Source organism: Lacibacter sp. (genome assembly GCF_035299325.1).
Lineage (GTDB): Bacteria > Bacteroidota > Bacteroidia > Chitinophagales > Chitinophagaceae > Lacibacter.
In genome coordinates, this window is sequence record NZ_DATGWT010000022.1 from 230,686 (window position 1) to 288,356 (window position 57,671).

At 39.8% G+C, this 57,671-nt stretch carries 52 protein-coding genes and 1 tRNA gene (1 of these 53 running past the window's edge); 34 read left to right on the top strand and 19 right to left on the bottom strand.

What is annotated here, in order from left to right:
* On the top strand, positions 1–76 hold the end of the coding sequence (locus tag VK159_RS12895) for a hypothetical protein (RefSeq protein WP_324230557.1). It extends 623 nt beyond the left edge of the window; 76 of the gene's 699 nt are visible here — the last part of the coding sequence; the start codon falls outside the window, past its left edge; it ends in the stop codon at positions 74–76.
* 559 nt (positions 77–635) lie between these two features.
* Here the strand turns inward: VK159_RS12895 and VK159_RS12900 are convergent.
* From VK159_RS12900 to VK159_RS12945, 10 genes are all read right to left on the bottom strand, one after another.
* Entirely contained in the window at positions 636–1,127 is a 492-nt protein-coding gene (locus VK159_RS12900; RefSeq protein WP_324230558.1) for a YdeI/OmpD-associated family protein, read from the bottom strand.
* A 190-nt stretch (positions 1,128–1,317) separates the two neighbouring features.
* Entirely contained in the window at positions 1,318–4,194 is a 2,877-nt protein-coding gene (locus VK159_RS12905; protein ID WP_324230559.1) for a type I restriction endonuclease subunit R, read from the bottom strand.
* A complete protein-coding gene (locus VK159_RS12910) occupies positions 4,191–5,411 on the bottom strand; it encodes a restriction endonuclease subunit S (protein ID WP_324230560.1) in 1,221 nt (406 codons plus the stop codon). The genes VK159_RS12905 and VK159_RS12910 overlap by 4 nt, the downstream gene beginning before the upstream one ends.
* Before the next feature lie 2 nt (positions 5,412–5,413).
* Positions 5,414–6,976: a type I restriction-modification system subunit M gene (locus VK159_RS12915; protein ID WP_324230561.1), complete on the bottom strand. Its 1,563-nt coding sequence runs from the start codon at positions 6,974–6,976 to the stop codon at positions 5,414–5,416.
* Positions 6,963–7,241: a hypothetical protein gene (locus tag VK159_RS12920; RefSeq protein ID WP_324230562.1), complete on the bottom strand. Its 279-nt coding sequence runs from the start codon at positions 7,239–7,241 to the stop codon at positions 6,963–6,965. The genes VK159_RS12915 and VK159_RS12920 overlap by 14 nt, the downstream gene beginning before the upstream one ends.
* Before the next feature lie 222 nt (positions 7,242–7,463).
* Entirely contained in the window at positions 7,464–8,996 is a 1,533-nt protein-coding gene (locus VK159_RS12925; RefSeq protein ID WP_324230563.1) for a hypothetical protein, read from the bottom strand.
* Between the two features lie 6 nt (positions 8,997–9,002).
* Complete coding sequence (locus VK159_RS12930) at positions 9,003–11,027, bottom strand: hypothetical protein (RefSeq protein ID WP_324230564.1); 2,025 nt, start codon at positions 11,025–11,027, stop codon at positions 9,003–9,005.
* 5 nt (positions 11,028–11,032) lie between these two features.
* Entirely contained in the window at positions 11,033–12,346 is a 1,314-nt protein-coding gene (locus VK159_RS12935) for a patatin-like phospholipase family protein (protein ID WP_324230565.1), read from the bottom strand.
* Positions 12,347–12,420: 74 nt separating this feature from the next.
* The gene (locus VK159_RS12940; protein WP_324230566.1) at positions 12,421–14,670 is read right to left on the bottom strand and encodes a ThiF family adenylyltransferase; all 2,250 of its coding nucleotides are present in this window, start codon (positions 14,668–14,670) and stop codon (positions 12,421–12,423) included.
* 11 nt (positions 14,671–14,681) lie between these two features.
* Positions 14,682–15,851 carry a hypothetical protein gene (locus VK159_RS12945; RefSeq protein WP_324230567.1) on the bottom strand — a complete coding sequence of 390 codons (1,170 nt, stop codon included), beginning with the start codon at positions 15,849–15,851 and terminating at the stop codon, positions 14,682–14,684.
* Between the two features lie 757 nt (positions 15,852–16,608).
* Between VK159_RS12945 and VK159_RS12950 the strand changes: the two genes are divergently transcribed.
* Complete coding sequence (locus tag VK159_RS12950; protein ID WP_324230568.1) at positions 16,609–17,004, top strand: hypothetical protein; 396 nt, start codon at positions 16,609–16,611, stop codon at positions 17,002–17,004.
* Between the two features lie 196 nt (positions 17,005–17,200).
* A complete protein-coding gene (locus VK159_RS12955) occupies positions 17,201–19,036 on the top strand; it encodes a UvrD-helicase domain-containing protein (RefSeq protein ID WP_324230569.1) in 1,836 nt (611 codons plus the stop codon).
* A gap of 36 nt (positions 19,037–19,072) precedes the next feature.
* On the opposite strand, the gene VK159_RS12960 is transcribed toward VK159_RS12955, so the two are convergent.
* Entirely contained in the window at positions 19,073–19,318 is a 246-nt protein-coding gene (locus VK159_RS12960; protein ID WP_324230570.1) for a hypothetical protein, read from the bottom strand.
* 25 nt (positions 19,319–19,343) lie between these two features.
* A complete protein-coding gene (locus VK159_RS12965) occupies positions 19,344–19,547 on the bottom strand; it encodes a hypothetical protein (protein WP_324230571.1) in 204 nt (67 codons plus the stop codon).
* A gap of 91 nt (positions 19,548–19,638) precedes the next feature.
* On the opposite strand from VK159_RS12965, the gene VK159_RS12970 reads away from it, so the two are divergent.
* From VK159_RS12970 to VK159_RS13100, 27 genes are all read left to right on the top strand, one after another.
* Positions 19,639–20,106, top strand: coding sequence for a translesion error-prone DNA polymerase V autoproteolytic subunit (locus tag VK159_RS12970; protein WP_324230572.1), 468 nt, complete (start codon positions 19,639–19,641; stop codon positions 20,104–20,106).
* Between the two features lie 3 nt (positions 20,107–20,109).
* Positions 20,110–21,375: a Y-family DNA polymerase gene (locus VK159_RS12975; RefSeq protein WP_324230573.1), complete on the top strand. Its 1,266-nt coding sequence runs from the start codon at positions 20,110–20,112 to the stop codon at positions 21,373–21,375.
* Positions 21,372–21,680, top strand: a complete 309-nt coding sequence (locus tag VK159_RS12980) for a hypothetical protein (protein WP_324230574.1) — start codon at positions 21,372–21,374, stop codon at positions 21,678–21,680. Before VK159_RS12975 ends, VK159_RS12980 begins: the two co-directional genes overlap by 4 nt.
* Positions 21,681–21,693: 13 nt before the next feature.
* A complete protein-coding gene (locus VK159_RS12985; RefSeq protein WP_324230575.1) occupies positions 21,694–22,191 on the top strand; it encodes a hypothetical protein in 498 nt (165 codons plus the stop codon).
* 2 nt (positions 22,192–22,193) lie between these two features.
* The gene (locus tag VK159_RS12990; protein WP_324230576.1) at positions 22,194–23,069 is read left to right on the top strand and encodes an SOS response-associated peptidase; all 876 of its coding nucleotides are present in this window, start codon (positions 22,194–22,196) and stop codon (positions 23,067–23,069) included.
* A gap of 200 nt (positions 23,070–23,269) precedes the next feature.
* Entirely contained in the window at positions 23,270–24,145 is an 876-nt protein-coding gene (locus VK159_RS12995; protein WP_324230577.1) for an RteC domain-containing protein, read from the top strand.
* Between the two features lie 108 nt (positions 24,146–24,253).
* Positions 24,254–24,769: a hypothetical protein gene (locus tag VK159_RS13000; RefSeq protein WP_324230578.1), complete on the top strand. Its 516-nt coding sequence runs from the start codon at positions 24,254–24,256 to the stop codon at positions 24,767–24,769.
* 96 nt (positions 24,770–24,865) lie between these two features.
* Positions 24,866–25,534, top strand: coding sequence for a hypothetical protein (locus VK159_RS13005; protein WP_324230579.1), 669 nt, complete (start codon positions 24,866–24,868; stop codon positions 25,532–25,534).
* A gap of 307 nt (positions 25,535–25,841) precedes the next feature.
* Complete coding sequence (locus VK159_RS13010) at positions 25,842–26,300, top strand: hypothetical protein (RefSeq protein WP_324230580.1); 459 nt, start codon at positions 25,842–25,844, stop codon at positions 26,298–26,300.
* 97 nt (positions 26,301–26,397) lie between these two features.
* Positions 26,398–26,727, top strand: coding sequence for a DUF4134 domain-containing protein (locus VK159_RS13015; RefSeq protein WP_324230581.1), 330 nt, complete (start codon positions 26,398–26,400; stop codon positions 26,725–26,727).
* A 9-nt stretch (positions 26,728–26,736) separates the two neighbouring features.
* A complete protein-coding gene (locus VK159_RS13020; protein ID WP_324230582.1) occupies positions 26,737–27,219 on the top strand; it encodes a hypothetical protein in 483 nt (160 codons plus the stop codon).
* Positions 27,185–32,689: a helicase-related protein gene (locus VK159_RS13025; protein WP_324230583.1), complete on the top strand. Its 5,505-nt coding sequence runs from the start codon at positions 27,185–27,187 to the stop codon at positions 32,687–32,689. The genes VK159_RS13020 and VK159_RS13025 overlap by 35 nt, the downstream gene beginning before the upstream one ends.
* A gap of 10 nt (positions 32,690–32,699) precedes the next feature.
* Complete coding sequence (locus VK159_RS13030) at positions 32,700–33,035, top strand: DUF4133 domain-containing protein (protein ID WP_324230584.1); 336 nt, start codon at positions 32,700–32,702, stop codon at positions 33,033–33,035.
* Complete coding sequence (locus VK159_RS13035; RefSeq protein ID WP_324230585.1) at positions 33,019–35,457, top strand: TraG family conjugative transposon ATPase; 2,439 nt, start codon at positions 33,019–33,021, stop codon at positions 35,455–35,457. The genes VK159_RS13030 and VK159_RS13035 overlap by 17 nt, the downstream gene beginning before the upstream one ends.
* Before the next feature lie 10 nt (positions 35,458–35,467).
* On the top strand, positions 35,468–35,851 hold the full coding sequence (locus VK159_RS13040; RefSeq protein ID WP_324230586.1) for a hypothetical protein: 384 nt from the start codon (positions 35,468–35,470) through the stop codon (positions 35,849–35,851).
* A gap of 6 nt (positions 35,852–35,857) precedes the next feature.
* A complete protein-coding gene (locus VK159_RS13045; RefSeq protein WP_324230587.1) occupies positions 35,858–36,541 on the top strand; it encodes a conjugal transfer protein TraI in 684 nt (227 codons plus the stop codon).
* Between the two features lie 30 nt (positions 36,542–36,571).
* Complete coding sequence (locus VK159_RS13050) at positions 36,572–37,189, top strand: hypothetical protein (protein WP_324230588.1); 618 nt, start codon at positions 36,572–36,574, stop codon at positions 37,187–37,189.
* Positions 37,189–37,809 (top strand): TerB family tellurite resistance protein, encoded by a 621-nt coding sequence (locus tag VK159_RS13055; protein ID WP_324230589.1) that lies wholly within the window; start codon positions 37,189–37,191, stop codon positions 37,807–37,809. Before VK159_RS13050 ends, VK159_RS13055 begins: the two co-directional genes overlap by 1 nt.
* 33 nt (positions 37,810–37,842) lie before the next feature.
* The gene (gene traJ, locus VK159_RS13060) at positions 37,843–39,036 is read left to right on the top strand and encodes a conjugative transposon protein TraJ (protein WP_324230590.1); all 1,194 of its coding nucleotides are present in this window, start codon (positions 37,843–37,845) and stop codon (positions 39,034–39,036) included.
* 68 nt (positions 39,037–39,104) lie between these two features.
* Positions 39,105–39,722: a conjugative transposon protein TraK gene (gene traK, locus VK159_RS13065; protein WP_324230591.1), complete on the top strand. Its 618-nt coding sequence runs from the start codon at positions 39,105–39,107 to the stop codon at positions 39,720–39,722.
* An 11-nt stretch (positions 39,723–39,733) separates the two neighbouring features.
* Positions 39,734–40,207, top strand: a complete 474-nt coding sequence (locus tag VK159_RS13070; RefSeq protein WP_324230592.1) for a hypothetical protein — start codon at positions 39,734–39,736, stop codon at positions 40,205–40,207.
* A gap of 12 nt (positions 40,208–40,219) precedes the next feature.
* The gene (gene traM, locus VK159_RS13075; protein WP_324230622.1) at positions 40,220–41,557 is read left to right on the top strand and encodes a conjugative transposon protein TraM; all 1,338 of its coding nucleotides are present in this window, start codon (positions 40,220–40,222) and stop codon (positions 41,555–41,557) included.
* Positions 41,558–41,560: 3 nt separating this feature from the next.
* Entirely contained in the window at positions 41,561–42,355 is a 795-nt protein-coding gene (traN, locus tag VK159_RS13080) for a conjugative transposon protein TraN (protein WP_324230593.1), read from the top strand.
* Positions 42,356–42,411: 56 nt separating this feature from the next.
* Entirely contained in the window at positions 42,412–43,623 is a 1,212-nt protein-coding gene (locus tag VK159_RS13085; RefSeq protein WP_324230594.1) for a hypothetical protein, read from the top strand.
* Positions 43,624–43,660: 37 nt separating this feature from the next.
* Positions 43,661–44,422, top strand: a complete 762-nt coding sequence (locus VK159_RS13090; RefSeq protein WP_324230595.1) for a hypothetical protein — start codon at positions 43,661–43,663, stop codon at positions 44,420–44,422.
* Positions 44,422–44,706 (top strand): hypothetical protein, encoded by a 285-nt coding sequence (locus tag VK159_RS13095; protein ID WP_324230596.1) that lies wholly within the window; start codon positions 44,422–44,424, stop codon positions 44,704–44,706. The genes VK159_RS13090 and VK159_RS13095 overlap by 1 nt, the downstream gene beginning before the upstream one ends.
* Before the next feature lie 29 nt (positions 44,707–44,735).
* Positions 44,736–45,062: a helix-turn-helix domain-containing protein gene (locus VK159_RS13100; protein WP_324230597.1), complete on the top strand. Its 327-nt coding sequence runs from the start codon at positions 44,736–44,738 to the stop codon at positions 45,060–45,062.
* Between the two features lie 379 nt (positions 45,063–45,441).
* On the opposite strand, the gene VK159_RS13105 is transcribed toward VK159_RS13100, so the two are convergent.
* The 6 genes from VK159_RS13105 to VK159_RS13130 all read right to left on the bottom strand — a co-directional run bounded on the left by VK159_RS13105 (position 45,442) and on the right by VK159_RS13130 (position 52,605).
* Positions 45,442–45,515, bottom strand: a tRNA-Arg gene (locus VK159_RS13105).
* A gap of 126 nt (positions 45,516–45,641) precedes the next feature.
* The gene (locus VK159_RS13110) at positions 45,642–46,307 is read right to left on the bottom strand and encodes a porin family protein (protein ID WP_324230598.1); all 666 of its coding nucleotides are present in this window, start codon (positions 46,305–46,307) and stop codon (positions 45,642–45,644) included.
* A 43-nt stretch (positions 46,308–46,350) separates the two neighbouring features.
* Entirely contained in the window at positions 46,351–47,028 is a 678-nt protein-coding gene (locus VK159_RS13115) for an OmpA family protein (RefSeq protein ID WP_324230599.1), read from the bottom strand.
* 110 nt (positions 47,029–47,138) lie between these two features.
* A complete protein-coding gene (locus tag VK159_RS13120; protein WP_324230600.1) occupies positions 47,139–47,576 on the bottom strand; it encodes a hypothetical protein in 438 nt (145 codons plus the stop codon).
* A 62-nt stretch (positions 47,577–47,638) separates the two neighbouring features.
* A complete protein-coding gene (locus VK159_RS13125) occupies positions 47,639–49,216 on the bottom strand; it encodes an amidohydrolase family protein (RefSeq protein WP_324230601.1) in 1,578 nt (525 codons plus the stop codon).
* Positions 49,217–49,377: 161 nt separating this feature from the next.
* Positions 49,378–52,605, bottom strand: a complete 3,228-nt coding sequence (locus tag VK159_RS13130; protein WP_324230602.1) for a tetratricopeptide repeat protein — start codon at positions 52,603–52,605, stop codon at positions 49,378–49,380.
* A 72-nt stretch (positions 52,606–52,677) separates the two neighbouring features.
* On the opposite strand from VK159_RS13130, the gene VK159_RS13135 reads away from it, so the two are divergent.
* The 4 genes from VK159_RS13135 to VK159_RS13150 all read left to right on the top strand — a co-directional run bounded on the left by VK159_RS13135 (position 52,678) and on the right by VK159_RS13150 (position 56,218).
* Positions 52,678–53,940, top strand: coding sequence for a CHASE2 domain-containing protein (locus VK159_RS13135; protein ID WP_324230603.1), 1,263 nt, complete (start codon positions 52,678–52,680; stop codon positions 53,938–53,940).
* A 4-nt stretch (positions 53,941–53,944) separates the two neighbouring features.
* Positions 53,945–54,850, top strand: a complete 906-nt coding sequence (locus VK159_RS13140) for a hypothetical protein (protein ID WP_324230604.1) — start codon at positions 53,945–53,947, stop codon at positions 54,848–54,850.
* A gap of 140 nt (positions 54,851–54,990) precedes the next feature.
* The gene (locus VK159_RS13145; RefSeq protein WP_324230605.1) at positions 54,991–55,464 is read left to right on the top strand and encodes a 23S rRNA (pseudouridine(1915)-N(3))-methyltransferase RlmH; all 474 of its coding nucleotides are present in this window, start codon (positions 54,991–54,993) and stop codon (positions 55,462–55,464) included.
* A gap of 133 nt (positions 55,465–55,597) precedes the next feature.
* A complete protein-coding gene (locus VK159_RS13150; RefSeq protein ID WP_324230606.1) occupies positions 55,598–56,218 on the top strand; it encodes a rhomboid family intramembrane serine protease in 621 nt (206 codons plus the stop codon).
* Between the two features lie 14 nt (positions 56,219–56,232).
* Here the strand turns inward: VK159_RS13150 and tilS are convergent, their stop codons facing one another.
* A complete protein-coding gene (gene tilS / locus VK159_RS13155) occupies positions 56,233–57,636 on the bottom strand; it encodes a tRNA lysidine(34) synthetase TilS (protein ID WP_324230607.1) in 1,404 nt (467 codons plus the stop codon).
* Positions 57,637–57,671: the final 35 nt, after the last annotated feature.

Sequence of the window (57,671 nt, forward strand, 5' to 3'; positions counted from 1 at the left end):
AGATCAAATGGAATTTGTGTCGTTTGAGAAAGCCAATAAGCCGGTTGATAATGATTCCGACATGTTACCTTTTTAAGATTTACTAATACCGAAATAAAATGATTTTACATTTCGTTCATAAAAAGACAAAACAAGTTGTTGAGCTGTGTATCCAAACACAAGACGAGACCACTAAGTTTTCAATGTATAAGGTTAATAGCATCGTTACAAATAAGAATGAATTAATTAATGACGATGTTTGCAAACAATTCCCGGCAACTACTGGAAACATCATTACAGACACGTTAGCAATAACAAAACATTTTAAAAAGCATGGTTACAAAGTTGCCAACACAATTACTTCAACAAAAAGCGGAATTCGTTTTAGCTGATTTCTAACTTTGTTTTAATTAAGTTCTTGTTTGCAAAGAGGGATATTGAAGTCCATTACGGCTAACCTCAATATCTATTATTTGAATATCCTGAATCACAAAGTCAGTTTCATCAGCCCCTGTGCAGTCTAATTTACTTCCTGTTCAACCCCATTATAATTGCTTTTCCTGTCCACCCAACATCTCATGCAGTAGAGCTCGGATCTATAAATTCAAATTCAGCTGTCGGTTACCCCGACCGATGAAAATACTGAAATTTTATTATCAGGTTTTTCGTGCCATAACTTTTTGAGGAGACGTAATGCCTGCTTTCAATTTTTCAGCAATTAATAATGCACGCTCAATTTTTTTATCACTTGATTTCACCATATTCACCAAGGCAATCAATCCTCGTTTATTTCCGGCGGTCAAACTGTCAAAAACTTCTTTTGCCCTGCTATCGGTTGCCATTACTTCCGCAAATTCTTCAGGAATGTTGATCTGTAATTCCGACTTGTCAATTTCAATTGCCACCGTTACTTTACTGTTCATCGTTAAATTTAATTGCTTTAAATATTTTGCCCCAATCATCACATAATACATCCCCTCCTTCGTTTTCATAACAGCAGCATGTAGTTCCAGTTTATTGTTAATCCTGCAAACAACTCTTTTATTACCACCGGCCGTCAGTCGCTTAACATCCTCACTGTTTAACTCAATATAATGCATATAGCCTGCTCCAAACTTCTGAATTGTATAAGCTTTGCCCGTTTTCATGTTATTGAAACAATTAAAAAAAAGTATGGTTGAATGCTTTTAAAATAGGTTTGGTTGTAAAAATCCCGTCAATCCTGGGGCTCATGCAATGGAGCTGGGTTTAATATATCTAACTGCCGGCGTTGGTTACACCAGCCCCCAAGCCGTCGAATAAACCTTATATATTTGTCACAGGGCACTTTGTTCTTTTCTACCCCACCATCCCCATCTCAAACACCTCCACAAACTCCTTCATTTTAAAATTAATTCGTTCACCGATTGCACGAGCCTGCAATATGCTGGGCCTGTTTCCTAAACATTTAAACACATCATCCCGTAAAGGGTCTTGCCCGCTGAAAATATAGGCCTCTATCAAGGCTTTAAACTGTTCTTTATCCAACTGTTCTTCATTGCACAACTTCTCTAAAGCCAATACCTTTTGTTCCTGCCAGTATTTTTCAAATTCATCCTGTATGTTGTCAGCATTATCAATTAGCGGTAAATTCTCCAGGATAAATTTTTCGATCAATTCACTTTTGCTTCTTAATCCAATATCGCCACCCAACAAATCCATGATGGCTTTTTTCTGCTGTTGTGCTTCGCTGGCTTTTGCGTTTTTTAGTTTTGCTAATAGTTTGATGATATAAGCTACATTAATTAAATCCCTGTGAATAAGTTCCAGCTCAAAATCAATATCATCAAGAATGGATGTTTTTTCTTTTTGATGTTCACTTTTTACTTTTTGGTATAGATCCAGATATTTGCTTTTGTAGTTTTCAAATGTTTGTTCATCTATTCCCAAACCTTCCCAGCTAAAATCGGTGTAAGACTCTAATACATTTTTTGCCCGTAACAAAGCTCTGAAGGCTTGAACGAATGCCAATTCATCTTCTTCCGTTTCCAGGTCATCAACACTTTGGTATGTTGGTGTAATGGTAAGGAGTACTTTTAACGCTTCCTCAAATTTTGCAGCAATCACAGGGTAAGGCGGCAAAATAACTTCTTCTATGGCTTCTTTATTGCTGAAAAGGGTAATGGCATCATCGGTTGCTTTTTTTAAATTGCGAAAGCATAAAATATTACCCTGCGATTTTTGTTCGCCTAAAATACGGTTGGTTCTTGAATAGGCTTGTATAATGCTATGATGCTTCATGTTCCTATCTACATAAAGCGTGTTTACCTTCTTGGCATCAAACCCGGTAAGAAACATACTAACAACCAGTAAAATATCCAGCCTATCTTCTTCTTTAGCAGTTTCTTTTTCCCGTTCCTTTAATCTTTTACTGATGTCTTTAAAATAATTTTCAAACGCCTGGCTATCCTTGGTTGAAAAACTGGTGCCATACATGTTGTTGTAATCGGCAATACAGGTTTCTAATTTATCCCTGGTATGGCTTGACAGATAAGCCACTTTGGAATCTGCAGCCATGTTTAGTTCTTCTTCATCACCCGGTAAGTAATCCTGTGCATCCTCATCTTCTTCATTGGCGCCGTAAGTAAAAATGGTGGCAATACGCAAATCATGTCCTCCGGCTTCCTTTTTCTTTTGTAAGATGTCGTAATACTTGATGGCATTGGCAATACTGCTCACCGCAAATATGGCCGAGTAATCTTTATTAAATGTTTTCTGGCCATGATAAGTAATAATATAATCGGCAATTTTAGCTAACCGCTTTTCATCATTAAATACTTCTGCTTTATCAATGTCTTCTACTTCAATATCAATAAACGTATTGCCTTTTTGTTTGTATTTACCAACGTACTCAATTCCAAAACGCAACACATTCTGATCACGGATAGCATCCGTAATCACGTATTTATGCAGGCAGCTGCCAAACAAATCTTTGGTAGTACGTTTGCCCAATTCATTTTTACTGGCGTTGGCTGCAAAAATGGGTGTACCCGTAAAGCCAAATAATTGTGCCTTTGTAAAATAGTTAATGATCCTGTCGTGCGTTTCACCAAATTGCGAGCGATGGCACTCATCAAAAATGAAAACAAGCTTTTTATCTTTTAAATGACCCAGTTTGGTTTCGTAATGATGTTTGCTGATGGCATTGTTCAGTTTCTGAATAGTGGTAAGCACCAGTTTGGTAGTATCAGTCAGTTGCTTTACAAGCGAAGCGGTATTATCCGTAACATCAACACTGTCTTTTTTAAAAGCATTAAACTCCTGCATGGTTTGGTAATCGAGGTCTTTTCGATCTACCACAAACACCACTTTGTAAACATCCGGCAATTCCATAATAATCTGGCTGGCCTTAAAAGAAGTGAGTGTTTTACCCGAACCCGTCGTATGCCAAATGTAGCCGTTATCATTGCCGGTTTTAACCTGGTTGATGATGGCCTCCGTTGCAAAATACTGGTAAGGCCGCAACACCATCATGTTCTTAAAGGTTTCGTTCATTACAACGTAATGCGAAATCATCTTACCTAAATGATCAGTATTCAAAAAAGCATCGGCAAACTCAGTAAGTCCGGTTACATTTTTATTGTTGACATCTGCCCAATAAAAAGTTTGCTTAACCGATTGCAGCCTGTTATTGGCTAAATACTTTGTATTTACGCCATTGCTGATGATAAACAACTGCACATACTGAAACAAACCATGATTGCTCCAGAAAGAATGACGCTGGTAACGGTTGATCTGGTTGAAAGCTTCTTTAATTTCCAGCCCGGCACGTTTAAGTTCTATTTGTACCAGCGGCAATCCGTTTACCATAATGGTAACATCGTACCGGTTCATAAAAGAACCCTTCACCTGCACCTGGTTAGTTACCTGGTAATTGTTTTGGCTCCAGTCTTCGTTATTAAAGAAACGAACATAAAAGGAAGTGCCGTCTTCTTTATTCAACACAAAACGATCTCTTAATGTTTTGGCTTTTTCAAATACACCGCCTTTGGCTAAATGATTTAAAATGGCATCAAATTCTCTGGCGCTAAAGGTGGTTGTATTAAATACTTCTAATTGAGTTTTAAGATTGGAAACAAAAGCATCGCCATCATGAATCTTTACAGACGCATAACCTAAGCTAACAAGTTGCCTGATTAAATTACTTTCAAGTATGGCTTCGCTTTGATGACTCATACAAACATTTGCTGCAACAAGCCCTTTTTAAAGGTTTGGGTTTGGGCTATTTGTTTATTTACGCTTTCTATTTTGTTATCGATGTTGGATAAATAATTGGCAATCTTTTTTTGTTCGTCAAAAGACGGCATAGATAAGGGAATATTTCTACAAACCTCTTGGTTTAATTTTGGCTGTGCGGTACCAGTATTATAGATTACATAGTTAACTCTCTCTAAACTATAAGTTAGGAAATCTATATCTGTTCCTTGATTTGGTTTAATTACATGGGCGTGATTGTTTACCCAACATTTCCCTGATACTTTAAATGCTAGTGGAAGATTTCTTGAAACTATATTTTCACCATCTTCACCAAGTAAAATTATTTCTTCATCAAATAGATATTGATTTACATAGTCAATTATGCCTGAAGCTCCGTAATACGGAAACTCGCCTTTCATTTGTGCACGATCTTGACTTTTAATTGGTTTACGTCTTCCGTCTAAAAAAACTGAAACATCTCCCAATCTTTTTTCTTCCCACTCAGGAAACGCCTTTCCATTCTCATCTTTAAACTTCAATTTGCCCGAGAAGAGTTGTTGCATCACTCCTTTTTTGTATTGCTCCAGCAATCCTTTTTTACGAGTAAGCTGCTGTATCTTTTCATCTACAGCTGATAAGAAGGATGCGATTTTTTGTTGTTCGGTGAGGGTTGGAATTGATAAGATAATTTTTTTAATGCTTTGAAAATTTAACCCTTCCCGTCCACTTCCTGTTTGAAGACTACTAAATATATTTTGACCCTTTTTAGATTCAAAAATCGGTTGAAGAAAATAAGGCTCATTTTCTTTTGTTAAACGGATAATGCAAACGTGTTGATTGACATTTCCAACTGTAAATTCTTTAGGGACAACACAACTTCTTCCTAAAGAAGCTCCGGTAATATTTAATAAAATATCATTTGGCTTGACAATACTATTCTTCATAGTATCGTTGATTTCTTTGGTAATAAAAGTTGAGTTTTCGTATGACAACTTACTGTCTAATACATTTTGACTTCTAATAAACAATATACCTTCTTCAACATAAACCGAATTTCCTCCCAAAGGAGTCTTGCCACTGTTGACTTTTTCAACAATGCTATTCAATTGTTTTTTACTCCATTCTCCATCAAACCCTTTAAACCTCAATTTAGGAACAAGTAATTTTTGCTTCTGTAAAACTTTAGTTGCTTCCATAATTAAAACGGTGTATTAATTCCTAATTCTTTACAATAAGCTGCAATACTGGCATCAGTGCTTTGTATTTCCTTTTCCAGGTTCTTTAATGCCGTAGAAACCTCTTTTAAGTTCACAGCTTCTTCCTCTTCAAACGTATCTACATAACGGGGTATGTTCAGGTTATAATCGTTTTCAGCAATTTCGCTTATTGGTGCCACATGGCTGTATTTGTCTTCGTCCTTCCGTGTTATATAAGCCTTAATAATCTTATCAACGTCAGCAGGCCGCAATACATTTTGCGTTTTTACTTTTTCAAAATGCTGGCTGGCATCAATAAACAATACATTGTCGCTGTGTTCCCGTTTTTTCTTCAATACCAAGATGCAGGTAGGTATGCTTGTGCCGTAAAAGATATTGGCAGGCAAACCAATTACAGCATCTAAGTAATTCCGGTCTTTTATTAAATACTCCCGTATATGCCCTTCGGCACCGCCTCTGAACAAAACACCGTGCGGCAATACACAGGCCATGGTGCCGTTATCGGCCAACTGATGTATCATGTGTTGCACAAAAGCAAAGTCGGCTGTGCCTTTGGGGGCTAATCGGCCATAAGGCGCATAACGGTCATCGCTCATAAACAGGGGGCTTGCGCTCCATTCTGAACTAAAAGGCGGGTTGGCTACAATGGCTTCAAAGCGCTGGTCAATATGCTGCGGCCGCTCCAGGGTATCTTCATTTTTAATGTCAAACTTTTTGTAGTGTACATCGTGCATGATCATATTCATGCGGCACAGGTTGTAAGTAGTGGGGTTACTTTCCTGTCCGTAAAAAGCGGCAACTTCTTTTACTTCTTTGGCCACCCGCAGCAATAAAGAACCGGAGCCACAGGTGGGATCGTACACAGATTTTAATTTCGTTTTACCAATGGTTACCAAACGGGCCAATACACTGCTTACTGGTTGTGGTGTATAAAACTCCCCTGCTTTTTTACCGGCACCGGCGGCAAACTTACCAATCAGGTATTCATAAGCATCACCTAATACATCGCTTTCGGTATTTTTTAAATCGAAATCAATTTCGTTTAAATGAGAAAGTACTTTTACAATGAGTTCATTTTTCGCAGTTTCGGTTTTACCGAGTTTGCTGCTGGTTAAATCCAGGTCTTCAAACAGGTTGCCAAAGTCTTCTTCGCTTTCGCTGCCCATGGTGCTTTGCTCAATCGAGCTAAGTACTTTAGAAAGATCATCTAAAATAAATTTGCTTTTGCCTTCGGCATTTCCACGGCGGGCCAGTTCACTGAATAGTTCAGATGGCTGTAAGAAGTAGCCGAGTTTATCCAGTGCTTCTTCTTTCACGGCAGCCAGTAATGCTTTTTTATCTTTGTGTTTTTCTATTGCGTCATACGTTACATTATCGGGCTTTAAAACGGTATTGGCGTAAGCCTCCATTTTCTCGCTCAGGTATTTGTAAAAGATAAAGCCCAGTATATAATCCCTGAAATCATCAGCATCCATTTTGCCACGAAGGGTATCGGCTATTTTCCAGAGTTGTTGTTCGAGTTGTTGTTTTTTATCGTCGGCCATTATTCTGCAATCTATTGGTAAGTGTTGATAAGTGAAGTTGATAGCCAAATATACAACAGCATATTTTTTTACTGGTTGCTGTGGCTGGCATCCAATAAGAAAAGAGCAAATAATCAGCCGGGCCAATATCAGTTTGATATTCCCTTACAGCCACACCAGTTGCTGCACTAAGATTAATTTGAGATTTGTTTTGAATAACCCAGCCCACAGCACGGAGTTGCTGATCGATGTTATCACGGGCAAGTTGTTCAGGGTTTTGGTTCAATGGTTATATGGGTTAAGCTGCAATATAAGGAAGAAGCAATAAAAAATAAACAGGTAAAACACCCGTTTTTATATGAACCCGCTTGAAAACACCCAAATGATTCACACGCTTATGCCTGCCACACGCATAAGCATGCTTTGCTGACAATTCTTGTATTCAGTTAAGCACTAAAAAGCAAAACCATATAATTCAAAACACGATCAAGTGGTGCATTAATTCTCACTACCCCTTCACAGTATATTCAATAAATATTTTTTCCACTGCAAGGTTCTTTTTAAAATCAGCCCACTCAGCAGGTGTCAATCCATCGGGCTTTTTACTCTTCACTTTTTCCGCAGGATAGTTTTTGTCTGCCGATACAATAACCCTCCCCTTTGTTTTCTCTCCCAGCTTTTTAAGCAACGGTTTATAAGGTATTCCGTTATATTGCTTTTCCTTTTCCGGTACCAGAGCAACCAGCTCTTCATGCGTCATGAGTTCTAAGCCCTGTTCTTTCAAGGTGGCGTTATGGCTTGCATGGTGCCCAACCTTATACAGTACGGTATTGTTTAAAAGTACCGTTGCATTCACGTTCTCCTTTTTGTTATTCCGCATTATTTCCCACTCATGATCATGCCAGCTCAGCCAGTTACCAACCTGCGCATCTCCCGGAAATAACAACACTTTCTCACTTTCAATCATCTCTATGGCTAATACAAGACTCGTATTATTCGTATCGCCGTCCATTTGTAACGCAAGTGATCCGGCCATATCAAGCCAGTCATCCTCAATCTCTCTCCATGCATGCTCTTTATTGAAATAAATATTCTTTAACCAACTGTCTTTCTTTGCTTCTTCTGCACTTTTCACAACTGTATTGCTGAAAGGTCGTCCGTCATCAACGCCAATTTTATACCCCTCTGAGTATAACACCCCCTTTACAAAACCCATAATAGAACTGTTCGATTGACTGAAATAAACTTCCTTATTCTTCCCTTTTGATGGTGTTTCTTTATTCAATGCTTTTCCTCTTGGGGGCCCAAGCACATACATACGTATCCCGGGTATTTGCGCAATCTTTTCAATCAGCTTTCCCGGTTCAAAATATTTAATTCCGGATTTTCCCTTCGCCAGTTTATTCTTAATATGATCAAATGCTGTTAATGTATCAACACTAACCGCATAAATATCTTTATAGCTTATACCGCTGGTTGATTTTTTAGTGATGGAAGTTTTACCGTAAAACTCTGCTAATTCATTAACCGTATTTTCAAATTTATCCCGCATTTTAAGAAGCGCATCACCACGATACATGGATGCATAAAATCCTGCATCCTTTTTTGCCTTTTTTGCTTTTTTCAGTTTCTCTACAGCCTTAGTTAAAGCTGCCAGGCCCATGCGCAAATAAGCATTCAATTGCTTTGCCTCATCATCTTCAGGGTTCTCTGTCCACGCCATCCATATTTCATCAAATTCAAACTTATCAAATAATGCAAGCGACGGATGAAACCCCGATACATGATCATGATGCTCATGGGTTGCAACTAATACATTTATTTTGGGAACCATCTTGCTGCCTTTTTTTTCCAACACAAGCTTTCGTATATCTGCGGCTACGTTTGCTAATGTCACGCCTTCCACTTTGTCGTTCAGCTTTAGTCCGCAATCAATAAGCATTTTAAATTGCACAGCCCGTCCTGCATAAAAACGCAAAAGAAAACAATCACCAAAACCATGTCGGTACATTCTTACTTTTATGGAGTTTATATTTTTCATATCGTGTTAATGTTGATGTGGAAATGAATGCATAAATGCAAAGGGTCCCGAGATCCCTGCTAAAGTATTTTCATCAAAATAAGTACTGTCTTCGTTCTGAAGTAAACCACACTGGTAACGGTACTGCTGTTCCATTCTTGTCTTATCATCAATATCCTTTTTGATAGCATATTTGAGTTGCATCGTATCAAGATCAAAGATCAATGTACAACCTCCCCTGAATACAAAACCATCAGCCGGCATTGGTCCCTTCGGCTCAAAGTATCCGTTCAGGGTAAATACACCATCATCATTAATACTGCATCTTATCCCTCTGCGTTGGGTTATTGAAAGCACAACATGATTTACGATTTTATCATCTGGAGTTATTCGGCTCGCCAGCCAAAGATTATCGATTCTGTATTTTGCTGTATAAGAAAATTTCGAGTACTCAAAACCATTTTTCTTACAGGCTGCTTCATTTCCAGGAAACAATAAGCCACCTAGTTCTGCAAATCGACCACCGGCTTCCGACTGTATAAATTTTTCGTTTATACGTTCGTGCAACCCCATTCGATTTACGTTGCTGCCGGTTATAAATTCTTTTGTAATAGTTCGAACCTCTTCACGGTCCGTTTCATAAGCGAGTGCATTTTTAAAATCTCTCAAAAAATTGACAAATATCTTTTCATTGCTGTCCTCTAACTTTAAATTGGGATATTGTTCGTAAATCAATGCTTCAACCGACATTGTTTTCACATCCGAAGGGAATATCCCTCTCTTTTGAAAAGCTTCAATAAAAGCCACACGATAGTTTTTCTCATCATCTGCAACCATATCAACATCGGCAGTAATCATAGCTCGCAAATAATCACCGAATGTAATATCCACGGGTGGGCAATAATCTAATGACCGCACGCATATCTTCAACATCCTTTGTGCTGTTTCAGAAGCAATTTCCGACATCATATCAACCAGATCAGGATGAAGATCTCCATCAGGCAATACACCGCTTCCACCGGTTGCAACTCGAATCAGCTTTCGTATCCTTCGTTTATAAATAGTAAGAAACGCTTCAAACACAGCCGCCACCAAAATTGAACCCCTTGCATGAAACTCCATTTTCGTTGCATATTCCGTTGGATCTGGTTTATGTGGCACCCATTCTCCTGTCGATTCATCAGTATGCCCGATGGCATCCCGTAAACTACCATAATGTCCCATCGCTTTGCCAAACTCTTGTGCTAATTGACCGAGAAGGTTTTGTGCTGCAAGATCTCCCCTTGTTTTGGCTATCTGATGTTTCAATACATCAGGAAAAGTAAAATGCTGAAACAGCGCAACAATGTCAGCAAACGCCTCATGAAATGCCCTGGTATCAGGATGTGTTGGTTCAATGTATCGTCTGTGCATGCCATCCAGTAAAGCATGTGTTACTTCATGTGCAATAATATCATGGCTAAGACAAGTAAAAACTGTACCACCGGGTAAATGCAGTTTCAAATTCGCTGGCTGTGCAGGAAAATAGCCAAACAGTAAAGCCTTTTTCAAAGGATTATAATAAGCATTGGCTTGCCGCAACGCATGTGGATATACTCTTAAACGTCTAACGAATTTTGATCCATTAAACTTAGATGCATTAGTAGCTAACGGAATATCCTGGTCCGCCCATTGAATCTTTCGTCCCATTGACTTTTCAAAATTTTTGATCGTTGTCATTAAAACAGCATACACCATTTGCTGATGAAATTGCGGATCACTCACACTCGGGTCCAGTCCATCTTTTGCTAATACAAACTTGTCTTCAAGATCCACCGGCGGATAAAAGCATCCGGATGCCGGGTCATAATCGATGATTTCAATATATTCACCCACAGGAACGGTTCGCAATAAATTGTCCGGATTAGTCTCCAGTTTCTCCCATTCAACCTTATAGGTTATATTATTAACCTGTGCCGTTTCTGTAATAAGAGACAGCGATGGGTCAAATGCATAAGCCCGTAACTTTCTGTAAGCAGGCACATTCGGTATATTTCCGTTACTACGTTCCATGGTTGTTAATTGATTAAAGTGGGACAATATAATTTCACTTGTAATTCAGTCAGGTTTTCAGCATGTCGTATTAAACAATCTATTCGCTTCGGATTAAATTTAGTAAGATTCGTACCCGTGCTCCTGGCATAATCCCATTCATCTTTCGTCAAACCTCTTTCCTTGATTGTTTTATAATCAACACGGTTTGCAAGATGATCACTTATTTCTTTCCTGAACATTGTAGGGTTAGCAATCCAGTCTTTAGCAAATTCATGAGATGCGGTTACTTCTTCAGGAACTGTTCCGGCAATCATGTTATTCACAAACCCCGGTATACACCTTTCAATCTCCCATCCTAAAGAAAAATAAGCAATCGCCCTTTTCTCAAGTTGCGTATTGCGGTAAACATGATGAATCATCTGGGTTGTTTTGATCCGGTACATAAACAGGTTTACGGTGCGCAGTAATAAAACAACAGCATTCGGGTATTTTTTATCAGCAATAAAGTTTCCACCGGCATCAGAAACAATAACAACATCACATTCATAAGTACTATTCTGTTGCGTAATCTTCTGTATCCCTTGGTTATCATACACACCTCCATCCACTAATACGGGTCTTATTCGGTCATAGTCATCTGCATGTTGATAAAACTTTTTATCAATAGCAATAGGAGTAAAAGCAAACGGCACGCTGGAAGATGCCATTACAGCCCTGGCAACCGGGAAATCTTCATGTTTGAAATGTATTGGCGGGTCAAACTCTTCTCTGAAAACATAACTCGAGTCCGACATTTTGTTTTGAGAAAAAGTAAACGGCCTTCCTGTATGCAGATTGGAAGAGCCAATCGCAATAACCGGCTTTGGTTTCAGATCCTTTAATGTTTTTTTGTTGAAGAAGTATTCATCATAAACCCTTTCAATCACCTGACTCACCGGAAATATCCGGAACTGAAATAAATAAAGTATAACAATAAACAATACAAGAGCAACTAATGAAAAAGGAGCATACGATGTAAAACTCAAAAAGATACTACCAACAACAAATAACAATAGGAGCAACACAGTCCTGATACATTCCCACGACAGGAGTACCTTCCGTATTACACCTTTTGTTTCAAGTTTCACTTTCATTTCTTCATGGAAACCTTCATATTCACCTTTATACAAACACCAGGCTGCTCCGGTAATGGAACCGCCTGAGATAGTCGACAACACATCAACCTTCTCAAGCACTCCCAACTGTTGAAGTTTATGTAATGTACCAAGATGAAAAGCAGCAGCACGGTAACCGCCTCCGGATAATGCAACACCAACACGTTGAGCTTTTGCACTCATAAGTTTTTAGTGGTTTTGAATACACCGTTAAGATGAATATTAATTTGCACCTGTGCAAGGGGGAAAACACCTTTTTATTCAAAAACGAATGGCAACACCTTAGTATTTGTAACAATCACCGCAAGCGTAGGAATGGGAACTTTTCTGTTGATGACTTTCAGCTTTTCAATAGTTCCGGTGTCAACTCCGCTTAAACTTTCTAGATCCATTGGATGTGTATGCCATTCCCCCACATAACCAATTACCCCACCGGTCACTTCCTTTATGCGGTCAATATTTTCTGGTAATCCTTTAATTCCCCGTATAAAACTAACATTGGTCCCTTTGCTATCTTGAGGTTCTACTACAATTTCAAAAACATGAATTGTTTTTGTTTTATAATTGGCAATACCAACAAGCACTCCTCCGGTTTCAATTTTTTTTCTGCCCTTGCAAAGCCCGAGTAATTTGTCACTTGTTCCACTAACCATCCTCAGTTGCCATCCACTGCCGTTTCCACATTCAAGCACTTCAAATGGTTTTACATACTCATACTCAGATCTCATGGAAGGAATGTCGGTATCATCCATTATACTTCTATACAATAATCCTCCATTATCTTTCTCAGTTCTTTCCCGTTGGCTATATAAAACTTTTGAAAAAATAGCTGCATGCAGCGAAATAACATCGTCTGATAAAACTGTTGTTGTTGAGCTGCAACCAAGTCCAACATTCAAATTCATTACCTCAGCCATACTGTCGTTTCTCCGCCATCTTCTTATTACAGCATTTTCTTTTGCTTTGTAATAAGTAAGATTAATGAGATCATCAATTCTGGGATTCCGGCTTTCACCTTCGGCATATAATAATCCTAATCTGCCGCTATCCGCAAGTTCACATCTGCTGATTTTTACAGCATCTAAATCTTTCCCTTGAGTCAACCAGTTCTCAACAACAAAACTTGCAGTTGTATCAACAATATCGTCGTATCTGGAAATTTCATCGTTTGTTACTTGATGTACTCTTATGGGGTAACTTTTAAAATTACTGGGTAGGTCAAGTTTATACATCTTATCTGCTTCTCCGATTAATGCTTCAGCCTTATTCTTACCTATATGCTGACTAAATAATACATGTCTCACAAGATTATGTTGTAAAAACTTATCATGATCAACAACTCCGGCATCAGATTTTCCACTTCTGACATCATGCATCATAATTTTCGAACCCAATGATCCGCCTCCTATATATAATGTTTTACTTTTACGGATCTCTCCTGTTAGCTTGTGTGCTAATTCTTTGCTGAATGGTTCTATATGCGAATAAAATTTAACTACCGCATCATCAGATGGAAGGCCATCTCTATTCTCTGCAACATCAACAATAAAATTTAAAATTTCATATTCGCCTTCATAACCCACCATTTTTTTTGAACGTCTTATTGCATGAACAATCGGCACTTCTTTTAGATAGTTAAAACCAGCACTCGTAAATAACCTTAAAATTTCATCGATTTCAATACCATTTTCTTCAAAATAAGATCTTAACTCGCCATAATTCTGGGGTAAAGCTGTTGCATATTGATCGTCAACTCGGGCTGCTTCATCCCACACTAAAATTGAAAAAAGACAGCTAATATCCCGACCTGAATTGCCTTCATTAAACTTCCCTATGAGTTCTTGAAATTTTTCAATTGTCCTTTCCGTTACAGTAGCAAGCGTTCTCCACACAGGGTCTTCTCCCGAACGATCGACAGAGCTTACCAGTAACGCAAAAGGTAAAACATCATTATAAAATTGATTGTTTGAAACTACTTCCGCTAACATATCATATTTATAAAAATGATACCCTTTGTATCCTTCTAATCGTAAAGGATCAAACTCTTCTCCATCAGTTGCTAACATGCCTGATGCAGCTTTAAAAAGCCATTGCTCAGCAACTCCAAGCACATCAGAAACTCTGGCATTCCCGAACCATTCATTAAAGTCATTTCTCACTAAACAAAATGCACCACTTATATCATCACTGGATTGAACATACATATGCGGTAAAAAACTGCTGGGAAAATCTTTTCTGTCAGGATGTACAGTAGGTGCAAAATGTGGATACTCGTTAAGATTTATTTTTAACAGCACCCTTTCCTCTTCACGTATGTCAATTCCTCCAACTGCTCCACTCGGTGGCAAATTAACTTTTAATGAAAGCGGAATAACTATTGATATTTCACTGTATTTGAGAATACGCACATCAGCAATTGAAAGATGTTCTTTTGTTTCCTCAATTGCAGATTCAATAACAGCGGGCAATTGCCCGCTGTATTCTTGAAAACTTTCGCTGTATAACATAGATGATACAATTATCCTTGTTTAATAATGGTTGATGCAGCTCCTGCTCCTCCTGCAGCCCCGGAAGCTGTTTTTACTACAGTCGTCGGAGACAGAACAGGCCCATTTGCAGTCGTAACGAAAACAATTGGCACTGGCTCGCTTTCCTTTGGATATGTATCGGTATTAAGAAAATCTTTCCCTGAATCAAGATGCTTTAGATACTCTTTCTTTGCTTTATAGCAAGGCGGATTATCATCATTATCAATAATCACTTTACTCGAAGCAATAACTTTCCCACCTGTTCGTCTGTAACGCAATACTTCAATAGAACTATCCTGCACTTCATCTTTGTTACTGCTTTCATTAAAGAAAGTCCATGAGCAATGATGTGGCGCAAGAAATATATCCCAGTCTAAAGCTTTTTGTTTAACATCATTTTCATACCGCACTGTACGTTGCAGAATAACATCCCACGCAATATAATCAGCATCACCACCAAACATAAAAAGATTTGAAAATTCTGTACTGAACGAATACTCTTTAAACCTTGCCTGAAATACAATGCTTGCTGTGTTTTTATCATCTGGATCAGCAGAGGCAAGTTGCTCTTTAAAAGGAGAATGAATGAATACCGAAAATGTTTCCTGTTGCTTGTTGTTGAATAGTGTTACTACACTCCCCGGAACATAACGTAAATGCGCCAGTGCACTGTAGTCACGATTCTCCGGATCGTATCCAATGATCCTGATTCGGTTACCGGGTAAGTCTTTCTGAGGATCATTTTTAAGATGTAAATCTATTCTTCTTTCAGCTTCTTCTTGATGTGCTGTTTCTTCTTCATTAGTGTTTTCCACTGCAACCATTGGCGAGAACCACATCTCATCCATTCTGATTAATCCCGCCTTACGATCCTTATCTGCATACTTTGTTGGATCACCTCGATAAAAATTATCCCTGAACCCACGACAATGATCCTTATCACCATGTGTCAAAATAAACACATCAACAAACGGAACACCTCCATCAGTTTGAATAGATTGGAGGAGATCTTTTTTAACATCAAACATTGCCGGATCTGAACCATCTTTTGAGCCTTGTCTGATGTTACAATCGGTTAAGATTGTTGTCTTGTCTTTTAATGTAATCAACGACTGATCACCATTACCCACAGGGTAGTACTTTACAGAATTTTGCTGCATTTAGTTTTGATTTAAAAATTAGAAAAAGTGATGCCAGCAGACTCTGTACAATCAGTCTTAGAGGGTGAATTTTAATGATAAGTGGAAGTTTTCGGTATAAACTTTGCCCTTATTTTTGCGGTCTCCAAACCAGTCCCCCTCAAAGGGATTAATACCGGTGCTCTGATAAGCATCGGTTTTTTTAGTCATATATTGTGCCAAAGGGGGTGTCAAAAGTACTCCACATCTTGCTTAAAAATAGGCAAATAGCCATTCAAGTAATTTATTTTCAATGAATTACATATAAAAAGGTCAGCCTAGTCGTTTTAATAATACCGTAAATTTACTAAGTAAATATTCGAGTATTACCACGTTAAGCCATTTTGTCTCTTTTGAGCATCTTTCTGTCTTATGAAAAAAAGTCAGAATATGTCGAAAAGGTGAAATATTGTCTGCTTTACCTTACACCCCCTCACCTCTATAGCTATTGTAGGACTACACAGACTAGACAACGCTCCATAGATAAAGCGTACATAAAGCATAGATAAAGCGTACATAAAGCGTATCAGGCGTATAAATTCGACAGCGTTCATACCACCCAACAATCAATTATCTGCATTCCTTTCTGTTCATCTGCGGCCTGCGCATCCGTTAGGTAAAAAACTATGCATGCCCCTTTATAATCCGGTGAAAACACCCTCTCCTCATTTCAAAACGGATAGTAAATTTAATCTGCAGCATACCAAACTGCACAAATCGCTTAACCAAAAAAACGCAAATGAAATTCCACTACCTTATTATCGTAATCATGCCTATTTCATTCCTGCATTACAGCTGTTCAACTTCTCATTACTATGATGGCGAATACGTGTTCACCGATAGCAGCACCAAACCTGCTTTAGTGGAATCAATTGCTGTTAAGGGTAGCACTGCTATCTTGCGTATGCGTTCATTGTTTAGTAAATCGAAACTCAAAAAAAGCAGCTACATCTGTTTTCAACACCCCGGTGTAATAGATCTGTACATGGGCAAACGGGAACCACCAATCAGCATACCTGTTGATAAAGACGGGAATTTGGTATGGGACAACAAGCTGTTCAAAAAACCACACATCCCGGTTATACGCAGCAATCCCATTCCCGAAGCATTCATGGAAAGTGAAAAAATAAAATAAGCAGAACGCTGTTCAGCAACAGGTTCATCACATAAAACTTCATTTGGAAACATGCAAAAGATAAATTGTAAGGTATCTGTTTTTAGTACCTCAACAGAATAACGAAGTTGGCAAACAGCTGCTGGTTGAGGAACTCGTCGTTGTGGAATGAACGAAACCATTCCATTCATACCTTCGCGGCAAGTAATCGTATTCCATGGAAAATCACCATACCAAAACTCCGCATAGTTTAACAAGCGAACAGGAAGGCATCATCACCACAAACAGCAATATCGTTATCAACGCAGTTGCCGGTTCAGGTAAAACAACAACAGTTATAGAATATGCTGCCTCCCGTCCTGCCGGTTCAAAAATTCTCTACCTCGCATTCAACAAATCAGTAAAACTGGAAGCACAACGAAAGTTTGCAGAGAAAGGTTTACACAATGTAAAAGTAGAAACAGCCCATTCACTTGCCTTCAATCATATTTGCAGGGGTTCTTCCTATACAATAAAGTCTAATGGATATAAAACAACAGAAATTGTTGAGCTGCTTCAGTTAACCGGCAATGAAAAAAAACACACAGAGCACATCATCGCCAATCACATCAACAAATTCATTACCTTCTTCTGCAACAGCAACAAACAAAAAGTACAGCAGCTCAACTATATCGATACCATTACTGATCCAAAAGCAAAAATTGTTGTTCAAACCTTCTATCCGCAAATCGTAGAGGGCACACGCCTTCTCTTGGCAAAAATGGATCGGGCAGAGATTGAAATCATACATGATTTTTATCTCAAAAAATTCCAGCTCTCAAATCCTGTTCTCAACTATAACTATATTCTCTTCGATGAAGGTCAGGATGCTTCAGAAGCAATGCTCGATATATTTCTCAAACAAAATGCAGTAAAAGTAATTGTGGGTGATACCCATCAGCAGATCTACGGTTGGCGCCATGCCGTTAACTCCTTAAGCAAAGTAAACTTCAACATACTCCATCTTTCGGCAAGCTTCCGGTTCAGTCGGGATATTGCAAACCTTGCTGCCCAAATTCTGGAACTCAAGAAAAACCTGGTCGATTACAACCCCGTCAACATTACCGGCAAAGGCAATACCACAGCTGTAAATTCTTCAGCTACCATCGCCCGTTCAAATCTCGGGTTATTGCTCAATGCAATTAATTACATAACAGAAAATCCAAAAGTCAACCATATACACTTCGAAGGAAACATCAACTCTTATACTTATGCCGATGATGGAGCATCACTTTACGATGTACTGAACCTCTATAACCAAAAGCACGATCTCATCCGTGACAAACTCATCAGTTCAATGAAAGACATTGATGAGCTTGAAGAATACATTGAATCTACTGAAGATGGTCAGCTTAAAATGATGCTGGAAATCGTAAAAGAATATGAAAACGAAATCCCCGATCTCATCAACCGTTTAAAGAAACTGCAGGTAAAAGATGAGGACCGTCACAAGGCCCGAATGATCTTCTCTACAGTACACCGGGCAAAAGGAATGGAATACGATGCTGTTCACCTCGTGAATGATTTCATCACAGCAGAAAAAGTCGAACGCATCAAAAACGAACTAAAAAAAGACCAGGAACCGATTGATGTGTCCAAAACAAATGAAGAAATCAATCTGCTGTATGTAGCCATCACACGTACAAAAAACAAACTCTACATTCCGCAAAACTTAATACCAACCAATTTCCCGGCTTCACCTTCTATTGTTATTGTAAAAGAAAATGATGCATCACCCAAAAACACGTTAAAAGACTTTTTTAAATCCAGATCAGCTGTTCCAACTGCAGGTCGTAAACCATCAGGCATCGAAATAAAAAAGAAAGCATATACCCTTGCAGAAAAAAGAGAAATTCATAAAGGCGCCTACAATCCATGGACACCTCAATTAGATGAAGAATTAAAATCATTATTTGAAGATGATTATTCCATCAGCGATTTAGCTCATCACTTCGGTCGCACAAGAGGCGGAATCATTTCCCGTCTGAAAAAATTAAATCTATTCGATGAATGAGTTGAAACACACTCGTTAACAGAATGGGATATAATCTCATTCTTCATTACCCGCAATCATCTCGCCGATCAACTTTGCACGCTCAGTGGCACCTTTACCGGTCTCTTCCCATGTATCATTGGCAAGCCAGGTCAACTCCGTAACAATACTGCCATCAATCGTCACCCGGTACCGGCCGGTATAGTCCGATTCATCATCCACAATCGCTTCCACAAATAATGCATGCGTAGCAGCGGCATCTGTAAAAGTCGTATCAAGCAGGGCTGAAAAATAGTCTGCCATAACAAATGATTTCTCTTAAAATACGTCATTTTCGTAATCGTTTCACCTCATCACTGTTCTTCGGCACCATCACCACATCAACAGTTTTCACCTTCGAACTACCATAATAATCATTTGCCTTTTTTAAATACATGCTATACATGGCATCTATATTCCAGCTTTCATTTTGGCGCAATCCTCGGCGCATCACTCCACTTTTAAGATAAACAATCACTCGGTACCAGGGCATAACAGATTCATTTTGATGGTTCAATACTTGTCAGCAACAAAAATATACCGGGAGTCATCAAATTTAACTAAAATTGCTAAAATATTTAGCTATGCAAGCACTGAAACATACCCCTGCCCCCAAAGGTTTAACCATATACCGGCTTACTGATCCCGACTGTGTCACCCTTCGCATGTACGATGTTAGTGTGCCCGCAGGCTTCCCTTCTCCTGCGGCTGATTATCGGGAAGAAGAGATCGATTTCAATCACCTCTTACGTCCCCGTCCATCATCAACCTTCGTCATTAAGGTCGATGGTAATTCAATGATCGATGCACATATTCCCGATCAGTCATGGCTCGTTGTCGATCGTTCCATTAAACCGGCCAACGGCAACATCGTTGTCGCTGTAGTTAACAGTGAGTTCACGGTAAAACGTTTTGTAAAGAACAGCAGTGGCATTCGCTTAATGCCGGCAAACCCAAAGTATAATCCCATTGTCATAACAGAAGACATGGATTTCATCGTATGGGGCACCGTAACAAAAATTATTATCGATCCGCTTAAATCTTCAGTTTAATATATGATTGCCCTGGTCGATTGTAATAACTTCTATGCTTCCTGCGAAAGGATCTTTCAACCCTGGTTGGAAAACAAACCTGTTGTTGTGTTAAGCAACAATGATGGCTGCGTTATTGCCCGGAGTGAAGAAGCAAAACAAATCGGAATTGAAATGGGCGCACCTGCCTTTATGATGCAGGAATTACTTTCAAAGAATAACGTGAATGTATTTTCATCAAACTACACGCTCTATGGCAATCTGAGTGAAAGAGTGCTGCGTTTGCTTGGTACGTTCACTCCACGCATTGAATGTTATTCCATTGATGAAGCCTTTCTCGATGTATCAGATATGTTCCACACCGATCTGTTTACCTATGGCTCCACAATACGTCAAACCATCCGGCAACACATCGGCATACCGGTAACGGTGGGTATTGCGCCAACAAAAACATTAGCTAAAATGGCTAATCGCTATGCAAAAAAAACACAACGGCATAAAGGCGTTTACTGTCTTGATACAAAAGAAAAGATCAATGAAGTTTTGAACTTTACAGAAATTGGCGATGTGTGGGGCATCGGTGCACAACACGGTCGTAAATTAAAATGGATGGGCATCACCACCGCTGCCGACTTCGTCAATCAACTGAATCCTGATTGGGTCCGTACAAATATGACGGTTGTTGGCGAACGAATGCTCAATGAATTAAATGGCATTCCTTCCATTGAATGGGAAGATATGATCAAACCCAAAAAAGGGATCTGCACAGCAAGGTCATTTGGAAAATTGCTTTCTGAAAAAAAAGATATGCAGGAAGCAGTGGCAAACTATGCCTCTTCTTGCGCTGCGAAACTCAGGAAACAAAACAGTTGTGCAGGTTTAATACATGTACTCATTCAAACAAATGTCCATCGTACACAGGATAAACAGTATGCACGTAATATCACATTGAAAATACCTGTTGCAACAAACAGCACAAGCGAAATTATCCGTCATGCATTAAAAGGTCTCGACATCATTTATAAACCCGGTTATAACTTCAAAAAAGCAGGCGTCATTGTAATGGACATTGTTCCTGAAACAGAAGTTCAGCAGTCATTATTCGATAAAACAGATCGCAAAAAAGAAGCCGGCCTCATGAAAATACTTGATAAGGTCAACACCCGTTTCGGAAAGGATTTGGTTAGATTTGCAATACAAGGTTATGCACGGCAATGGCGTTTAAAACAGGAAAGTCTTTCTCCTTGTTATACAACCAATATTGATCAGGTACTCACAATTAAAATATGAGTAAACAAATAGTAACGGCAGAGTTATCCGAAGAACTTGTTCTTTTTCTTACTCAAGAGGGCTACTCACATATCTTTTCGATTGGTGAATTTTCTGCAAACAATGTTCCCGGCCAAAACACCGACGACTATCTTTTGCTCCCGTTAAAGCCGGATGATGTTCGGCTAAAGTTTGAAGAAGCTGATCAACTCATTAACCCCATTGAAAGTGATGAAGTAAAAGAAATGGCAGTGGGTGTTGATGCAATAAGGTTCTTAATAGAAGTTCCGGCAGACTTATATCACAAGTATTTAAACATTAACTGAACAACTCTTTGCAATGTTTAACCCCTGCTATCCTTTTACAAGAGAATTGCTCGATTCAATGGTCAGCAAGGAAGTAGTACACTTTGTTCGATCTACATACCCAAGAGGCATACCCAAAGATGATGCAGAGTATAAAGGAAGCTTTCTCATTTCACACTACCACAACCCTGCCGAAGCAGAACGTCATTACAATGCAATTCGGCATGATGCAAACCGGTTTCACTATGATGCACGTATAAAAGAACATTTGGAAAAATTGTACACGGCAGCTGATCAACCGGCAGGATATAAGATTTACTCCCGCATTATGATACCAGGCATCGAAAAAAAGATCACAACACTATTTAAAGAAAACACCAAACGATACCTGCACCGGAATACAGATTGGGATCTCAAAGGAAAAGTAACAATCACGCCTTTTTTGTATTTTCAATTAGGAGAACTGTACACAAGAATATCTTATCAGGGCGATGAGATAAAATTCAAATTTGAAGACTTAGAAAATAGTTAATCATGTGTCTTGACATTTCATTTCGTATCGACATTACAGAAGATTCTCTGTTCGATTACCTGCCTCACTTAAAAATCGATCCGCAGATCAATTTAAAGTTCGACAACAATGCACACATTCAGGCCCATGCACGGCCACACACCCGTATCATTTATAACAATACAGAGAACATTCCTTACATGACATTAATGCGTTGGGGTGTACTCACAAAATTCATGTTGAAAAGTCCGTTGAATTTTTTCAAGTATGGCAACAACATGTACAATGCCCGTGCTGAAAACATCTTCAATCCCAAATCAACCTGGTTCAAAATAAAACAGAACCGTTGCTTAATCGTTACCGATGGCATCTATGAACATCGCAAAATAATTGGTTGGAAAAACAAGGCCCCCTATTTCATTCGCCTCACATCAAAAAAACCAATGCTCATACCTGCATTGTATAATTATCTTGATGTCACACCCGATGATATTGCTTCCATCAAAGCAACAGGCGATACAAAATTCCTTGAAGCAATCAATAAGATCATCAATATTGAAACAGGCGAGTTGTTAGGCACACATGCAATGATCACCACTGCGGCAAATGAAAAGATGCAAATGATTCATAACGATGGCGACAACAAATACCGCATGCCTTTATTTATGGAACCTGAAATGGCAGTTAAATGGATTGATCCTTCATTAACGGATGAAGAAATGAAATCAATGCTTGCCTTTCAGATCCCTTCCGAAAGTCTTAGTGAAACCCCTGTCTACACCATCCGTTCACAAAATCCCCGTCCCGATGGTTTGTTAAAACATCACCCTTACAAGTGGCCTAATCTTCCGCCATTGGGAAACGATGCGCCGCTTGAGCAACAGAGTACTCTGTTTTAAGTCCTGGAGTAAATCCCCTTCCTGTTTTTTAAATCTGTTATCAGAGTAATAATATAACGGTACCTCTTTCTTCCACTCTCCCATTTTAATCAATTTCAATCCTGCTTTCATAAGAATTAATGACCGCATCGCTCGATATTTGGCAACCACACCCACACCCTAAATCCCGTTGTCCTTCACTAACAATCAAATTAGTAAAGATGACAGCCACAGGAAAAAAAATCAACATGCCGCCATTCCTGAGTAAGCTACATGATGCAATGTCTGCACAGTTAGAGCAAATCGAACAGGAAGAAGAAAGCATGCTCTTCAAGGCAGAAAAAAGTATACACATCACCAAGGCCGCTATGGAAAAACTCAGGGAACACATCAGCCGGTTTAAATTCGAATCGGCAACTGAAGAAATCCATTTCTTCAAAGAAATCAAACCTCGCTTTTACAGTAAGCTCATCTACCATCTCAAAGTATTTAATATTGAAACACGGCGTCCCAATGGTGAGCAAAAAGCAGAAGAAAAATTTTTGCGAAAAGAAATGCAAAAGCTCACGCATTTCTTCGATAACAATCTTGAGTTTTACCAATACTACCGCACCGGGGCCAACTATCTCGATGAAAAATATTTCCTCCGTGGCAGTCAGGATCTTTATCTCACACTTGATCCGCACTACTTCAATACCGATCCTTCATTCAGCACAAGTCACGATTTTAAAGTGGCCAAATTAATTGCCAATGAACTGCTCCGTATCTATCTCAACAAAGCAATTGAACAGTCTCATCAACATATTCAATCAACGAACCGCTTTTCTGCAAAACCTGTACTCACATGGACCGGTTCTAAAACATCACTCATTGAACTGTTATATGCTTTGCAAAGCACCGGTGTTTTCAACAACGGCTCTGCCGATGTAAAACAAATTGCCACCTATTTCCAGGAAACCTTTAATGTGGAGCTTGGCAACTACTATCGCACCTTCCAAGAAATACGCATCCGCAAAGGAAGCCGTACACAGTTTTTGGAACAGTTAACCAACCAGATTATCAAAAGAATGGATGAAACAGATGAACTGATCAGATGAGTCAGTCCAATATCTATTTTCTAACGTACAATTCATTGATTTACTAATATTTACGAATATCGCAAATTGCGAATTGCGAATTACAAGTAAACTTTGTAATTTTGTACCATGCGAAAACACAATGGTATGCGCCCGCAGGATATTGTTATCCTTTTAAAAATTATTGCAAAAGGCCAGCTGAATTGGCAACTAAAAGATCTTGCCTATGAGTTGGATATCAGCCAATCTGAAGTTTCAGATTCGCTGAACCGCAGTGCCATGGCAGGTTTGCTGGAGGCTGAAAAGAAAAAAACTGTACACCGAAATTCACTCATGGAGTTTTTGCAATATGGACTGCATTATGTTTTTCCGGCCGCTCCCGGTAGCATGGTAAACGGCATTTACACTGCACATTCGCATCCATTCATGCAACAATATTTTAAAAGTGAAATGATGTACGTATGGCCCCTACAGAATGGGAATGTCAGAGGGTTGGCAATTGATCCACTCTACAAAGGCCAGGCAGAAGCATGTTTAAGGGATGAACTGCTTTATCAAATGCTTGCTCTGATTGATGTCATACGGGTGGGGCGTGTAAGGGAAATGGACATTGCGGTAAAAGAGCTCCGTAAACTGATCTTATAGAATATATATAAGGGTTTATTGCTATCTCCCATCTTTACATGAATTTCCGGCATTATCGCAATCATGCCATACAACAATATCAAACCAATCTTTTCAATGAAACATACTATCAATATAACCCGTATTAAAGCCGTAAGCAATGCTTTGGGGAACTTAAAAGAGAACGTCGTATTTGTAGGCGGAGCAACCGTTTCACTTTATGCCGACAGGGAAACAGAAGAATCCCGCCCTACCGACGATGTAGATGTACTGGTTGAAATAAGTTCCCGTAAAGCCTATGCAGAACTGGAAGAACAGTTACGCAGCATTGGTTTCAGCCACGATGTAAATGCTGGCTTTGTTGGCAGGTTTTTAATGGATGGGCTCATCGTTGATGTAATGCCAACCGATGAAACCATTCTCGGTTTTTCAAACCAATGGTATAAAGAAGGGTTTCAATCAGCAGTCAATTATTCCATTGATGAAATGCACAGTGTAAACATATTTACAGCCCCCATTTTTATTGCAACCAAACTGGAAGCTTTTAAAAACAGGGGAAATAATGATGGTCGACTGAGCAGTGATTTTGAAGACATCATTTTTGTACTGGAGAACAGATCTACAATCTGGGAAGAGCTAAAAAATACCAAAGGTCCGTTGAACAGTTATTTGATGTCAACATTTGAATCGCTCCGCAACGAAAAATACATTGAAGAGTGGATTGAATCGCACAGTTCTCAACGTATCTCCTCTATATTGGAAGGCATGGATTACCTACTTGCTTAATCCTAAAATATACAACCGCCATTTCTGTTCACAAGAGAAATGCCTCATTCCTTTTATTTTCAAACCATTTTTTTTAGCCTATAGAATCGGCATAAATAAAAGAATAAGAGAAACGCAATTGAATAACTCTCAGTAATCAATCTGTGTAACATCTGTCACAAGACAACGAACACTTACAATACTACTGTATAAGCTGCAAAAAAATCATTCAAAAAAACTTTCCCAACTACTGATCACGGTGTGAAAAACCGCTTTTTTTCTATCACATCTTTGTTCTGCTAATCATTCAAAATAAAAACAGTTCACTATGTTCACCTCGTACAGTTGGAACGATTATTTCATCTTCACAATCACTATCCTGTTTGCTTACTACACATTCATCGCCGTCCGGTATTACAAATGGGAACTGCTGGCACTTGCAGGTGTTCATCGGCAGACATCCGGCTATAAACAATTACAGGCCGCTGATCTCAAGCATCAGTTTATAACAAATAGCACAACTGAAATTTCAGCAGGCAACATTGCTGTTACTGAACAAGCCTTCATTGCTGCATTAAAAGCAGAAATCACTGCACTCTTTGCCAACAGTCCCGAAACAACTTCATCTACTTTATTGAGCGACTCACTGAATGCCGTCATCCGCAAATATCCCCCCCCGTCCATTCAACAACGGCAGGATCTGAGTCGCTTTATATATTCAGAAGCCAATACTTATTTTCCAGGGCTTCTCACAGAAAACGATGTTGAGCAGTTGTGGTTTGGATAATAATGAAATGCTTCGCTGCGCAAGTGCAGGAGAACCAAGTGCGTAGAGACTAGCAGCAGCGAAGCATTCATTTTTTAACAATGAAAAATTTGCTACTATGAAGAAAAAACATTCACCAAAAAATCACCTCATCAAAGAGTTACTGTTAACACTCTTTACAATCCTCTTGTGTATTGTTGTTGGCTGGGCACAGGATGGTAATGCAGGTATTAACGAAGCCAATACAAAAGTGCGAAGCTACTTTGCCTCCGGTGTAAACCTGATGTATGCCGTGGGTGCAATCGTAGGTCTAATTGGCGCTATCAAAGTTTATCAGAAGTGGAACAGTGGCGATCATGACACCGGCAAAGTTGCATCCGCCTGGTTTGGCAGTTGTGTGTTCCTTGTTATTGTAGCCACAGTGCTGCGTTCCTTCTTTGCTGTATAAACAAAAATGATGTTGCAGCATCTCTCCATATTATATCACGATTATCTCAAAAATCATCACCCCGAGCTGGTCATGGAACGGCAGATGGCGGGGGTATTGAAAGAATCGATCGAGCAGGAACTCAGTCCTCTCAAACCATTACTTGAAAAACTTTCAGCAAACCAATTGCAGCCGGATGATATACTGGAACAATGTTTAATGGAACTGATTGCTGCGTTGCCAGCTTCCCGCTTTGATTATATCACCGAACTACTCAGCACTGAATTTGAAGAGCAACATGAACAACTGCTCAACTCCGGTCTGCTACCTTATGAATGCATCAACCTGATTCAACATTGTAAACCTGTTTTCGAGAAACTGAATTTTTCATTGACAACGCAAGATGATCCTTTCATCCGCTATGCTTTCATCGGAGCTATCAGTGACTATTTAAATCGTGCACAAGAACAAGGAAGCAATGCAGTACAACAGTCAACAACATTTAACGCATAATCTGGCCGCAATAAGGATTGCACTTAACTGGCAGCCAGGAACAGCACTGTCTGTTCTGGATAGAGACGCCCTCAAACTATACAGCGGTTTTGGTGGCATCAAAGCGATCCTGTTTCCGGAAGGAAAGTTGCAGCAGTGGAAAGAGCTGCACGCATCTAAAGAAGATCAGCGTTTGTATCCGCAGGTCATGGAACTGCATCAACTATTGCGGGATAAATTATCTGAAGAAGAGTATCAATCATGTATTGAATCGTTACGCAACAGTATTCTCACTTCGTTTTATACACCGGACTTTGTACCGGACACGCTTTTCAAGGCTCTAAAAGAAACGGGTATTAACATTGAAAATTTTTATGAACCCAGTAGTGGTCATGGTATTTTTATAAGAAGCGCAATCGAAACCTTTCCTTCCATTCAGTCTGTCACTGCAATTGAAAAAGATTTGCTGACCGGTAAAATATTAGCTGCCTTACAACAGGATGCATCCGTTCCTGTTGATGTGCAGATCAAAGGTTTTGAAGAAACCAGTGACAAAGAAAACAACCGCTTTGATCTGATCTGCAGTAATATTCCTTTTGGCAATTTCAAAGTGCATGACCGTTCGATCAAGGAAGCTGAACTGAAGAATAAAATCCACACTTATTTTTTTGCAAAAGGATTAGAAAAACTAAGAGACGGTGGGCTATTGGCCTTTCTTACGACTGATGCCTATTTAAACAATCCTTCCAACCAGGCTGCGAGGGAACATCTGTTTCAGCATGCAGATTTTATCAGCGTTTGCAGAATGCCCGACAACCTGATGAAGGTTACTGCTAATACAGAAGCACCGACGCATTTATTGGTTGTGCAGAAAAACAACAGCAAGCAAAGTTTTTCGGAGGAAGAACAGTTACTCTGTAAAACAATCGAACAAAATAATCAGTTCGGAACATTTACTACTAATCAGTACCTCAGTCTTCACTCTTCCTTACTGCTCGGCAATCAACAACGAGCAGGTAAAAATCAATACGGTCAGGCGCATCAAGAACTTGTGCAAACAGGAGAAGTCAGTGATATTAAAGAACAGTTTGTAGCCATTCTCTCAATAGATCTTGAAAAACGTTTCCAGAAAAAAAAATTCGAACAAAAAACCGAACAAGCTATTGAAGTAAAGCCAAAACTTACACTACTCCCTCCTCCCGAAAACAAAACAGATACAGGTTCTTTTCAACTGGGCTTGTTTGATCAGCATATTTCATCGAATGGGAACAGAGCATCAGCCTATATCAACAACCTGGATAAAACTGTGGTCGATAGCAAAACCGCTTCCATCATCAATATCATCAAACCGGAAGATACATCTACGCATGAAACCATTGTATTGCTTACAGCAAGATCACATGCCTTCAAACAATATGTCTATAAACTATATTCCAATACAAAAGAATTACAGTTCCCGGTTAACTGGATGAGTGCGGCAGCGATGCAACACGAATTAAAAAATCTACCGGTTACACTTGCAGTTTATGACCATGCATTCCGCAATCATGGTGAGCAGGCCTTTCATGTTTCATTTTCGAAAGCAGACGCACTGACCGAACTGACTTCGTTAAACCCATTTTACAAAGAAGGTACACTACTGGTGCACAACGAACAAGTTGGGTATGCAAGCTTTTCAGTATCCGACAACCAGCATGCGGTTTTTATTCCATCCGTTCAAAGCAATAAAGATCTGGCCTTCTTTATTCAATACAGCGCACTACGTGATGGCTATCTCAGCCTCATGCATAGCGATGCACTTTCACTTACAGAAAAGGAACAACAGTGTATTGAATTAAGTGATCAATACGACCGGCTTGTACGCAGCTGGGGCTTATTAAATTCTTCTGCTAATCGTCAGCGTATTTTAAAAGATGATGCATTTGGATTAACGATGCTTTCCTCCCTGGAACGAAAGGATGGCGACCGCTTTATAAAATCAGATATACTCACCCAATCATTCATTGTACCGCAGGAAGTGTATCGTACTGATAACCCGCACGAAGCACTTGCTAAATGCTTAAGTGATAAAGGATGTGTAGATCTTGAATTTATTGCAGCAGCAACAGACAGTACAGAAACAGAAAGCATTGAAGCACTTACTCAGAAAATATATTTCAATCCCATTGTCCATCAGTGGGAAACAGTCGACGCTTTACTCAGTGGCAATGTGGTTGATAAACTACGGCAAATAAAATCAATTGCTGAACAGCATCCGGAAAACACTTACATCAGCACAAGTCTCACTGCTCTAGAAAAAGTCCAACCCGAACGGATACCGTTTGAATTACTTGATTTTAACCTGGGTGAACGCTGGTTACCAACAGAACTGTATGAACGCTATACATCCAGTGTACTGGAGCTTCCAGTTACTGTAAACTATTTTCCTTCGGTTGACACATTTAAAGTCAATACAAATGGCGGCAATGCAAAAACAAACCAGGAGTATGCTGTGACTACCAAAAGCGGTAAAACAACCTATGCTTCTACCCTCTTTGAACATGCATTGGAAAACACGACACCTTTTTATACATATAACGTTGACTTAGGTGATAAAATGATCCGTGTTCCCGATAATGAAGCCATTCAACTGGCACACCAGAAAATCGAATCGATCCGAAATGGTTTTACAGTTTGGTTACAAGATCAATCAGCAGAAGAAAAACAGGCATTGGAGGAACGGTATAACAACCTGTTCAATTGTTATCAGTTGCGGGAGTATGATGGTTCACATCTGCAATTCCCTTCACTCAATAAAGCAAAACTTGGTATTGATGATCTCTACAGTTCACAGAAGAATTCTGTATGGCGGATCATCCAAAATCGTGGTGCACTCATTGATCATGAAGTAGGTCTTGGTAAAACATTGACTATGGTGGTTGCTTCGCATGAGTTAAAGCGTTTGAAGATTGCCAACAAACCTATGATTCTTGCACTAAAAGCCAATGTGCGGCAGATTACTGAAACCTTTAAAAAAGCCTATCCTAAAGCACGGATACTTGCACCGGGCGAACAGGACTTTACTCCTTCCAAACGGCTGCGGCTCTTTCATGAAATCAAAAACAATCAGTGGGATTGTATTATTATAACCCATGACCAGTTTGCAAAGATTCCCCAAAGCCCGGAGATCATGCGGCAGATCTTTCAATCAGAGCTGGATAATATTCAAAAAGACCTGGCAACCTTAAAAGAAACCGGCGGAGAAATTTCCAGAAGCATGCTCAAAGGTTTGGAAATCCGCAAAACCAATCTGAGTGTAAAACTAAAAGCTGTTGAACAGGCCATTGAAGAAAAAAAAGATACAGGCATCAGCTTTGCGGAACTGGGTGTTGATCATTTGTTTGTTGATGAATCTCATAAATTCAAAAACCTCACTTTCACGACAAGACATGATCGGGTTGCAGGTTTGGGAAACAAAGAAGGAAGTCAGAAAGCACTCAATATGCTTTTTGCTGTCCGCACATTACAACAAAAACAAGAGCGTGATCTTTGTGTAACGTTTTTATCCGGCACTCCTATTTCCAACAGCCTCACTGAAATGTATCTGCTGTTTAAATACCTGCGACCGAATGAAATGAAGCGGCAGCAGATTGAAAACTTTGATGCCTGGGCGGCGGTGTTTGCACGCAAAACAGTTGACTTTGAATTCTCGGTTACCAATGAAATTATAGCCAAAGAACGGTTTCGTCATTTTATCAAAGTTCCGGAGCTGGCGATATTCTATAACGAGGTTACCGATTACAAAACAGCCAAACATATTCAGTTAGATAAACCGGAACTGGATGAACAGCTTGTGAACATCGCTCCTACTCCTGAACAACGTGTCTTCATTCAACAGTTAATGCAGTTCGCCAAAACCGGTGATGGAACGCTCATTGGAAGAGCAAAACTGACAGACGAAGAAGACAAAGGCCGCATGCTGCTTGCCACCAACTATGCAAAAAAAATGGCGGTAGATATGCGGCTCATCAATGACCGAGTCTATAGTGATCATCCAGATAACAAAGTGAATGTATGCGCCAGAAAACTGGCGGCTATATATCATCAAACAAGTTCCATAAAAGCTACGCAGATTGTATTCAGTGATATCGGCACACCCAAACCGGATGCATTTAATATCTATCATGCACTAAAGGAAAAATTGGTACGAGATCATCAGGTAGCCGGCGATCATATCAGTTTTATTCATGACTGGAGCGATAGCCGAAGACCGGAGTTGTTTCGTAAAATGAACAGTGGTGATATCCGTATTCTGATCGGCAGTACAGAGAAAGCAGGCACCGGATTAAACGTACAGCAACGTGTAGTGGCCATGCATCACCTGGATATTCCCTGGAAACCATCCGAACTGGAACAACGCAATGGCAGAGGTGCAAGACAAGGAAACATCATTGCAAAAACGCATAACGAGAATAAAGTGCAGAGCTATATCTATGCGGTGGAGAAGTCGCTGGATAATTACAAATTCAACCTGCTGAAAAATAAGCAGACGTTTATCAGCCAAATTAAAAATGCAGAGTTGAACGTGCGGACCATAGATGAAGGGGCCATGGATGAAAAAAGCGGAATGAACTTTTCAGAATACATCGCTATTCTTTCCGGCGACACGACACTACTGGAAAAATCAAAACTTGAAAAAAAGATAGCGGTGCTGGAAAGCCTACGTCATGCGCATCACAAAGAACAAATTAATGCAGGATTCAAACTGGATCAGTTACAGGAAGAAAAAAGCAATGTCCTGCATATTGCTGCAAAACTTGCAACAGATGCAGCATACTACCACAAGGTTTTACTATTTGAGAAAGATGGCACAAAATCCAATCCTTTACTGTTGGAAGGAAAAAGCATCAACGACCCTGAAATGAAAGGACGACACCTCATCGATCTCTACACTACGTGGAAACCAGCAGATCCATCAACTGATGAAGAGCGCATCGGTTCACTCTATGGTTTTGAACTTTATATCCGCAGACAAAAAGAAGCATTCGAAGAAAACGGTCTGTTTCAATATACTTACTCCAATGTGTTTTATGCCACGCGCCAGGAAACCAATATTAAATACAACTGGAACCAAGGGCATATCAATATTGATAATCCCAAACTGGCAGCCCGTTATTTTCTCAACGCCATTGACCGGGTGGATACATTAACAGATAAATACAACAAGCAATTACAAGAGTTAGATAAAAACATTCCACAACTGGAACGACTTCGAACCAAACCCTTTGAACAGGAAAAGGAACTCAGTACACTCAAGCTGGAGGTACAACGACTCGAAAGGGAGATCACAATCAAGATTCAAAAAAACTTAACCACTTCCGGCCAGGAAGTCTCTGCAATAGAAAAGCAGGAAGATGCAAAGGTTATCAGCATAAATGGAAAACCGGAACAGAAGATTCCGTTACTGAAAAAAGAAACCGAAAAAAAGAAAATTAAAAAAATCAGCCTTTAAAAATTTGGCCATGCATAACAGTGTTTATTCAATCAATAAAAACATCAACAAGTCCATAGAGTTTAAGGGACTGAAGGCGCAGTATATCTGGTATCTCGGCGGCGGATTGGTTTGCCTGCTCATCTTATTTGCCATTCTTTATCTCTGTGGTTTTGGCTTACTGGTTTGCTTACCGGTAACAGTCATACTCGGTTCTATTCTATTCATGCATATCTATAAACTCAGTAGAACGTATGGCGAATATGGGATGATGAAAAAAATTGCCAACCGTTCCATACCTGCAGTGATTAAAAATAATTCATTAGTTCAACTCAAACAGCAATTACTCCATGCGAAAACTCTCTGACATATTACCAGTGTATGCCATTGAGCATGATGCCATCCTTTCTAAGTATGGCGATATTACCATTGGCTATCAAATCTCACTACCGGAACTATTCACCTTGAGTAATGATGAATATGAAGCTTTTCATCATGCATGGATCAAGGCCATCAAAGTACTGCCCGTTAACAGTATTCTTTGCAAACAGGATTGGTTTACCGAAGCAGGCTTTCAACCGGATTACAAAACAGATCAGGAAAGTTTTTTGTCCCGCAGCAGCAACCGCTTTTTCGACGAACGTCCCTATCTAGATCACAAAGCTTTTATATTACTCACCCGAAAAGCAAGTAAACGAAAAACTGCTTCTTCCCTGTTCTCCACTTTACTCCGAAAACATATTGTTCCGGAAGAAACACTGGACACAAAATTCCTGCATGAGTTTCTCAATCTTACAGGTCAGTTCCAGAAAATACTTACTGACAGTGGATTTGTGCAATTAGAACGCTTACACAATGAGACCCTTGCTGATCTTGTGCTGCATTACGTGAATCTTGGACAAAATGATGCGGTTGTACGTGATATTGAATTTAAACCGGAATGGAAGATTGGCGAATTTCATTGCCAGCTTTTTACCATGGCTGATGCTGAATTTGTACCGGCCATGTGCGGTTCCCGCATCAACTATGATAAATACTCTACTGATAAAACAAAATTCAGTGTAGGCTTTGCTTCTCCGGTTGGTCAGTTGCTTTCCTGTAATCATCTCTTCAGTCAGTATGTGTTTATTAACGACTCGCAGAAATTGTTTCAACAACTAGAAAGTAAAAAACTGAGGCTGCAATCTCTTGCTGCTTACAGTCGAGAAAATGCAATCGCAAAGGAATCAACCGATGCATTTCTGAATGAAGCGATCAGTGAACAACGCTTACCAGTGAAAGCGCATTTTAATCTACTCAGCTGGACAACGGAAGCTTCGCAGATTAAACACCTCAGGAATTTATGTTCTTCAGCACTTACGCAAATGGATGCCAAACCAAAACTTGAAACAGAGGGTGCGGCACAGATCTTTTGGGCAGGTATCCCCGGAAATGCAGCTGATTTCCCGATGAATGAAACCTTTGACACCTTCTCTCCACAGGCCTGTTGTTTTTTGAATCTTGAAACCAATTACCGCTCTTCCCTCAGCCCGATTGGAATCCGCTTGGGTGACCGCTTAACAGGCAGACCCATTCATGTTGACCTCTCGGACGAACCGATGAACAAAGGCATCTGCACCAACCGGAATAAATTTATTCTTGGCCCATCGGGAAGCGGCAAATCATTTTTCACCAATCACATGCTCCGATCTTATTACGAACAGGGAACACATATTGTACTGGTAGATGTTGGTCATTCCTATAAAGGATTATGCGACCTGGTAAAGGGCTACTACTTCACTTACTCTGAAAAAAATCCGATCCGCTTCAACCCGTTTTATATAACTGATGAAGATGTACTGGATACGGAGAAGAAAGAAAGTATTAAAACGCTGTTGCTGGCACTATGGAAAAAAGACACTGAAACCTTCAAGCGGAGTGAATATGTAGCCCTTTCCAACGCATTACAACTATACTTTGACCGGATAAAAACGGATACAACCATCTTCCCTTGTTTCAACAGTTTTTATGAATTCTTAAAAGATGAATTTGTAACTGTACTAAAAAACGATAATGTACAGGACAAAGATTTTGATGTATCCAATTTTCTCTATGTTCTCCGTCCTTATTATAAGGGTGGTGAGTTTGACTACCTGCTGAATGCAACCGAAAATCTGGACCTGTTACAGCAACGCTTTATTGTATTTGAGCTGGACAATATCAAAGACCATCCCATCCTGTTTCCGGTTGTAACCATCATTATAATGGAAGTATTTATTTCAAAAATGCGCAAACTGAAAGGTATCAGAAAAATAATCCTGATCGAAGAAGCATGGAAAGCGATTGCAAAAGAAGGAATGGCTGAATATATCAAATACCTGTTTAAAACGGTGCGTAAGTTTTATGGCGAAGCGATCGTGGTGACACAAGAAGTAGAAGACATCATCTCTTCCCCTGTTGTCAAACAAGCCATCATTAATAACAGTGACTGCAAAATATTACTTGATCAAAGCAAGTATCAAAACAAGTTTGACCAGATACAGGAACTGCTTGGATTAACGGAGAAAGAAAAGGCATTGATTCTTTCCATCAACAAAGCCAATGATCCTTTATTAAAGTATAAAGAAGTTTTTATTTCGCTCGGTGGGGTTGTGAGTAAGGTTTACCGAACAGAAGTGTCGCCAGAAGAATACCTGGCTTATACCACGGAGGAAAAAGAAAAAATGAAGGTGCAGGCATGCGCACGCAAACATGGAGGCAACCTGGAACGGGCGATACAGGAATTAGCAGATGCATTCAATCAATCGTAAACAGCTTTCTATGAAACAAAAATTGCTCTACTATTTATTTGTTGCAATGCTGCTAAGCAGTTGTTCAAATCTTAAAACTGACAAAACACTTGTCTTTCTGCCGGGTACTTATGTCCGAAGTGAATTAAGAGAGTTTGGACAAATTAATGACACCATCACAATTAAAGTACATCACAGTGAGGTCAACAGTTTTGTGATTGAACAGCGATGGCGTTATGACCGGATACTGGATGGCGTGCCACAGGAGCCCGAATACAAAGTAATCAAAGATCTGGGCATGTATAATTCGTCGAAAAAATTGTTACAGAACCAACGCAACTTGAGGATCTATTCGTTCGATGAGAGGAAAAAAGTATTGTACTACGGCATATCAGTCTTTCAAAAAATAAAATAAGTCATCATGAAAAACATCTTTATCAGCTTTTCACTTATTGCTTTTTGTCTGTTGGCACCTGTTCAGCAAGCAAAGGCAGCCGATCCCATTCTTCAACTCATTAAAGAAGCTGTGATTAAAGTCATCAAAGAAATCGATCTGCAGGTTCAACGACTTCAAAACAAAACCATCTGGCTGCAGAATGCGCAGAAAACTGTTGAAAACAAATTGTCTGAACTCAAACTTAACGAGATCAGAGACTGGGTGGAAAAGCAACGTAAGCAATACGAAGACTATTTCGAAGAACTATGGAAAGTAAAAACAGCCATCCTCACCCTGAAAACAGTCAAAGACATTGTGGACCGACAGATCAGCCTGGTCAAAGAATACAAACAGGCATGGGTGTTGTTTCAACAGGATAAGCATTTCAGCAAAGAGGAACTCCAATACATGTTTGCTGTTTATTCAGGAATACTGGAGCAAAGCATTCAACACATTGATCAGTTAACCATGGTGATCACTTCCTTTGAAACACAAATCAGTGATGGCATGCGCCTGGAAATGATTCAGGCGGTCGGTACGGCAGTAGATGAACAATACACAGATCTCAAAAACTTCAACAATCAAAATAAAATTATCGCCATTCAGCGTGGTTTGGAAAAAGGCGAGATTGATCATGTACGCAAGCTTTATTCATTGCCCTTAAACTAATTGATTCCAGCAACTAAAAACGCATGTAACATGAAAAGATTGATATTAGTTGTACTTATTCAATCCCTGCTATTCTATCGGGTAATGGCACAAACCAGCCAGCCACCGAAAGAAATGATTGAGCAAATTGTTGCACTGAAAACATTTTTAACCCACCTGAAAAAAGGCTACCAGATTGTCCATTCGGGTTTACAAACGGTGAACCGGATCAAGAATGGTGATTTCAATCTGCATCAGTTGCAATTTAATAAGCTGCAACAGATTTCTCCGGCAGCGAAAAAAACGGCAGCGATTTACAACACAGCAATTATACAGGCAACCCTCCTGCTTGATTGCCAGCAATTAGCCCGACGGTTATCTCAATTAAAAACATTGACAAAGGAAGAAGAAAGCTTTTGCTTTAAAACACTTCAGAGCTTCATCGATGAATGTAAACTGGTAGCGGATGATTTTATACAACTGATTACGGCTGGCGAACTGGAGTTAAAAGAAGATGAACGTATCAATCGCATCTTGTCAATACAACAACAGACAGTGAGGCTCGATATAACCGTTCGTTCATTTGGCGAACAGCTTACGCTCCTTTCACAGAGCCGTGTCCAACAGCAACGCTCTGTAGATCATTCCAAACTATTAAATAATCTGTAATGAAAAAGATCATCCTGCTGATTCTCTTATGCGCCCTGAGTTATCAAAGCAAAGCACAGGCGGCCGAAATACAACAACTGATATTGAATCTGGAAAAACTGACGCAATTCAGAAAAATCCTGCAAAACATGTATGATGCATTTAAACTGCTCACCAAAGGTTACAATGCTGTAAAAGATATTTCTGAAAGCAACTTCAATTTGCACAAAACTTTTCTGGATGGACTGGCCGATGTAAGCCCCGCAGTAAAAAAATATAAACGGATCGCTGATATCATCGACTACCAATTGCGCATTGTCAATGAGAGCAAAAAAGTGTTACAGCAATTTCAATCAGATAAACAGTTTACTGCTGAAGAATTAAACTACCTAACGGGCGTATATGATAACCTGATCCGCCAAACCCAGCAACATGTAGAAGAACTGTTATTGGTTATTACTGCCGGTAAACTCCGCATGAGTGATGATGAACGTTTACAGGTTATAGACCGTATTTTCAGATCAGTGGAATCGCAATACGGTTTTGTCCGTGAATTCAGTAACAGCACAAAACTGTTGTCATTGCAGCGAAAATCAGAACAACTGCAAATTGATCGGATGAAGCTACTGCACCAGCGTTAGGAAACAGAATTATTCATTTCCAAAATTGTGTCTATGAATTTATGTGTAAGATCTATGATGATACTCTCCGCTCTGTTTCTACCCTTTCTGAGTAGCGCACAGAGTTCAGTGGCCGGCAGTATCCGCAGTCTTCAATCTGTGCTGGAACAACTCTATAATGAAATGATACCACTTTGCAGTCAACTCATTGGCGTGGGAAGAGGGATTGCAGGATTTGCTGCCACCTGGTATATTGCTTCCAGAGTATGGGGACATATTGCCCGTTCAGAGCCGGTAGACTTTTATCCGCTCTTCCGTCCTTTTGTTCTTGGCTTTGCCATCCTAATTTTTCCATCCGTGATCGCCATGATCAACGGCGTGATGAAACCTACTGTTACAGCTACAGCAGCGATGGTAAAGAATTCAGATAAGGCCATTGCACAACTACTGATCATGAAAGAACAGGCCATCAAACAAACGGATTACTGGCAGATGTATGTCGGCCCCGCAGGTCTTGGTGACCGGGATCGCTGGTATAAATATTACTATAAAGACCAAACAGAAGATTGGTTTGAATCAATAGGCAATGATGTGAAATTTGCTGCTGCTAAATTCTCCTATCAATTCCGCAATTCTATTAAGCAACTAATGGCAGAAGTGTTACAGATTTTGTTTGAAGCAGCTGCACTTTGCATCAATACCATCCGGACATTTTACATGATTGTGCTGGCTATACTCGGACCATTGGTTTTTGGCATTGCTGTTTTTGATGGCTTTCAACACACACTAACGGTGTGGATTGCACGCTATCTGAATATTTTTCTGTGGCTACCGGTTGCCAACATTTTCGGGGGCATCATTGGTAAAATTCAGGAGAACATGTTAAAAGTAGATCTGCAGCAGATCAATTCTACAGGTGATACATTTTTCAGTTCTACGGACACGGCCTACCTGATCTTTCTCATCATCGGAATCATCGGCTACTTTACCGTACCATCTGTGGCAAATTATATTGTTAATGCCGGAGGCGGCAACACGTTGCTCAATAAAGTAACCATGATGATGAGCAGTTCCACAATGGCCGTTGCCGCAACCAGTGCTGCCATGTCCAAAGATGTATTGGGAAGTGTGCATAATAAACTGACCAATTCCATGTCTGATGCAGGTCTTTCCAATGGCTATTTCAAAGACAATGCAGCAGGGTCAGGCAACAGTTACCAACGGGATAAATTAAGTGGTCAGACATAAAGGCATGTTGCGAGTATAAACAGCCGGACAAAGTGAAACAAATTGTGAACATGAAACCAGTGTGAAAGATGTTTCAGAAAATGAAAAATATAGATACCGCTTTCCGTTATATACGGCTTGTATCGGTTGTGTTCATTACAGGCACGCTCCTGCTTTGTGTATTTGTAGTTGCCAAAAGCTACCAGGCAAGCCAGCAGTCGCAACAACGAATTTTTATCCTCGCAAACGGAAAGGCCATTGAGGCTTTTGCTGCGGAACGCAAAGAAAATATTCCTGTTGAAGCGAAAGATCATGTGAAAATGTTTCATCATTATTTTTTCTCGCTCGATCCTGATGACAAAGTAATTCAGCAGCATATTTCAAAAGCATTGTATCTAGCTGACCGTTCTGCAAAAGAACAATATGACAACCTGAAAGAAAACGGCTATTTCGCAAGTGTGATCTCCGGCAATATCAGCCAGGAAATCGAAGCAGACAGTATTGAAGTCAATATCAATCAATACCCGTTTTATTTCCGCTATACCGGTAAGCAACGCATCATACGACCGGCAAGTATTGTTACACGCTTGCTTATCACAGAAGGTTACCTGCGCAGTGTTGCACGCTCAGATCATAACCCGCATGGATTTCTGATTGAAAAATGGCGGACGATTTCGAATCAAGATATTCAAACGCAAAACCGCTAACCATGTTGCGAATGAAACGATCGCATAAATTAAAACGAATCGAGAGCAATCCTACTGATCGTATGGCCTCGGTAATTGCAGGATCGATCAAACGAATGCAAGAGCAATTCGTGAAACTAATGACTGCATTGTTTCAAAAGATCGGAACACGTTTGTCGAAGATTGTCTTTGTTGCTGTATTGACAGCAACAGGTTCATACAGTTTGTATCTCACCGGAATTGCGTTCCTGCAACCCAATAAAAGTATTCAATTATCCAAGCCTTCTTCTATTCAACAACCGGAAAATATTAAACAAAATGAATCAAAAACAGTAATGCCGTTGACATCTGTTGATACAATTACAGCAGAAAAACTCCAGGCGTTTCTCCTCTATTTTGACAGTATCAAAACAAATCAACCAACACAATACGACAGCATCCTGCAATCCCGGCCGGGTTTGATTGACTCTGTCAGGATGCTTACTCAACTATATTATTCACAATAAAACATGAAGCGTATGAAAAGTGATGAAACAACAGCAGTACCGCAAGTGTCTGCTGAAAGAAACAAACCGATACAGCATTCTGTGGCATTTAAGCGTAAACGAAACATGCTGGTAATGCTGCCATTCATTTGCTTGCCCTTTATCAGCCTTGCGTTCTGGGCATTGGGTGGCGGACAGGGAATGACTAATGAAACAGAACCAACATCAACCGGTTTGCTCCTTAATCTTCCGGATTCAAAACTCAAAGAAGAAGACCCGACCGACAAACTGCGTTTTTATGAGCAGGCAGATAAAGATTCACTTGCATTAGAAGAATGGATGCGGACAGATCCATCTTACCGCCAACGACTTGACACAAATGCGGCAAATTTCAATGAACTAAAAATACTAAGTCAACAAACTGCCGGCAAATATAATTACCAGTTGAATAATACCCCTCATGCAAAGGGAACAACAAATACCGAAGATGAATTAATGCAAAAACTGGCTTTACTACAGCAGCAGTTACAGGAAACACCGTCACCGGATAAAAACATCACGAATATGAGTTCTGAAAAAAAAGATGAGGTTTTCGCTTCCGAAGTTGACCGCCTGAACACGATCATGCAACAAATCCAAAACACGAATCAAGACAACCAGGAACTACAATCCATACAAGGAACATTAGAAAAAATACTGGATATCCAGCACCCCGAACGAGTGAAAGAAAAACTAAGAGAGCAATCAATCAAACAAAGAAACACGGTCTTTCCGGTAACATCAACTACAAAAACAACAGCAACAAGTTTACTTGACAGTACGACAACCCCGGAGCAGTTTCAAGTCGGTTTCTTTGGGATAGATGATCAGGAAAAAACACAAGAACCTTTAAGTGCCTTTGAAGCTGTTGTTCATTCCACTCAAACACTGGTTAATGGCTCCATTATACAACTACGGATAGCAACTGACATCTACATCAATGGCTCTCTCATTCCAAAAGGAACAAAACTCAATGGTAAAGTATCGCTTAATGATGAACGGCTTGAGATTAACATTAACAGTCTGCTTTCAGGCAAACAGATTTTTCCGGTAGAGCTAGAGGTCTTTGATATGGATGGCATTGCGGGTATCTATATACCAGGGGCGATCAGCCGGGATGTTGCCAAAGAGTCCGCACAAAGCAGTTTACAACAAATGGATCTGATAACCCTTGATCCCTCTTTACGTGCTCAGGCAGCAACAGCCGGAGTGAACACACTCAAACAACTGCTTGGCCGAAAAGCAAAACAGATAAAAGTTGTCGTAAAAGAAGGCCACCGGATTTTGCTGCGTGATAAAAAACGGGAACAACAATCATCTATAAACAATTAATCTATGAAACAATTCATTTTCGGTGTGCTGTTGTGCAGCAGCATGCATCTTTCCATTGCACAAACAACCATAAGCATTAGCACGGACAAAACAAGCAGCTTGGTTTTTTCCAATCCGATTTTACATGTAGACAGGGGTGCAAAAGCCATTCTGGTACAAGCAGTGAAAGATGCGCCGCATGTGCTGCTTGTAAAAGCCGCATCTAAAAATTTCAATGAAACAAATTTAAGTGTGGTTACTGCAGATGGCAGTGTATATTCTTTTTCGGTCAGATATACAGCACAACCGAAGGAACAGCTGTACCAAATTGCTGCAAAAAAAGAAAACCAGCTGAACAACAATGCAATCGCACTGCTTGATAATCCAAGGACGATGAGAGGTATCCGTGACCATGAGTTGAATATGTCGGCCGAAGTAACAGGTATTTATGTACAGAACGATGTGCTTTACTTTCAGGTTCATTTAAGCAATCAAAGCCCGCTGGATTATGAACCCGAACTGATACGTCTGTTTATCCGTGATAACAAAAAAGCAAAGCGCACAGCTGTGCAGGAACAGGAACAAACACCTTTACTAATGCAGAATATGCCCGTTGTCATAAAAGCGATGAGTTCCCATACAATGGTGATAGCGGTTCAGAAATTTACAATACCCGACAACAAAAAAATGCTATTGCAGTGTATGGAGAAAAACGGCGGACGTCATTTGCAACTAAGAATCAATAACAGAAAACTCATGCAATCCATCATGCTGCCGGAACAAAGAATTGACAGCAACGATCAGACAGCTGGCTTCTGAGAGCAGGAACCTGTAATACGGATCAATGATGGTTAATCCGGTTGTAAATGCATAACATGAAAAACGAACACCCGCTTTCTGATGAAGTGCTAGCACTCGCTGAACTTGCACTTCGTGCAGGAAAACAATACATGGTCTATAATAACAGTCTGTATTTTATTGACCAATCGGATATTTATTTTTTCGCATCCCGCAACGAAGCCAACAGTTTTGCTGCCGATAATATCAGCGATCATGACAGGTTCCATGTGATTCACTTCAACTCCCTCCCTGACCTGCTTGCAAAAATCCCCTATGGAGAACAATTCAATCAATCGCAAGTCAATGATCCGGATCAAAACGGGTTATACAACCACGAAGGGAATGCATTTGCCGATGCGTTGATTGATCATTTCGAAACAACACATTTTTCAAAACAATTAAAATCAGAAAAAATGAATCAGGAAAATCTTCAGTATCTGAGTGATAATCTCAAATACATGGGCTTTGGAGAAACGCTCAAAGCAGATCTCGAAAAAAAATTACAGGAAGGAAAGCCGGAATTCAAACTGGAGTTCTTCAATGAAATCGGTAACAAAGGCTTTGAAGCTTCACTGCACTTCCGCAAGTCTGAATCAACCGACATGTATTTCTTCAACAATTACCAAGCCACCCTGCATCGCAGCAATGGTGATGAAGTCAATCAAACCTTTTATTTAAACAAAGGCAAAGGTGTTACTGCAAAAGAAGCATTTAACCTGCTTGATGGCAGAGCTGTACACAAAGAACTCCTTAACAAAGAAGGTCAACCTTACAAAGCCTGGCTGCAACTGGACTTTGAAAACAAAGACAAGCACAACAATTTTGAAGTAAAGCAGTATCATGAAAACTATGGCTACGATCTGAAGACTGCTGTATCAAAATACGCAGTGGCAGAATTAAACGATCCTGAAAAAGCAAAGGCGCTTTACCAATCTCTTGAAAAAGGAAATGTGCAGGCAGTTACCATCGAAAAAGATGGCAACAGTCAACGCATGTTTCTAGAAGCTGATCCCCAGTTCAAAAAAGTAACACTATACGATGGCAACCTGAAAATGGTAGCCCGTGAATCACTCGATCATTACAAAGCGTTACCGGCAGGTCAGGCAGCAGAGAAGTCAGTTGCCGATGATAAAAAAAAAGAGTTGAAAACGGAACAGAGTCCTAAGGTTGAAAAAGAAAAGAAAACGGAGAAATCACTGCTTCCCAAAAAAAGGGAAAGTAAAGGCAAAGGATTAGGAGTATCATAAATACTCCTGATCCTTTTTGTAAAATTAAAAAGGCACAATGAATATTCAGAATATATCGGCATTATCTGACCAGTTAAAAGCAATTGGGTTTGATAACATGGAACACGATCTGATTAAAAGGGTATGTTTTATTCCCAAAAACTTTACCATATGCGAAAAAATATCGAAAGAGAATGAACTGGTAATTTTCAATTTATACTTCGAACAAGATAAAAAGAAAGAATACGTACTCCAGTATTATGATGCTATTCTTCAAAAAGAATTAGCACTTTCCAATCAAGCTATCGATGGTGTGGATGTTGTCGCATTAGATGAAAATATGAACAACATTAACTGGAAAACTGCATTTGATTTTACAGCAAAAAAATCATTCAACCCAGATGAGAAGACACCGTTTGAAAACGAACAACGAATAGAGCTTGTGCTACGTGAGTTATCAACTCTTGCATTATCTGAGCATGGAAAATCGACAGCCATTCAATTAAAACAGAAATACTGGTCACTCATCCCATACAGTGAGTTAATGGGAAACTTAACGCCGGCAAAAGACAGAACAGAATTAAGTCAGCGATTTTATTGTTCTGAGGGGCAACCAATCATTTCAGCAGATGAAGCCTATCGCTTTTTAAAGAATAAATTACTTGAGAAACTAATTCAGTCGCAAAGAAAGGAACAGAAAAAAACGGATGATATTGATGCTGGCGCCAAAGCTGCGGGATCTTCGGACATAGGTATGGTTAAAAAAGGAAAAGGCAACAGTTCGAACAGATTTAAAAATTCAAAAGCTAAACTGGAATAATGATGGAATTAGCTTCTCCATTTGTAAGATTTTATGAGGCCGTTGTTTACGATGTAAGAATTGGGGCGACACATATCAGCGTTTATATGGCTTTGTTACAACAATGGAATTTAAAAGGAGGCAAAAACACATTCTATATCAGTCGATCCGAAATTATGTCGACAGCAAAAATAAACTCCAGGCAAACCTATAACAAGTGTATGAATGATTTAAAAGCTTATGGCTACATCAGCTATGAACCCTCGAAAAATCACTACAGAAAAAGCGAGGTTCAACTAAAGTAAATTGATAACCGAGAATATTTTTTTTATGTATGGAACATTTTTTTATTCCTACTGAGAATGACTTTAAAAAGTGGATAAAAGATGCAGTGCGTGAATGCATGCAGGAACATTTACAACAATTCTCAGCAGATAAAGAAAACGAGGAGGGGCTGCTTAACAGGAAAGAGATAGCAAAATTTCTTCGTATATCGCTCGTCACACTTAATGACTGGATAAAGAGAGGACTTCCTTCGCACCCACAAAGAGGAAAAATCTATTTTGACAAGAAAGAAGTTCTTAATTACATCAAAGAAAAAAAGATGAGGCAATTAAGGGTTGGCTCCAAACTGTTTCATATAAAACAGCAATTAGGGTAAAAATTATAAAAAGCCGGGTAGAAATAGTCCGGCTTTTGAATTAGCTACCTTTTACTACCTATTTGAGATATTATGTACTTTTATATGAAGTTCTTTAACATCATAATCTCAATGCTTTTGCATTAAATAAGCAGCAAATTGATCTGTGATTTTTCGTGTTTGCAAATTGTTTGCAAATCTTGAAAATTTGGGTAAATCAGATACGTCGAATTGAAGTAGAATTTCAGGAAAGCGTCATTATATCGATATAAAGTAACTAAGTATATGTTTTCCTCAAATCACACTTTGGCTACAACTGACTGATAATCATGCAATTGATTCTCTTAGAAAAGTTAGGACACGAAAAAGGGAGATTAACTTAATAATCTCCCTTCGATTGTGACCGCGTCAGGATTCAAACCTGAAACCTTCTGATCCGTAGTCAGATGCTCTATTCAGTTGAGCTACGCAGCCATTCCGTTTAACGGGCTGCAAATATAAGACGGTTGGTTTGAAATTTGAAATCTTTATCTGCTTCTCTTCAGAAAAATAAAAATCCCCCGTAAACGGGGGATTTAATAGTAGTACAATTAATATAATTTAGAATCTGTAACCAAGCGACAAACCAAAGCCTGTATTTCGGCTTGCAGTTTTGTCACCACTTGCGCCTGTAATTTCAGGATTGATCTTTGCCAAACCCAGTTGCGCATTTAACTGGATACTGAACTTGCTGCTCATTTCATAACCCACCAATAAATTGGCACCTGCATCTAAACGACGTGCATACAAATCAGCATCGTACTGAGCCTGCGTAACCTCATTTTCAAATTTGATTTTTTCTTCATTGCCGTTATCATCGCTTACCTTACCGGCAATAGCAAAACCAACATAGGGTCCAACACCTAATAACATATGTCCCGTACCAAGCATTGGCTTAAATAAAAATGTCACCGGAACATCAATATAAGAAATGGATGTTTTGATATCGGTGTCTAATAGTTTTGCTCCTTTACCAGAATACAATATCCCAGGTTGAATGTAGAACTGATCGGCTAATGGAATATCCGCCGTAACACCACCCTGGAAACGTGGAAGAAGTTTGTTCTCCAGTTTGTCGCCATTAGCATTCTTACCATTAATATTCTGCAGATTCACGCCTGCTCTTATACCGAAACTGATACCTGAGGAAGTTGTTGTTGACTGCGCCTTCGCTGTTATAAATGCACCTGATAAAATCAGTGCTGTTGAAAAAAAGATCTTTTTCATGTAATGATGAGTTTAGTTTTTATAAATGGTTATCTCGATTTAATTACTGTCCGCTGCCTGCTTCTTTCTTGGCGTCTGATTTCATTTTTTCATTCGCTGTAATCAGGAACTCTACTCTCCTGTTTTGCGCTCTTCCTTCTTCTGTTTCGTTTGTGTATTTGGGATGATTTTCGCCCATAGCCCTTGGATTCATGCGTGAGTTGGCAATACCTCTGTCGATAAGATAAACCATCACTGCATTTGCACGACGTTGCGACAATGCATCATTGTAGGCATCAGATCCTTTATTATCTGTGTGTCCCTGAATTTCGATATTGGTATCCGGAAACTTTTTCAGAATGGTTACAAATTCATTCAAACTTGTTTTTGCTTCTGTTTTTAATCCTGATTGATCGTAATCGAACAATACTTTGCTTTCGAATTCAATATTGATTCCCTCGCCTACACGCTCCACTTTTGCGTTTGGCACCTGCTTTTTAATTTCTTCTGCCTGCTTATCCATTTTCTTACCAATAAGCACGCCGGCCGTTCCGCCAACCGCAGCGCCGATAATTGTTCCTAATGCTGTATTACCCGATGCTCGGCCAATAACGGCACCAACAGCTGCTCCGCCCGTTGTACCTATAATGGCACCTTTTTGCGTTTTTGTCATTCCTTTACATGCTGCCAGTACAATACTTACTGTCAGTAGGTAATAAACGATCTTAGTAGTCTTTCTCATAAAAAAATATTTGTTCTACCCTCCTTCGCCAAAGATTGTGCCAGCAACCCCTTTTAAATAAAAAGAACCGCTTTGGGCGGTTCTTATTTAATTAATTAAGTATTAATCACTTATTTAATGAGATTCAGGGCATTCAACCAGCCGGTTCGTTTGCCTGCCCATCCGCTCATGAACGCTTCCGGCTTTAAACCTCCCTCTAAATTTTTCAACAAGCCGGTTGCCGCACTCATGGTCTTTACCGTATTTGCCGTGCTGATGAGGTTTTGCACGTTAAACCCCTGTTTAAACATCTCCGGCTTTATAAACCCGGCTAAAGAGGCAATGGATTTACCAACGCCAACGGCGTCTTTTACTTTACCGGCAGTGCTCAGGAAATTTCCTTTGGCACCCGTCCACGAACTGAGAAATGAAGCCGGTTTAATGGAATTGGTGAATTGTGTAACCAGGTTGCCGATACTGCCACCGCCTGAAACTTTGGGGAGTTGCGCAAAACCTGCTGCGGAAACAAAGAGCAACAGCGCAAGTGCGAAGGTGAATTTTCCTTTCATAAACAGATAATTTTAAATACTAATACAACTTAAACCGATGCATGGTTCGGCTTCAAAAAAAATTATTCCATGCCGGGTTGTTTCAATTGCCAACCTGTTTTTTTCTTTTCATCAAGCACCATTTGTTTTACATCGGCCAGCAGTTTCTTTGAATCATACACAATACCATCTTTGATGGTAAATTTTACACCGCCTGCACGTATCACTTTGTTTTCTGCATTTAGCTGAACAGCTCCTGTACCGTATAACAGTTGAAGATTTTCCAACGGGTTTACGTCAATCACAACAAGATCAGCCAGCTTGTCTGTTTCAATACTGCCGATCTCTTTTTCCATACCCAAAGCCTGTGCCCCATATAATGTGGCAGAGCGAATGACTTCTAATGGATGAAAACCTGCTTCACGCATCAGTTCCAGCTCACGGATATAACCAAAACCATAGGTTTGATAAATGAATCCGTTATCGCTGCCTGTTGTTACACGGCCGCCACGGTTTTTATATTCATTGATGAACGTCATCCACAAACGATAATTTTCTTTCCATTGCACTTCCTGCTCTGTGCCCCAGCTATGCCAGTAACTGCCATGCGAAACACGACTTGGTTCATAAAATTTCCAGAGCGATGGCAAGGTGTAATCTTCGTGCCACTCCGCTCTTCTTACACGTTGCAGATCACGATTGGCTTCATAAATATTGAAGGTGGGATCGAGTGTAAAATCAAGTGCCAGCAATTCATTCATCACTTTATTCCAATGATCGCTGTAAGGTGCAGCTGCCTGTTTCCATAACTTACCCGCTTCTTCAAAACGATGTTGTTCATTGCTGTAGTTATACGAGAGTGGATATTGCTGAATGGTTTGTTGTGTAAACAATGCCTCAGGCAAACCATACCAATGCTCCATTGAAGTCATACCTGCTTTCGCAGAGTTCACCACGTTCCATCGTGCCACATCCATTTGAGCATGATGACAACAACTGCGTAAACCGAGTTTTTTATTTTCACGGATAGCCGCATCCATAATATCGGGAGCAGCTCCAAAAAATTTAATTCCATCTGCACCTTTCTGTGCATTTTCCCGAACCCATGCAATAGCTTGCTCAGGTGTGGAGATCGGTTGCTTGCTTCCCTGGCCAAAAGCTGTGTATGCAAAAATGCGTGGAGCTGTTATTTTATTTGCAGCACTCAGCTTCTTTTCTTCCAGAACCCAATCGAGACCGTTACCACAGGAAGGGTCACGAACAGTGGTGATGCCATGTGCCATCCACAGCTTAAACACATATTCAGCATTGGCACCTTGACCGGAGCCTCCAATATGCCCATGCATATCAATGAAGCCCGGCAATACATAATGACCTTCAAGATTCAACTCCTTGCCGCCTTCTTTTAATTTAGGACGACGGTCATTATTGATTGCAACACCGGGATAACCAACATTAGCAATCTGTACAATTTTGTTTTTCTCGATCACAATATCAACAGGCCCCATAGGCGGCGCACCTGTTCCATTGATCATTGTAACACCCCGAAGTATCAGTTGAGGATAAGATTCACCTTCGCTTTTAATGGGGGCTTTTGCTACCTGTGCGGTAACGGCAGAAAACATGCAAACAAATGCAACCACAGTTGTAATTAATCTCATAGCAATTTTAGTTATGCTGAAATTTACAACTATTCGGATAACAGAGAATGTTTTGGCCAGCCGTTTACATAAAACAGTTTCGTAAGGGTTGCCAACCTTGTATAAAACCTGCTTAAATTTTTCGTTTAGATTGTAAGGTTAGCAACCCTGTATAAATTTGATCAGAATTTCTCGCCCGGGAAATATTTTGACATCAAAGCTTTAAACGCAGCCGTATTGCGGATGGTAGCAAATTCTTTCTGGCTCCACACTTCTCCACCTTCACCGTATTTAAGCTTTAAGGCATTCTCAAGTGTTGAAATTGCTTTTGCATCATTCTTTAATGCGGCGTAAGAAACAGCAAGATAATAGAACCCTGAACCACTTTTTGAATTTGCTTTCACCAAACGTTCGAGGTAAGGAACAGCCTTGTCGTACTTACCGGTATTAACATGTATGAGGCCAATGAACAAAAGAGGATTCTCATAAACAGAATCGATCTTTAATGCCATTTCATAATACGGTAAAGCCTCATCAAACTGTTGCTGAACATAAAACAGGTTGCCGAGATTATTGTAAGCTCTGAATAATGTTTTATCTAACTCAACAGCTCTCAATAAATACACTTTAGCTGAATCATATTGTTTGTAACGCAGATAAACCACACCCACACTGTTATACAAATCAGCAATCTCTGGTCGCAACCTGATGGCTTCATGCAAATACCTGATGGATGAATCAGGCTCACTCATATCCCTGAACAGGTCAGCCATATCAATCAACACAGACAGGTTTTCATTATTGAACTGATAAGCCTGCCTGTAATTTTCAAGAGCAAGTTCAGGCTTATCCTGTTTTTTATACAACAATGCAATGCTGTTATAGATCTGTGCATTGCCGGGACTTAATGCAAGCGCCCTGTTCAAACAAAGTAAAGCCGAATCGTATTGGCGTGTACGTTCATACACAGCAGCAAGATTGCTGTATAACGATGAATTAAGTGTATCGTATTTAATTGCGGTGAGGAAATATTTCCTTGCTGAATCTGTTTGATTCTTCCGGTAGTAATAAACACCAATTGAATTATACGTACCTGCATCACCTGCATCCACATCAATGGCTTTATTAAAATAAACATTGGCTGAATCATACATTCTTGAATTCTGGTAGAAGGTTGCAAGACTGATGTATGCATTTTTCGATTTAGGATTCATGCGGATGATCTTCTGCAGGTAAATAGCAGCAGAATCAGGACGTCGTCCTTGCTCATGCAACCTTGCAAGGTCAAGATATGGTTGGGTATAGTTCGAATCGAGTTTTATGGAGCTGTGATAGTAATTCAAAGCTGAATCAACAAGATTGATCTCTTTAAAGAAGTTACCGAGCAACTCGTACACATAAGCCTTGTCAGGATAATAATTTACACTGCGCAGGTAAAAGATACGTGCAGAATCGTAACGCTTCATAGCACCATATACTCTTGCCAATCCGTTGTAAGCATACACGAAAGAGGAATCTTTGCGAACAGTCTGGTTAAAAAACTCAATGGCCTCTTTATACTTTCCTTTATCCTTCATTAACCAGCCAAGGTTATTAAGTGCCGAAACATTTGAAGGATCGAGCTGCAAGCCTTTTCGGTACCAGTTTTCTGCTTTCTCTACCCTGCGTTGTTGAAATTCGAAGTAGCCGAGATCAACATAAGCATCTGCATTTTTCGGGTCAACTGAAATGGCCTTTTCATAAAAAGTACGGGCAAGATCAAAACGCTTCATTTGTGTATAAGCAAATGCTGCTGTTGTATAGGGATAGCGCCATTTCGGTGCTTTACTGATCGCTTTTAAACTGTAGTAAACAGCACTATCAGGTTTTTTTAACTGTAACTGTAACGATGCAATTGTGTGAAGAACATAGGCAGCATTGCTATCCAGTGCATAAGCCTGGTAGATAAGATCTCTTGCAGCCTGCATGTTGGTAACATTATTCTTACCATCAAAATAACTTCTTGCCTGGAAGAAATATAATTTCCCTTTCAATGATGTGATCAACGCCTGTTCAGTAGGCTCAACAAGATCAATTGCCTTTTTCATCATCATGGCCACTTTTTCAAAATCAAGCCCGGCAATATATTCAAGACGTTCAATCCCCGATTGAATTTCTTCGCTCCGGTCATTATCATCCAGCTGTGTTCTTATTTGCTGAATACCGGCAGCATCTTTCCCACTCAGGTATAAATTGATCTTTCGTTGCGCAAAGTTGATGAACTCAGCCGCCAGTGTTTGCTTTGCATCAATCGTCAACACATCATCAGGAAAAAATTTCTGTAACTGGTCAAAGTAAAAGTTAGCCGAACTGTCCCCGGTGAGTTTATTGTTTTTGATCGATTGGCTAAACTGGCTGTAGATGCGAATAATATTTGTATCGGCAAGTGTTGCCCCTCTTCCCCTGGCATTTCTTACCATATCGTTTACACCTTCACCTTCTGTCATGCCATTGAGATTTTTGCTCTTCTCCCATTGCAGCAAATAAGCACTGTCAACATTGGCTACATGTTTTCTACCTGCATCATCGCAACAAATAAAAGGCTCCTGCTTGCGTTTGTATTTCTTTTCAGCAACAACCGGCACTTTCGATAAAACATAAGAACGCAGTTCAACCAGGGTAATGATACCGTCCTTTCCTTCGTAACCATCTGCCAATCCACTCAACCCATCAACAAGGTAATAGGTGAAAAGCCCATGTCCGGTACCGATAGTAGCATCTTCCATCGATTCCTGTCCGGCACCTGTAGCCAACATGATCACTTCACCGGATTTACGTTCTGAAATGGCCGAGTTCAAGATCTGTTGTCCATCCTGACCACCGGGCAATTCGTTGGTGCGGCAGGCATCCATGATCAGATAGATCTCTACATTCTTACGACTCAATTCGGCAATACGGCTTTTTAAGTTGTACAACTGTATACTGCCGGTTACAATGTAATTGTTCTTATCACCGGCGGGGTTACAATCGTAGGTGAGAAAGAAATATTCATCCTGGTTAATGGCATCACCATGCCCGGCGAGATAAATGTATAAGCGATCGCCTGCCTTTAAATTCTTCTGTCGCAACCAGGCCATTCCCTTTACCCAGAAATTAGCAGATGTTGCTTGTTCGTTCACCAAAAAAAGCATGCGGTCATCCGGAATACTTCCTGCACCGGCCGATCTTAAATAATCACGAAACAAACTTGCATCACTGTCAGCATAAGATAAAGGCCGGATATGTTGGTAGGTAGAAATGCCAAGTATCATGGCATAACTCTGCCCTGTTACTGGTGTGGTACTTGTATCACCCACAGGTGCTGTAACAGGGGTCTGAGCTAATAACAATTCTGTGTGAAGTGTAAAAAATGCAACGCACAGAATAAGCAAGGCTTTACAATTTCGCATATATTCGAAGGCGAAAGTAGGTAAACAGATTTAAGAAGACAAGTATCAAACTAAATGCACTCGCCCCAAAAACCACCAACCGGCAAAAAATCAACATCGTTTATCAAAAGAGCCTATCAATGGCTTTATCATTTTTACCTGCGTTATCTTTTTAAGCGGGATACCATCCTGTCCACTTTTTCCGTGTTTATCGTTATCGGTCTGTTTTCACTTTTACCATTAAACACAAGTATCCTCAACCCTTTTAAAACGGCTTTAAAGGATCTTGACTTCAACGACATCTCTTATTCGGTACTTAATAAAAATAAGAATACACCAATTGATAACAGGATCGTAATCCTGAATATCGGCAATGCAGACAGGATGGGTTTGGCATTGATGATCGAAAAGCTGAGGATGGCAAAACCAAAAGTTATGGGGCTTGATGTAACGTTTGACGGTCCAAGAGATCCACAAAACGATTCCCTGCTCAGGCACATCATCGGGAGCACACCCAACCTTGTAATTGCATCAAAAATCAATTGGAAAAATAAAGCGATCCCGGAAGATGTGGGATACTTTGGTATCTATACAACAAACCGGGGCTATGTTAATTTTATTGGAGAAGAAGGTGGCACCATCCGCAACTTCTCTCCGTTTGAAAAAGCTAATGATAAAACTTATAATGGATTTCCTGCTGCCATTATTGCAAAAGCCGATAGTGCTGCTTTTTTGCAATTAAAAAACCGCAAAAGAGAATACGAGGTAATTCACTACAGCCGAAACCTTGAACAGTACATGCTGGTCGATGGTCAGGACCTGTTGGAAGATAATATTGCTCCGGAGCTTTTTAAAGACAAAATTGTATTGATGGGATTCATCAATCCTGATCCGTTTAATATTGAAGACAAGAAGTTTACACCACTCAATAAACAATTTGCCGGCAAATCTACACCTGATATGAACGGGATCGTTATCCATGCGAATATCATCTCAATGGTACTCGATGGAAAATATATCAGGGACATACCCTCAGGCATCTTTTGGGTCATTACTATCCTGATTGCCTGGCTGCATGTGGCACTTTTCATGCGCTATTATATTGAAGAACATATCTGGTTTCACCTGGTGGCCAAACTTGCACAAATATTCTTTGCTATCCTGTCGGTTTACGTTGGCATCATGTGTTTCGACTGGTTCAGTATTAAAATTGATACCAAAATATCGCTGATTGTGATTATCTTGGCAATCGATATAATCTATTTCTACGAAGCGCTTGCCGTATGGCTACATACAAAATTTGGTTTTCAAACCAGTTTTCATTCAAAATCACATTAATAACATGAAGCACATCCACATTCTCCTGTTGCTCACTATTTGTAGTGTTACAACCCAGGCGCAAAAAGCAAATTCATTTCTCATTTACTCTGTAAAGGGTTCTGTTTCTGTTGTTGAAAACAGTAAAGGCACCAAAGCACAGATCGGGAAACTGCTCGGTGACAAATCAAAACTTACTGTTGGCGCCAACTCATTGATCAGTATTATTTGTAATGAAAGCAGTTTGTTTTCCATTACAAAACCCGGAACTTATACCATGGACCAGTTTAAAGACTCATGCCTGGCAAACAAAAGTTCCATCACATCAAACTACCTGAAATTTATCTGGAACCAGCTTACCACACCCAAAGGAAGCCCGGAGAAAAACCGCAAAAGCTACATGAACAATGTAGGTGCGGTGAGCCGTGCCAATATCAGCATCTGGATCGATTCAAGGCTTGATACCATTAATTATTACTCAGGTGAGTTTCCTGTTTCATGGAAATGCTATTCTGATGCCGATGAATTTACATTCGACATTTATAATGAAGCTGAAGCAACAAAACCCATCTTCCAAAAGGTTGTTAAGAAAACAACTGTACCTATTTCAGATTTCGCATCGAAACTGAAAAAAGGAACACCTTACTACTGGCAGGTAAATGTGAAGAATGAAGATCCTGAAAAACGTAAAGTGATTTATGTTTGGGATAAAGCTTCATTCGAAAAATTAGTAGCACAATTACGCAATGCAGAAAAAGGTGCAGAAACGCCTGCTGAAGAAAACTTCAGGATCGGCTTCCTGCTTGAGTCTGCACGCTTTTATTCCGATGCATATGGTTACTATCAGAAAGCTGCCCAGTTAAATCCTGAATTGGAATTGTATAAGAAAACACTCGAAGCATTCCGTAAGGATTATGCTATCGGACAATAATATTATTTTTCCTGACTTTTCATAAACCGGTTGCAGTAATGCAGCCGGTTTTCTTTTGTGTAAAGAAAAAGTAAGCCATCAATTCTGTTCTTCCGAAATTTACCGCCGAATAGCTTAATCACCTTTTAGTAAGTGAACATATGAAGATCCGTTTCTGGAGTATTGGGAAAGCACATGAACCGTATGTAAAAGCAGGTGTGGAAGATTTCACAAAACGCATCTCTAATTACTACCCGGTTGAATGGACCATTATTCCTGTGCCAAAAAATTCAGGGATGTTGAGCGAAGCTGATCTGAAAAAGAAAGAAGGAGAAATTATTCTCGGTTGGTTACAGAAAGACGATTACCTCGTTGCATTAGATGAACGTGGTAAGCAGATCAGCAGTGAAGGCCTGGCAGAATTTATTATGAAGCGTGGCAATGAAAGTGTAAAGAACCTTGTGTTTTTAATTGGTGGCGCCTATGGCATTGATGAAGCGGTGATGAAAAGAGCGAATTACAAATGGAGTCTCTCGCCATTGGTATTTCCTCACCAGTTAGTGCGGTTGATACTTGCTGAACAGGTGTACAGGGCATGCAGTATAAACAGGAACGAAAAGTACCATCATAGTTAAGTACGAGGGACGAAGTTTGAAGTACGATTGCACCCCGAAGTATTGCAACTTGCCTGTTGCTTATTGCCTATTGTCAATTGCGGATTGTCTATTCGCCTTTTCTATTTAGCTTTGAAAATAAACAACATACAGCATGGAGTTTACAATTACGGTCGTCATTATTATTATTACTGTCATTATTTCATTTACAGCATTCAGCAGTGAAAAGATCATCAACGACCTTATTTTCTGGCCTCCGATGATACAGGAGAAAAAACAATTCTATCGTTTTGTTACCTCAGGTTTAATACATGCTGATATTCCGCATCTGGCATTTAACATGATTACCTTGTATTTCTTTGGCCGATTGGTTGAAGAATACCTTTTCATTCCCCGAATTGGAAAAACAGGCTACTTGCTTTTTTATATTGCAGGCATCATTGTATCTGAGATACCATCCTACATCAAACATCGTAACAATTACAGTTATCGTAGTCTTGGTGCATCGGGTGCAGTTACAGCTGTTTTATTTTCGTTCATATTGTTGGCCCCTTGGCAAACGATCTATGTTTTCTTCCTGCCGGTTCCTGCAATTATTTTTGCTGCCCTATATGTTGGTTACTCTATTTACATGGATCGCAAAGGTGGCGACAATGTAAATCATAGTGCGCATTTATGGGGAGCAGCCTGGGGTGTTGTGTTTACTTTATTTATGGAGCCCGACATTATTAATCAATTCCTTGATCAGTTAATGCATCCGAACTTCTCAATGTGATAAGGTAGTTTCATTTAAGCAGTATAACTTATCTGCAATACATTTTTGGTTGAAGAAATTAATTTGAACCGGTCATCAATTCGATGGCCGACCACCCAGATGATCTTTTTATTACTTTCCAGCACCCAAACTTTTTCTTTTTGGGTTTTGGAAAGTTTAGCATCAATGAGGAAACGGGCTACTTTCTTTTTCTTCTTCATACCAAGTGGATAGAAGTAATCACCTGTTTTCCATTTGCGCAGCAACAAGGGGAAGCCGATTTCTTTTGCATCGAGCATTGCAATGTTATTGGGTGAAGTAAGCTCAACTTTTGAAACATCGATTTTCCTGAATGTCAAGCGCCCTTCTTCAAACAAAACCTCAGCGTCTTTTTCTTCAATAATAATCGTTGCCGATTCCACTGATTGAACTGGCGAGATAATAAACCAATGCCGGTGTTTGATGATACGGTAATGAAATGCAGGGGAATCAATGTACTTGCCTGAATCACTCTCTGCTAATTTCAAAACTTCATCAATTTGCTTTTCAGAAAAGCCATAAGGATGAATGATCTCGTAGATCAATGCCTTGTTCTTGTACTGCAGCAATTGCTTTACAGGAATATGAACTTCATTGCCCTTTACTCTGCACAGTTTTTTAATGATGACTTGTGTTGAGAGTTTATAGAGTTGTTCAATTTCCAGAAAGCGGTTGATGTTATCCGTGAGATTTGTTTTTACTTGCGGATATACGTTTTCAATGGCAGGAATAATTTCATTCCGGAAAAAATTGCGTGTGTACTTCGATGATTGATTGGATGAATCTTCCCTGAACTGCAAACCATGTTCTGTAGCATAATCCAACAACTCCTGTTTGCTGAATGATAACAAAGGGCGCTTTATATGTCCGTTTCCAACAGGAATACCTGTGAGCCCATGCAAACCTGTACCACGGAAGAAATTCATCAGAAGGGTTTCGATATTGTCGTCGGCATGATGGGCGGTGAGAAGATGCGTGGGAACGTGAGTGGTGAGTGGTGAGTCGTGAGTGGATGCGTCTGCGATTGACGCTTCACGATTCACGACTGATGACTGACGATTGACCATCTCCTCAAACCAAGTATATCGCAACGCTCTTGCAGCTTCCTGGATCGATAATTTATTTGTCGCTGCATATTGCTCCGTATCAAATTTTTTCACCAGTACTTCTACATGATATTTTTCGCCCAGCGATTGTACAAATGTTTCATCTGTATCACTCTCCTCTCCTCTCAATTGAAAATTGCAATGAGCAATACTGAATCGGTAGCCGGCTTTGTGGCAGAGATCAACCAAAACAATGCTATCGACTCCGCCGCTAACGGCCAGCAGTAGTTGATCTTTTGGCTGAAAAAGATGGAGTTGCTGAATGTATTGTTGAAAACGGAAAAGTAAATTCATGTAGTATCAATCACAGATGAAGTGAGCAAAGTAGT

Bases quoted from the DNA above. Each gene is read 5' to 3' on its own strand.
- VK159_RS12900 (WP_324230558.1), bottom strand. From the start codon at position 1,127: ATGAAAACGGGCAAAGCTTATACAATTCAGAAGTTTGGAGCAGGCTAT.
- VK159_RS12905 (WP_324230559.1), bottom strand. From the start codon at position 4,194: ATGAGTCATCAAAGCGAAGCCATACTTGAAAGTAATTTAATCAGGCAA.
- VK159_RS12910 (WP_324230560.1), bottom strand. From the start codon at position 5,411: ATGGAAGCAACTAAAGTTTTACAGAAGCAAAAATTACTTGTTCCTAAA.
- VK159_RS12915 (WP_324230561.1), bottom strand. From the start codon at position 6,976: ATGGCCGACGATAAAAAACAACAACTCGAACAACAACTCTGGAAAATA.
- VK159_RS12925 (WP_324230563.1), bottom strand. From the start codon at position 8,996: ATGAAAAATATAAACTCCATAAAAGTAAGAATGTACCGACATGGTTTT.
- VK159_RS12930 (WP_324230564.1), bottom strand. From the start codon at position 11,027: ATGGAACGTAGTAACGGAAATATACCGAATGTGCCTGCTTACAGAAAG.
- VK159_RS12935 (WP_324230565.1), bottom strand. From the start codon at position 12,346: ATGAGTGCAAAAGCTCAACGTGTTGGTGTTGCATTATCCGGAGGCGGT.
- VK159_RS12940 (WP_324230566.1), bottom strand. From the start codon at position 14,670: ATGTTATACAGCGAAAGTTTTCAAGAATACAGCGGGCAATTGCCCGCT.
- VK159_RS12945 (WP_324230567.1), bottom strand. From the start codon at position 15,851: ATGCAGCAAAATTCTGTAAAGTACTACCCTGTGGGTAATGGTGATCAG.
- VK159_RS12950 (WP_324230568.1), top strand. From the start codon at position 16,609: ATGAAATTCCACTACCTTATTATCGTAATCATGCCTATTTCATTCCTG.
- VK159_RS12955 (WP_324230569.1), top strand. From the start codon at position 17,201: ATGGAAAATCACCATACCAAAACTCCGCATAGTTTAACAAGCGAACAG.
- VK159_RS12960 (WP_324230570.1), bottom strand. From the start codon at position 19,318: ATGGCAGACTATTTTTCAGCCCTGCTTGATACGACTTTTACAGATGCC.
- VK159_RS12965 (WP_324230571.1), bottom strand. From the start codon at position 19,547: ATGCCCTGGTACCGAGTGATTGTTTATCTTAAAAGTGGAGTGATGCGC.
- VK159_RS12970 (WP_324230572.1), top strand. From the start codon at position 19,639: ATGCAAGCACTGAAACATACCCCTGCCCCCAAAGGTTTAACCATATAC.
- VK159_RS12975 (WP_324230573.1), top strand. From the start codon at position 20,110: ATGATTGCCCTGGTCGATTGTAATAACTTCTATGCTTCCTGCGAAAGG.
- VK159_RS12980 (WP_324230574.1), top strand. From the start codon at position 21,372: ATGAGTAAACAAATAGTAACGGCAGAGTTATCCGAAGAACTTGTTCTT.
- VK159_RS12985 (WP_324230575.1), top strand. From the start codon at position 21,694: ATGTTTAACCCCTGCTATCCTTTTACAAGAGAATTGCTCGATTCAATG.
- VK159_RS12990 (WP_324230576.1), top strand. From the start codon at position 22,194: ATGTGTCTTGACATTTCATTTCGTATCGACATTACAGAAGATTCTCTG.
- VK159_RS12995 (WP_324230577.1), top strand. From the start codon at position 23,270: ATGACAGCCACAGGAAAAAAAATCAACATGCCGCCATTCCTGAGTAAG.
- VK159_RS13000 (WP_324230578.1), top strand. From the start codon at position 24,254: ATGCGAAAACACAATGGTATGCGCCCGCAGGATATTGTTATCCTTTTA.
- VK159_RS13005 (WP_324230579.1), top strand. From the start codon at position 24,866: ATGAAACATACTATCAATATAACCCGTATTAAAGCCGTAAGCAATGCT.
- VK159_RS13010 (WP_324230580.1), top strand. From the start codon at position 25,842: ATGTTCACCTCGTACAGTTGGAACGATTATTTCATCTTCACAATCACT.
- VK159_RS13015 (WP_324230581.1), top strand. From the start codon at position 26,398: ATGAAGAAAAAACATTCACCAAAAAATCACCTCATCAAAGAGTTACTG.
- VK159_RS13020 (WP_324230582.1), top strand. From the start codon at position 26,737: ATGTTGCAGCATCTCTCCATATTATATCACGATTATCTCAAAAATCAT.
- VK159_RS13025 (WP_324230583.1), top strand. From the start codon at position 27,185: ATGCAGTACAACAGTCAACAACATTTAACGCATAATCTGGCCGCAATA.
- VK159_RS13030 (WP_324230584.1), top strand. From the start codon at position 32,700: ATGCATAACAGTGTTTATTCAATCAATAAAAACATCAACAAGTCCATA.
- VK159_RS13035 (WP_324230585.1), top strand. From the start codon at position 33,019: ATGCGAAAACTCTCTGACATATTACCAGTGTATGCCATTGAGCATGAT.
- VK159_RS13040 (WP_324230586.1), top strand. From the start codon at position 35,468: ATGAAACAAAAATTGCTCTACTATTTATTTGTTGCAATGCTGCTAAGC.
- VK159_RS13045 (WP_324230587.1), top strand. From the start codon at position 35,858: ATGAAAAACATCTTTATCAGCTTTTCACTTATTGCTTTTTGTCTGTTG.
- VK159_RS13050 (WP_324230588.1), top strand. From the start codon at position 36,572: ATGAAAAGATTGATATTAGTTGTACTTATTCAATCCCTGCTATTCTAT.
- VK159_RS13055 (WP_324230589.1), top strand. From the start codon at position 37,189: ATGAAAAAGATCATCCTGCTGATTCTCTTATGCGCCCTGAGTTATCAA.
- traJ (WP_324230590.1), top strand. From the start codon at position 37,843: ATGAATTTATGTGTAAGATCTATGATGATACTCTCCGCTCTGTTTCTA.
- traK (WP_324230591.1), top strand. From the start codon at position 39,105: ATGTTTCAGAAAATGAAAAATATAGATACCGCTTTCCGTTATATACGG.
- VK159_RS13070 (WP_324230592.1), top strand. From the start codon at position 39,734: ATGAAACGATCGCATAAATTAAAACGAATCGAGAGCAATCCTACTGAT.
- traM (WP_324230622.1), top strand. From the start codon at position 40,220: ATGAAAAGTGATGAAACAACAGCAGTACCGCAAGTGTCTGCTGAAAGA.
- traN (WP_324230593.1), top strand. From the start codon at position 41,561: ATGAAACAATTCATTTTCGGTGTGCTGTTGTGCAGCAGCATGCATCTT.
- VK159_RS13085 (WP_324230594.1), top strand. From the start codon at position 42,412: ATGAAAAACGAACACCCGCTTTCTGATGAAGTGCTAGCACTCGCTGAA.
- VK159_RS13090 (WP_324230595.1), top strand. From the start codon at position 43,661: ATGAATATTCAGAATATATCGGCATTATCTGACCAGTTAAAAGCAATT.
- VK159_RS13095 (WP_324230596.1), top strand. From the start codon at position 44,422: ATGATGGAATTAGCTTCTCCATTTGTAAGATTTTATGAGGCCGTTGTT.
- VK159_RS13100 (WP_324230597.1), top strand. From the start codon at position 44,736: ATGGAACATTTTTTTATTCCTACTGAGAATGACTTTAAAAAGTGGATA.
- VK159_RS13110 (WP_324230598.1), bottom strand. From the start codon at position 46,307: ATGAAAAAGATCTTTTTTTCAACAGCACTGATTTTATCAGGTGCATTT.
- VK159_RS13115 (WP_324230599.1), bottom strand. From the start codon at position 47,028: ATGAGAAAGACTACTAAGATCGTTTATTACCTACTGACAGTAAGTATT.
- VK159_RS13120 (WP_324230600.1), bottom strand. From the start codon at position 47,576: ATGAAAGGAAAATTCACCTTCGCACTTGCGCTGTTGCTCTTTGTTTCC.
- VK159_RS13125 (WP_324230601.1), bottom strand. From the start codon at position 49,216: ATGAGATTAATTACAACTGTGGTTGCATTTGTTTGCATGTTTTCTGCC.
- VK159_RS13135 (WP_324230603.1), top strand. From the start codon at position 52,678: ATGCACTCGCCCCAAAAACCACCAACCGGCAAAAAATCAACATCGTTT.
- VK159_RS13140 (WP_324230604.1), top strand. From the start codon at position 53,945: ATGAAGCACATCCACATTCTCCTGTTGCTCACTATTTGTAGTGTTACA.
- VK159_RS13145 (WP_324230605.1), top strand. From the start codon at position 54,991: ATGAAGATCCGTTTCTGGAGTATTGGGAAAGCACATGAACCGTATGTA.
- VK159_RS13150 (WP_324230606.1), top strand. From the start codon at position 55,598: ATGGAGTTTACAATTACGGTCGTCATTATTATTATTACTGTCATTATT.
- tilS (WP_324230607.1), bottom strand. From the start codon at position 57,636: ATGAATTTACTTTTCCGTTTTCAACAATACATTCAGCAACTCCATCTT.